The following is a 57671-nucleotide window of genomic DNA, read 5'->3' as shown; positions in this document are numbered from 1 at the left end:
GACGCCTCACAGTGGACGACGGTCTACTCGACCACCGCCGGCACCGGCGGCGTCCAGAACCTGACGGTCACCGGCACCGGCCGGTACGTCCGGCTGTACGGCACCCAGCGGGTGAACGGCTACGGCTACTCGCTGTGGGAGTTCCAGGTCTACGGCACCGCCGGGACCGGCACCTCGGGCGGCCAGACGGGCGGGACCTCGGCAGGGGGCACCGGCGGCACCGGCACCCCGCCGCCCGGCAACTGGTCCACGGTGTGGAGTGACGACTTCAACGGCTCCAGCGGCGCGCCGCCCGCCTCCGGTGACTGGATCATCGACACCGGCACCGCCTACCCCGGCGGCGCCGCGAACTGGGGCACCGGCGAGGTGGAGACGGCCACCGACTCCCCCGCCAACCTCGGCCTGGACGGCGGCGGACACCTCAACCTGACCGCGCTCAAGTCGGGTTCGTCCTGGACGTCGAGCCGGATCGAGACCCGGCGCAGCGACTTCGCCGCCCCGGCCGGCGGGCAGCTGCAGATCTCCGCGACCCTCAAGCAGCCCGGCGTCGCCAGGGCACTGGGCTACTGGCCGTCCTTCCGGGCGATGGGCGCGGCCTACCGCGGCAGTCCCGGCGCCTGGCCTGCTGTCGGCGAGAGCGACATCATGGAGGATGTCAACGGCCGCTCCCAGCTGAGCGCGACCCTGCACTGCGGGACCGCGCCGGGCGGCAACTGCGCCGAGTACAACGGCCTCACCAGCGGTCTTGCCACCTGCACCGGCTGCCAGACCGGCTACCACACCTACTCCGAGATCATCGACCGGACCACCTCCGACGAACAGATCCGCTGGTATCTGGACGGCATCCAGGTGTGGCAGGTCAGCGAGTCGCAGGTCGGGGTCTCCACCTGGAACGCGGCGGTGCACCACGGGCTCTACCTGGACTTCAGCCTGCGGATCGGCGGTTCGTACCCCGACGCGGTCTGCGGCTGCACCTCGCCGGGCGCCGACACCTCCTCCGGCGGGGTGCTCAGCCTGGACAACGTCACCGTCTCGCAGACCACCGGTGCCGCGCCGGCGCCGCTGACCGATCCGCCGGTGCCGACCGCGCCGAGCAGTGTCCATGTGACCGGCGGCCAGGGCAACTGGCAGCTGACCGTGGACGGCAGGCCGTGGCAGGTCAAGGGGATGACGTGGGGGCCGGCCACCGGCACCGCCGACGCGCACATGCGGGATCTCAAGGCGATGGGTGTCAACACCCTGCGCACCTGGGGCACCGACGCGAGCAGCAAGCCGCTGCTCGACGCGGCCGCAGCGTACGGGATGAAGGTGGTCAGCGGCTTCTGGCTCAACCAGGGCGCGGACTACGTCAACGACACCGCGTACAAGACCAGCACCCTCAACGACATCAAGAACTGGGTGACGACGTACAAGAACCATCCGGGCGTGCTGATGTGGGACGTCGGCAACGAGGTCATTCTCACCACGCAGGACCACTACACCGGCGCCGCGGTCGAGCAACAGCGCATCGCCTACGCGCAGTTCGTGGAGCAGGTGGCGCAGGCGATCCATGCCATCGACCCGAACCACCCGGTGACGTCGACGGACGCGTGGACCGGCGCGTGGCCGTACTACAAGCAGTACACGCCGTCGCTCGACCTGTACGCGGTCAACTCCTACGGCGCGGTGTGCAGCGTCAAGCAGGACTGGGTGAACGGCGGTTACAGCAAGCCGTACATCGTGACCGAGTCCGGTGAGGCCGGCGAGTGGGAGGTGCCGGACGACGCCAACGGGGTGCCGGCCGAGCCGACCGACGTACAGAAGCGGGACGGGTATGTCTCGGCGTGGAACTGCGTCACCGGGCACACCGGGGTGGCGCTGGGCGCGACGCTCTTCAACTACGGCGAGGAGGACGACTTCGGCGGCGTCTGGTTCAACGTCCGCCCCAGCGGCTGGAAGCGGCTGATGTACTACGCGGTGGCGAGGGACTACGGCGGTACGCCGCAGGCCGACACGCCGCCGGTGATCGGCTCGGTGACGCTGAGCAACACCGCTTCGGTCCCGGCCGGCGGCACCTTCGACGTGACGGCGTCGGTCAGCGATCCGGACGGCGATCCGGTCCGCTACCAGCTGATGTACTCCTCCAAGTACGTGGACGGCGGTACGGGTCTGCGCCAGGTGGACTTCACGCAGACCGGCGACGGCCGGTTCACCGCCACGGCGCCGAAGACGCTCGGGGTGTGGAAGGTGTACGTGTACGCCTACGACGGGCACGGCAACGCCGGTATCGAGACCCGGTCGTTCCGGGTGGTGGCGCCGCCGGTGAGCGGGACGAACGTGGCCCTCGGCCGGCCGGCCACCGCGTCCACTTACCAGCAGACAGGTGACGGTGCGCCGTTCCCGCCGTCGAACACCACCGACGGCCGCTGGGACACCCGCTGGGCGAGCGAGTGGGCCGATCCGCAGTGGCTCCAGGTGGATCTGGGCAAGGTGACCGCCGTCAAACACGTCCAGTTGGGCTGGGAGTCGGCGTACGGCAAGGCGTACCAGATCCAGGTCTCCGCCGACGGCACCAACTGGACGACGGTGTACGCGACGGCGGCCGGCACCGGGGGTGTCGACACCGTCGACGTCACCGCGTCGGGCCGCTACGTCCGGGTGAACATGACGCAGCGCGGCACGGCGTACGGCTACTCGCTGTACGAGTTCGGCGTGTACGCCTGAGCGGGCCCGCCGCGTCCCCTGCGGGGGCGGGAGACGCGGCGGGCACGGCGGACGGGGTGCGGTCGGCCTGTGGGGGGCCGCCGCACCCCACCCCATCTGCGAAAGCCATCCGGAGAGCGCTCTCCTGCCCGTGGTATACATGTGTCCATGACGAGCAGCCGTCCTGCCCGGCCCCACCAGCCCACGCTGGAAGATGTCGCGCGGTTCGCCGGGGTCTCCCGGGCCACGGTGTCACGCGTGGTCAACGGGACGCGCAATGTGGACCCGGAGATCCAGCGGATCGTCCAGCAGGCGGTGGCCGACACCGGCTATGTGCCCAATCGCGCGGCCCGGACGCTCGTCACCCGCCGCACCGACTCGGTCGCGCTGGTCTTCTCGGTGCCGGACCACCGGGCGGCGGAGGACCCGTTCATGAGCCGGGTGTTCAGCGACCCGTTCTTCGGCCGGGTGCTGGGCGGTCTGCTCACGGTGCTGCGGCCGCGCGGTGTCCATCCGGTGCTGATGCTCGCCGACTCCGAGGACGCCCGGCGCGAACTGGCGGCCACTCTGCGGCAGGAGCACATCGACGGCGTGGCGCTGGTGTCGATAGCGCCGGGCGACTCGCTGCCGTTCCTGCTGACCGAGGCGGGTGTGCCCACCGTGCTCTTCGCCCGGCCGCAGACGCCCATCCCGATCAGCTATGTCGACATCGCCCAGCAGGCCGGCGCCCGGCTGGCCGCCGAGCATCTGCTGGCCCGCGGCTGCCGGCGGATCACCACCATCGCGGGCCCGTACGACTCCCCGGCAGGGGTGGACCGGCTCGCGGGTTTCCGGGAGGCGATGGCCGAGCACGGCCATGCCTTCGTGCCCAGTGTCGAAGGCGGTTTCACGCAGGAGGGCGGCGAGCAGGCGATGCGCCAACTGCTGCTGGAACACCCCGACACCGACGGCGTGTTCGTGGCCAGCGACCTGATGGCCCAGGGCGCTCTGCTGGTCCTGCGCGACCAGGGCCGCAGGGTTCCGGACGATGTCGCGGTGGTGGGCTTCGACGACAGCAGCGCGGCGCTCGCCTCCCGTCCGCTGCTGACGACGGTGCGGCAGCCGGTGGAGGACATGGCGGCGGAGATGGCGAAGCTGCTGATGGGGCTCATCGACGACGCGGGGCAGGAGACCCGGTCGGTGATCTTCAAGACGACGCTGGTGCGGCGCGAATCGGCCTGACCGCGCCGTGCGGACCGGCGGACTCCCCGTTAGCCGCTACTCGTTGGGTACGACGATGGCGGTCGCCAGGTAGCCGTCGCGGACGATCCAGCGGCCGGTGAAGACCTCGGGCCCGGTCTCCGCGGTGAGCAGCGGGCCAGGGATGAGCAGCCGGGCGGTGTACGTACCGTGGGCCGGTGCGGTGTCGCCGGGTGCCTGCGGGCCGCGGGTGAAGAGGAGTTCGGCCTCCTTGAAGGCGAGCATGCGGTGGTGGAAGGGATACCACGCCTTGTAGACGGTCTCCTTGGCGCTGAACAGCAGCCGGTCCCAGTGGATGCCGGGGTGCAGGCGGGTGAGGCCGGTCAGGGCGGCCTCCTCCTCGGGGGTGGCGAGGATGATCTCGATGACGTTGTCGGGCAGCGGGGCGTGCGGCTCGGCGTCGATGCCGAGGGTGAGGATGTCCGCGCTGCGGGCCACGACGGCGGCGCGGTAGCCGTCGGTGTGGGTGATGCTGCCGACGACCCCGGCCGGCCAGACCGGGGCGCCCGCGTCGCTGCCGCGCGGGATGGGGCCCGGCGGGTGGCCGAGCGCGGCGAGGGCGGCCCGGGCGCAGGCGCGGCCCGCGGCGTACTCGGCCCGGCGTTTGGGGACCGCCCGCAGGACCGCCTCGGTCTCCTCGGGGTAGAGGGGGGCGTTGTCGAGTTCGTCGCCGTAGGCGACGTGCGAGCGTACGGCGGCGGGCACCAGGTGCTCGATCACCGGGCGGCTCCCTGGCGGCCGGTGAGGATCACCCGGGGTCCGGCGGGCCCGGTGGGGCGGCTGCCCCATTCGCGGGGGTAGCCGAGGGAGACCTCGGTGAAGCGGACGCCGTCGCGTTCGATGACGCGCGGGATGTGCAGGTGGCCGTAGACGACCTCGGTGGCCCGGAAGCGGAGGTGCCAGTCCTCGGTCTGTTCGGTGCCGCACCACAGCGCGAAGGAGGGGTAGCGCAGGATGGCGGTCGGCTCGCGGTGCAGCGGCCAGTGGTTGGCGAGCACGGTCGGCAGGCCGGGGTCCAGGGCGGTGAGCCGGGCCTCGGTGGCGGCGACGCGGGCACGGCACCAGTCGTCCCGGCCGGGCAGCGGGTCGGGGTGCAGGAACCGTTCGTCGGTGCAGATCACGCCGAGTTCACCGGAGTGGGCGAGCGCTTCCTCCTTGGTGGTGGCGCCGGGGGTGCCGTCGCGCCAGGTGTAGTCGTAGAGCAGGAAGAGCGGGCAGACCGCGACCGGCCCGCGGGGGCCCTCCCAGACCGGGTAGGGGTCCTCCGGGGTGATCACGCCGAGGGCGCGGGCGGTTGCCACCAGGTGGTCGTAGCGGGCCGCTCCGCGCAGCGTCACCGGGTCGTCGGGCGGGGTCCACAGTTCGTGGTTGCCGGGCAGCCAGATGACCGTGCCGAAGTGCTCCTTGAGGGTGGTCAGCGCCCAGGTGATGTCCGCGAACCGCTCGCCGACGTCGCCGGCGACGATGAGCCAGTCTCCGTCCGTCTCCGGCCGCATCCGCGCCACGATCTCGCGGTTCGCCTCGTAGCCGACGTGCAGATCGCTGATCGCCAGCAGCCGGGCCCCGTCCGACGCACTCGCCATCTGGACTCCCCCGCCTGTGTCGGTATCCGCACCGAAGATCCTCTCAGAGCCCGCGGGCCCCGGCCAACCCCTGTCTTTTCCCGGGGTGGCCGGTTCGCGCGGGTTCTCAGTCACGGTCGACGAGCACGGCGGCGCCCTGGCCGGCACCGACGCACATGGTGGCCAGGCCGCGGTGGGCTGCGGTGCGGTTCATCCGATGCAGCAGGGTGGTGAGGATGCGGGCGCCGGAGCAGCCGAGGGGGTGGCCCAGGGCGATGGCGCCGCCGGTGGGGTTGACGAGGGCGGGGTCGATGCCGAGCAGCCGGACGGCGGCCAGCGCCTGGGCGGCGAAGGCTTCGTTGCATTCGGCCGCGTCGATGGTGTCGGCGGTCCGGCCGAGGCGGGTGAGGGCGCGCTGGGTGGCGGGGACCGGGCCGATGCCCATGACGTCGGGGTGGACGCCCGCGCTCGCACCGGCCGCGTACCGGCCGAGGGATTCCAGGCCGAGGCCGTGCAGGGCCTCTTCGCTGACCAGGAGGAGGGCGGCGGCGCCGTCGTTCATGGGTGAGGAGTTGCCTGCGGTGACGGTGCCGCCGTCCCGGAAGACCGGCCGGAGCGCGGCCAGGCGGTCGGCGGTGGTGTCCTCGCGGATGGACTCGTCCTCGGTGACGGCCACCCCGTCGGGGCGGGTGACCGGCACGATCTCGGCGTCGAAAAGGCCGGCCTTGCGGGCTTCGGCGGCGTTGCGGTGGCTGCGGAGCGCGAAGGCGTCCTGGTCCGCCCGGCCGACCCGGTAGCGCTCGGCGACCTCCTCCGCGGTCTCACCCATGGCGAGCACGCCGTGCAGGTCCCGCATCCGGGGGTTGGTGAGCCGCCAGCCGAGCCGGGTGTCGTGGGTCTCGATGGACCGCGGCAGTGCCTCGTCCGGGCGGGGAAGGACGAAGGGGGCGCGGCTCATCGACTCCGAGCCGCCCGCGACGACGATGTCCGCCTCGCCGGCCGCGATCATGCGGGCCGCCGAGGTGACCGCCTCCATCCCGGAGGCGCAGAGCCGGTTGACGGTGGCGCCGGGGACGGTCTCCGGGAGTCCGGCGAGCAGTACCGCCATCCGGGCGACATTGCGGTTGTCCTCGCCGGCCTGGTTCGCGGCGCCCCAGTAGACGTCGTCGACACGGGCCGGGTCGAGGGCCGGCACCGTGTCGAGCAGGCCGCGCAGCGCGGTCGCGGCGAGGTCGTCCGGCCGCACGCTGGAGAGCGCTCCCCGGAGCCGTCCGATCGGGGTGCGGCGGGCGGCGGCGAAATGGACTGGTCGCATCGCGGACTCCTCGGGGGGCGGGTGCCGGCGTGGCGGCGGGTGGACCGCGCCTCCCGCGAACCGGCACCGCGAGTCTACGAAGGCGGGGATCCGGCCGCCGCCTGGCGGGCGGTTTCCTCCATCCCGGCGTGGACCCGCAGCAAGAGGGCCTGCAGGGTGGCCCGTTCCGCGGCGGAGAGCGGCGCGAGGACCACGTCCTGCACGGTCGCGGCGCGGTCGTGGAGATCGGCGAGCGCGGCGCGGCCCGCCGGGGTGAGGACGATCCGCACCCGCCGGCGGTCGGCGGGGTCGCGGGTGCGCTCGACATAGCCGGGCGTGGCCAGTTCGTCGATCACCTTGACCAGGTCGCTGGGGTCGATGGCGAGCCGGTCGGCGAGTTCGCGCTGGGCGTGCGGGCCGAAGTCGGCGAGCGCGGCGAGGATCGCCATGTGCCACAACCGCAGGCCGCGGCGGGCGAGTTCGGCGGCGAGCGCGGAGCGGGCGGCCTTGCCGGTCTTCGACAGCAGATAGGTGGTGAGGCCGATCAGCGTGGGGGGTGCGGCCAGCGGGTCCATGGGGCTCATTGTAGGCTCGGACCAATAGTGGGTCGCCACCCACTGTTTTGTGTCCGTCCCCTCGCCGGCCCCAGCGCGCCGGCCGCCTGCGAGGTCTGCCATGGACGTACTCCACCCCCGCCTGCTGGGCACCGCCTTCCCGGACGCCTTCCGCTGCTACGACACGGTGCTGCCGCCGCTGATCGCAGCGGTGCGGACCCGGGGCGACACCCCCGGGCCGTACGCGAGCTGGACGCGGACGGGCAGGGGGTGCTCGCCCTCTTGGACCGGGTGGCTCAGTCGCCGGCCGGCGGGCGCGGGCCGAGGATGCGGAGCCGTTCCATCGCCCGCCGGTCCCGCTTGGTGGGCCGGCCGGCGCCGCGGTCGCGTACGCCGAGGGCCAGGACGTCCTCGCGCGGGGGCGGCGGCGGGCTGTTGTCGACGTAGGACTCGACGGCGACGGGGGCGCCGACCCGCTTGTTGAGCAGCTTGGAGACGACGACCACGCGTTCGCGGCCGGCGTGCACCAGGCGCACCTCGTCGCCGACCCGGACCGCCTGGGCGGGCTTGACCCGGTCACCGTTGACCTTGACGTGGCCCGCCCGGCAGGCGGTGGCCGCCGCCGACCTGGTCTTGGTCAGCCGCACGCACCAGATCCAGCTGTCCACCCGCACGCTGCCGCCGGTCGCGTAGATCTGGCCGGCGCCCCGCGGGGGCCGCCCACCCTCCGGGGTCTCGTGCCGGACTTCCGGTCCCGTTTCCTCTCCCGCCATGTCCCCGAGCCTACGGCCTGCCGGGGGTGATCCGCGCGGATCCGGGCCGGCCCGGGGACCGCCGGGTCCCGGCGCCGACGCCGGCCCGGAGTTGACCGATGAACTGCCTGATCGTTAAGTACGGTTTAATGCAGGAAAGATCACAACGACACGGGGGGCGGGGGCGTGGAGCGGTACGAGATCGAGGCGTTCCTGACTCTCGCCGAGGAACTGCACTTCGGGCGGACCGCGGTCCGGCTGCGGGTGACCACCGCCCGGGTCAGCCAGGTGATCAGCAAGCTGGAACGCCGGGTCGGCGCGCCGCTGTTCGAGCGGACCAGCCGCAGCGTGGCGCTGACCCCGATCGGACAGCGGCTCCACGACGACCTGCGGCCCGCGTTCGAGCGGCTGGAGGCGGCGCTGGCCACCGCGGTCGCGGCCGGCCGCGGGGTCACCGGGGTGCTGCGGGTCGGCTTCGTCGGGGCCGCCGCCGGTCAGCTGATGGATCTGGCCACCGATCCGTTCCGCGGCCGGCACCCGGACTGCGAGGTGGCGATCCTCGAAGTGCGGCTGGGCGAGGCGCTGACCCGGCTGCGGGCGGACGAGCTGGACGTCCTGATCACCTGTCTCCCGCTGACCGGGCCCGATCTGGCGAACGGTCCGGTGCTGCTCTCCGAGCCGCGGCTGCTGGCGGTGCCGGCCGCGCATCCGCTGGCCGGGCGGGGTTCCGTGTCGGTGGAGGACCTGGCGGAGGTGGCGGTGCTGCGGGCGCCCTGTTCGCTGCCCGACCACTGGCGGGAGCCGGGTTCGCCGCGCCTGACGCCGGCCGGCCGGGCGATCCCGGAAGGCGGCTCGGCGGCGACCTTCCCGGAGATCCTGGCGCTGGTCGGGGCAGGCCGGGGTGTCTTCCCGGTCGGCGCGCACGCCACCCGGTCGCACGCCAGGGACGACGTGGCCTTCGTCCCCTTCCACGACACACCCACGCTGGACTGGGGGCCGGTGTGGCGGGCGTCCCGGGCGAACGCCAGGATCCGGGCGTTCGCCGAGGCCGCGGGGCCGCCGGTCCGGCAGCGGGCGTGAGGCGGGGCCGGTCAGCGGCCGTAGACCGCCACGAAGTCACGGGTGGCCTGGACGTAGTAGCGGTCCGGCGGGTCCTCGAAGTCGAGGATGTTGGTGGGCTTCGGGTTGGCGGGGTCCGCGGTGCCGTCGTAGGACATGAAGGACGGCCAGGCCCGGTTCATGTCCAGTGGCATCGCGCGGACCGCGCCGGCCCGCTGCATGAGGTCGGCGAGGGTGTGCGCGGAGAGCGCCTGGCCGACGACCATGATGATGTCGCCCTGGGCGGTGACGCCGACACCGGACCTGGGCACGTAGTTCTTGCTCTGGTCGCTGACGCCCCACTTGGCGTCGTCGTCGATGTCGGGCACCACCTTGCCGCCGTCGACCATCAGTTCCAGGCACTGCCGGACGCCCACCACGTCGGGGGTCATCCGGACGTCCCGGCCCCAGACGCCGATCTTGATGGAGCCGTCGCGGTAGAAGACCTCGGAGGCGGCGCCGTCGCGCAGCCGGCCGGCGGTCTTGCCGTCGAGGTAGAAGCCGCCGCGGGAGCCCCCGTCGGTGATCCGGAAGCCGCCGTTCCAGGTGGCGACCAGGCCGGCCCGCTCGCCCTTGGGGATGGTCGGGGGCACGTCGAAGGTCTCGCCGGGCTCGCGGAAGCCGGGGTGCAGCTCGAAGCGGGAGTACGTGCCGCTGATCCAGGCGACGGCGGCCTCGTACGAGGTGTGCTCGCCGTCCGGGCGGACGTAGGTGCCCTGGACGATGGGCTCGCCGTGGGAGCTGGCGAGGGTGCGGTAGACGCCTTCGCCGGGCAGTGCGGGGCTGACCGGTGCGGGCAGCGGGGCGTGCAGCGGGACCAGCGGCTGGGCCGCCACATGGGCGGGGGACGGGCCGGATACGGGGGCGGTGGCGTTCATCCGGGCCAGCGCGTCGGGGGAGAGCGAGCCCCCGACCTTGGGCGGGTTCATCCGGTACTGCCAGTCCTCCAGTTGGTCGACCACGAAGCCGAGTTCGTGGTCGCGTGCCCATTCGGCGAGCCGGGCGGTGGTGCTGTCCTTGCCGGGGTAGGTGAGCGCCTTGCCGACCGACCAGCCGAGGGTGCCGGCGCAGATCACGCAGACGCCGAGGGCGCCGCGGGTGGTGAGCTTGCGGCGGCGCAGCTGGGCCGGTGTCAGGTCCCGTTTGTGCTTCCAGGGCAGCAGCCTTCTGCGGCGCCGGGCACGGGCGGGGCCGCCGCCCGGCTCACCGGCGTCCGGGTCCGCCTGCCGCTCCGCGATCCCGCCCTGGCTCATGGCGCTCCTTCACGTCCGCCGGGTGCCCGGGTCGTGCGGTGTGCTGTCGTCCCCGGATCCCGGCTTGTCATATTTTCCGCTTTACAGACTTTGCGAGATTTATGACCGACTGTCGCGGTGCCTAATCGCCCGGCCCCCGAGAAGCACCCGCCCGGCCGCCGACCGGGAGAGCACACGGCGCAAGGCAGAGCCAGCGATCCGGCCCGGCGCGATTGGCTCCGGGCTCTTCCTTCCGGGGGTCCCCGCCGGCCGGCGGGAAGCGGACCGGTTCTCCCGGCAGCCGCCGTGCACCTCCGGCGCGTCCTCCGGGCCGACCCCGATCGCCGTCGTGCGGGCGCGGTCCGTCCGGCTCGGTCCCGCACCTGCCCCGCGAAGCCGCCCGCCGTCGGCGCCCTCGGCCGGGGGCCGTCCACCGCGTAGGGTGTGGGCGCGCGAGTACGGGGAGGCCGGGATGATCGTGAGCGGGCCTGAAGTGGAGCCGGTGGCCCGGCTGTTGGCGCGGGCCGGGGTGGCCCCGGCGCGGATCGCGGAACTGCGGCCACTGGCCGGCGGCACCTACAACAGGCTGTACGCGGTGGAACTCACCGACGGCGCCCGGGTGGTGCTGAAGGTCCCGCCGCCGGCGACGGTACCGCGACTGGTCTACGAGGCCGGACTGCTGTACGGCGAGGCGCAGTTCTACGCGGCGGCCCAAGAGGCGGCGGTGGCTGCGCCGCGGGTGCTCCACAGCGAACCCGACGAGGCCGGCCCGCACCCTCCCTTCCTGCTGATGACGCACCTGCCCGGCGTGCCCTGGCACGGCATCGCCGGTGCGCTGAGCGGCGCGGAACGCGACCGGCTGCGGTCCGAACTGGGCACGCTGGTGGCCCGGCTGCACGCCGTCAAGGGCCCCGGCTTCGGCTACCCGGCGCAGAGCACCGGCCCGCTCGCCGACCGCTGGGCGCCCGCCTTCGCGGCGATGACCGGCGCTGTTCTGGACGACGCGGAGAGGTACCGGCCCTGGCTGCCGCGGGAAGTGCCGGAACTGCGGGCCGCGTTGGCCGCCGCCGCGCCGGCACTCGACGAGGTGACGGTGCCCGCGCTGGTGCACTTCGACCTGTGGCCGGGCAACGTACTGCTCGACGGGCCGGCCGGCGGGCGGGTGATCAGCGGACTGATCGACGGGGAGCGGATGTTCTGGGGCGATCCGCTGGCCGACTTCGCCTCGATGTCGCTCTTCGCCGACGCCGCCGAGAGCGACGCCGCCTTCCTGGCCGGTTACGGCGCGGGCGGGGGGCGTACCGGCTTCGACGACGCGGCCCTGCGGCGGATCGCGCTCTACCGCTGCTACCTGTATCTGATCATGCTGGTGGAGGTGGTACCCCGCGGCTACGGCGGGGAACACCTCACCTGGGTGCGGGAGTTCGTGGGGCCGCGGCTGGAAACCGCGCTGGACGCGCTCTGTTGACGGTGGGACGGGTGGGTTCCGGCCATCACCGGCCGGGGGCTTTGCGGCGATCGTCCGGACCGGTCCCAGCGGCGGCACCGGCCGGTGAGTCCGGAAAGCGCTCCCAGAGTGGCCGGTTCCTTTCGGTGGTACAGCGGGCTCTGCAATGATCGCGAGCGCGCGGCCGACCGGCGGAGCGAACTCCCCGCCCGAAGCTTTCCGGCGGCGCCGGACGCCCTGACAGGCCCGGCCGCCGGCGGAGACCCGGTACGGCAGGGCGTGGACACGCGGCGGCGGTGGTGTGCGGACCACCGCCGTTTCGTGCGTTCCCGTCCCCCTCGGCCGCCGCCGGGGGGCGCCGCGGCATCAGGGAAGAGTGGCGACCACCGCGGCGTACGAAAGACCGGCACCGTAACCGAGCAGCAGCGCCGTGTCGCCCGCGACCACCTCGCCGGAGGCCAGCACCGCCTCCATGGCCAGCGGGATGGACGCACCCGAGGTGTTGCCGCTGGTCACGATGTCCTTGGCGACGACGACCCGTTCTGGCAGCCCCATCGAGCGGGTCATGCTGTCGATGATCCGCTCGTTCGCCTGGTGCGGGATGAAGGCGTCCAACTGCTCGGGGCTGATGCCTGATTCGTCCAGGGTCCGGCGGGCGACCTTGGCCATCTCGTACACCGCCCAGCGGAAGACCCGCTGCCCGTCCTGCCGCAGCGCGGGAAAAGGATGCCCGGGATCCTTCTTCAGTACGTCCCAGGGCACGCTCTGGGAGATCGCGTCGGCCTGTCCGCCGTCCGCGCCCCAGACGGCCGGGCCGATGCCGGGTGTGTCGGAGGGGCCGATCACGACCGCGCCCGCGCCGTCGCCGAAGATGAAGGCGGTGGAACGGTCGGTCATGTCGAGGATGTCGGTCATCCGTTCGACCCCGACCACCAGGACGTGACCGCCGCGGGCCCGCACCGCGTCGGAGGCGAGCACCACCCCGTGCACGAAGCCGGCGCAGCCCGCGGAGACGTCGAAGCCGGCCGCCCGGGTCGCGCCGATCCGGTGGGCGATCTCGGTCGCGATGGCCGGAGTCTGCATCAGATGGGTGAAGGTCGCCGCGATCACGCAGGTGATGTCGCCCGGGACCAGTCCGGCCGCGGCGATGGCCTTGCTCGCGGCGTGTTCCGCCATCGCCCCGAGCGTCTCGTCGGGACTCGCCCAGCGACGGGTCCTGATCCCGGTCCTGGCCCGGATCCACTCGTCGGAGGAGTCGATGTACTGGCACACCTCGGCGTTGTCGACGATCCGCCGGGGCCGGTAGGCGCCGACGCCGAGGATCCGGGTGTGCCGGGCGCCCACGGGCACGGTGATCTCAGCAGTCATGGGAACCATTCATCGAAACCTTTCAGACCGTCGCCGACCCGGGCGGTCGGTTCGGATCGGACCTTGCGGCCGGCGGCGCCCGGCGGCGCCGCCCACCGTGCTAACCGCGAAGGCCCGCCCGGACTTCCTCACCGGAACATGATCTCTTCCCCACGGCGGAAAAGGAGGCGGCACCCCGGGAGAGATCAGTGCGGGCCCCGTTGCCCCGGCAGCAGCGCCCGGGCGAGAGCGGTCGAGGCGTCGGCGGCGGCGCCCCGGGCGTAGGCAGCCGCGTAGCCGGCCTCGCCGAGAGCGGCGCGGACGGTCTCCTCGCACCGCTCGCGCACCATACGCAGTTCCGGCGCGCCGCGCTGGAGATGGCCGACGCTGCGCCAGTACGTCTCCCCCGTGCCGTAGACGGACGCGGCCTGTTCCGCCTGCCCGTCGGCGGCCAGGGCGGCGGCCAGCAGATCCAGGCCGAGCGCGATCCCGAAAGCGTCGCCGAGGAGACGTTTGCTCTCCAGCATGGTGCGGGCGTACGCCGCCGCGTCGGCGGGCGCGGCGGAGAAGAGAGCCACCACGGAGAGCTGGTAGTCCAGATAGGAGCGGGTCCACACCTCGCCGGCCCGTACGCAGTGCTCCCGCAGTTCGAGCGCCCGCGCCCGGCCTTCGGCGAAGGAGCCCAGCGCGGTGAGCGAGAGCACCTCGACCAGGTTGCAGCGCAGCCGGTCGGGTGAGCCGAAGGCGGAGCCGGGGGCGGCGCTCAGGGCGGCCCGTACGGTGTCGATGGCCTTCTGCGGCTGTCCCGTCAGCATGGCCAGCAGTCCGCCGAGGGCCGCCGCGCCGAGCAGCCCCTCCTCGGCGCCGTCCGCCTCGGCCGCGGCCTGTGCCTCGGCGCTGACCGTGGCGGCGAGGTCGTAGTCCCCTTGCAGGGCGACGGTCACGCCGAAGCCGATGACGGCCTGGGTCCTGGCCGGGCCGGGGACGGTGTGCACAGCGAGCGCGCGTTCGAGGTAGCTGCGGGCTTCCTTGAGGTGGCCGCAGCAGGTCCAGAAGTAGACGAGCAGTCCGGCGAGTTCCGCGGCCTTGGCGGGGTCGTGGGCGAGCCAGTGGTCGAGGGCGGTCCGCAGATCGGTGTGGGTGTCCTCGATCATCCGGTAGCCCGGGATCTGGTCCGGGCCCGGCCAGCCGGCGTCGGCGCGGCGGGCCAGGCCGGTGAAGTGCTCGGCGTGCCGTTCCGCGGTGGCGGCGACCTCGCCGAGTTCGCAGAGCCACTCGTGGCCGTACTCGCGCAGGGTGTCGAGCATGCGGTAGCGGTCGCCGTCGTCGGTGCTGATCCTGCGGACCACGCTCTGGTCGACCAGTCGTCGCAGGGTGGGGGCCACCTGTCCGGAGGACAGCGGCCCGCCGGCGGCGACCGCCCGGGCGGCGTCGAGGTCGAAGGCGCCGCGGAAGACGGTGAGCCGGGCCCAGAGCAGCCGTTCCAGGGGGGCGCACAGTTCGTGGCTCCAGCCGATGGCGGTCCGCAGCGTCTGGTGGCGGCGGGGCCAGACGAAGCCGGAGCGGGCGAGGACGTCGAAACGGGAGCCGAGCCTGGCGGCGATCTCGGTGACGGGGGCCGGTCCGACCTGGGCCGCGGCCAGCTCGATCGCCAGCGGAATGCCTTCCAGGCGGCGGCAGATGGAGTCGGCGGCCTCGGGGGCGCCGGGCTCGGCCAGCGGGCCGGGGCCCAGCCGGCCGGTGACCCGCTCGGTGAACAGGTCCAGTGCCTCCGGGCCGCCGGCCGGCAGTGGGCTCACCTCCTGGATCTCCTCCACCCGGGAGGACAGCGGGCGGCGGCTGGTGGCCAGTACGGTCAGGCCGGGGGCCGCGGTGAGCAACTCCCCCACGAGGTGCGCGCACGCGTCCACCAGGTGCTCGCAGGAGTCCAGTACGAGCAGCAGCCGTTTGTCCGCGAGCCATTCGCACAGGGCCTCGACCGGCATCCGCGGGGAGTGGTCGGCGAGGTCGAGGGCGTCGCTCACGGTCTCCAGGAGGAGGCCGGGGCCGTCGAGCGTGGCGAGGTCGGCCCACCAGGTGCCGTCGGGGAAGCGGATGTCCCCCTGCACCGCGACGCTGCCGCCGGCGCGGGCTTCCGCGGCTGTGTCAGCCTCCGCCTCCGCCGCAGGGTCGTCCCCGGCAGTGGTTCCGGCATGGGTCCCGGTCGCGGCCTCGGGCCCGGCGCCCGCCCCGGACTCGGCCCCGGACTCGGCAGAACCGATTCGGCCGGGCCGCTGCCCGGCGGTCGCGCCCGACGCCACCCGCTGGGCCAGCCTGGTCTTGCCGACTCCGCCCGGCCCGGTCAGCGTGACCAGCCGGTGGCGCGCCAACGCCGCGTCCAGTCGCGCGAGTTCCGGCGCCCGGCCGACGAAACTCGTTGTCTCCTGCGGAACGTTGCCCTTCATGACGACAGACTGACACCGACCGAGCACGTACGGAAACCGGACTCCCCGGTAACCACCCGCGAGCGCGGCGCCGGTGCGGGTGAAACATTCCTCTTGGTCCCGGCTTCTCCTCTACTCCCCCTGTTTCGACGCGTCTTGGCCGGCACCCGGACGGGCCGGACGTGAGTTACGCCGCAGCGCAGGGGCAGGTTGAACGCTGATGATGGGGAGTTCGCCGTTCGAACGGAAGGAATTGACGGGTCCACAGTCCCCGGTTCGGTCGACCGATGAGCGGTCACGACCGGAAGCAAACATGTTCCAACACCGCTGGGACATCACGGTACGGCAACGCATCCGGATCAGAACGTTGACGGCCCCCTGCATGTGGCGTAGAACTACCCTGCAGTTGCGATGGCGTTTCATCTTGGTGACTTCTGTTGGAAACGGATCGGCGCTAGAGCCGCTGGAATGTCCGCTCCCGCCAACATTTTCGCCTTCCGCTTCTTGGATACGCCCACACACACATGGAGGCACCATGTCGGACGTCGAGTCGTCGGGCAGCAGCACGGAAACGGGCCTGTCCCCGACGCGCAGGAATCTGCTCAGGGGTGTGGCCGCCGGCGCGGGACTGGCCGTCGTCTCCGGAGGTCTGCTCACCGCCTGCGGCGGTTCGGATGACAAGAAGGACTCATCGAGCACGTCGAGCGGTGGAACGGGCAAGGTCGCCGGCGCCACGGTGACGTTCGGGTCCAACTACTCCGACCCCGCGGTCAAGTCCGCCTTCGCCGCCCTGACCACCGCAGCGACCGCGTCGACCAAGGCGCAGGTGAAGATCAACACGGTCGACCACAACACGTTCCAGCAGAACATCACCAGCTACCTGCAGGGGACGCCGGACGACCTGTTCACCTGGTTCGCCGGCTACCGCATGCAGTACTTCGCCGCGCAGGGCCTGGCCCAGCCGATCGACGACGTGTGGGAGAAGATCGGCGGCAACTTCAGCGCGGCCGCCAAGAAGCTGTCCACCGGCATCGACGGCCACCAGTACCTGGTGCCGATCTACAACTACCCGTGGGTCGTCTTCTACAACAAGAGCCAGTTCGCCTCGAAGGGCTACGCCGTCCCCACCACCTGGGACGAGTACGTGGCGCTGGCGAAGAAGATGAAGGCCGACGGCATCATCCCGATCGCCTTCGCCGACAAGGACGGCTGGCCCGCGCTGGGCACCTTCGACATCCTCAACATGCGCATCAACGGGTACGACTACCACGCCAAGTTGATGAAGCACGAGGTGCCGTGGACCGACCAGGGCGTGCACACCGTCTTCCAGCACTGGGCCGAGATCATGCCCTACATGCAGAGCGGCGCGAACGGCCGTATCTGGCAGGACTCCGCCAAGGCCCTGGAGGAGAAGAAGGCGGGCATGATGTTCCAGGGCACCAACCAGGTGGCCGCCCAGTACGTCACCGACAAGGCGGACCTGGACGACCTGGACTTCTTCACCTTCCCCGCGATCAACCCGCAGTGGGGACAGGACTACATGGACGCCCCCACCGACGGCTTCATGCTCAGCAAGAAGGCGAAGAACGTGGACGCCGCCAAGGCGATCCTGGAGTACATAGGCACCGGCCCGGCCGAGGCCGAGTACCTCAAGACCGACCAGTGGGACGTCGGCCTGGTCAACGGCCTGCAGGTGCCGACGTACAACGCCATCCAGAAGAAGTCGGTGCAGGAGATCGCCAAGTGCAAGGCGGTGGCCCAGTTCATGGACCGCGACGCCGACCCGGCGATGGCCGACGCGATGATCGCGATCATCCAGAAGTTCATCGACGACCCGAGCACCGGCAACATCGCGGCTCTGCAGAAGAGCGCGGAGTCCCAGGCGAAGGCGATCTATTCCTGATGAGTTCCGCCTCCCAGGTGCGTAACCCGGCGGCGGCGACGACGACCGGACCCCAGAAGGAGGGTCCGGTCCGACGCCGCCGCCGGGGCGTGCGCACGTTGAGCACCCGCGACCGCGTCGTGGTGGCCCTGCTGCTCGGCATACCGCTGCTGCTGGACCTGGCGTTCGTCTGGTTCCCTGCCATCGGTACGCTGCTGCTGTCGTTCACCAAGTGGAACGGCGTCGGCAGCCTGCACCCCACCACGACCTGCAAGCCGAACCTGCCGTCGATCCTCAACAACGGCTGTGTGTACGGCATCCAGAACTACCACCAGGCCGTCACGATCTCCCCGGAGTTCTGGCCGGCCGTGCGGCACAACCTGATCTGGCTGGCCGTGTTCGTGTTGATCGCGACACCGCTCGGCATGCTCTTCGCGGTTGTCATCGACCGCGGCATCAAGGGCAGCCGGATGTACCAGAGCATCCTGTTCCTGCCGGTGATGCTCTCGCTGGCGCTGATCGGCATCATCTGGGAGTTCGTCTACTCGCAGGACTACGGCCTGATCAACACCGTCATCGGCCGTAATCACAACGGCAATTCCATCGACTGGCTGGGCAATCCGCATCTCAACTTGTGGGCGGTGCTGCTGGAGGCGACCTGGCGGCAGGCCGGTTATGTGATGGTGCTGTATCTCGCCGGTCTGAAGGCGGTCGACCCGACGCTGCGCGAGGCCGCGCTGGTCGACGGGGCCAACGCCTGGCAGACCTTCTGGCGGGTGATCTTCCCGGTCATGCGGCCGATCAACATCGTCATCATGGTCGTCACCGTCATCGAGTCGCTGCGCGCCTTCGACCTGGTGTACATCACCAACAAGGGCATCAACGGCCTCGAACTGCTGTCGGTGCTGGTGACCTCGAACATCGTCGGTGAGACGCAGCGGGTCGGCTTCGGCTCGGCGCTCGGCGTCGTCCTGCTGCTGATCTCCCTGGTGCCCATCTCGATCTTCCTTTACCAGACCTTCCGGCGAGAGGAATCGCAGTGAGCGCCGAGACCCTTCCCCGGCTGCAGGCCGCGACGCCCGCCGGCGGCGGCCCCGGGCGGCGGCGCCGGCCGCTGGGCCAGGCCGCCTCGCAGCTGTTCCTGATCGTCTCCTGCGTGCTGTGGGTCCTGCCGATCCTCTTCGCGCTGTACGTGGCGGTACGGCCGTACTCCGAGACCCGCAAGTACGGCTACGTCTCGATGCCGCACAGCTTCACGTTCAAGAATTTCAGTGACGCCTGGTCCCAGTCGGACATGCTCCACTTCTTCTGGAACTCGGTGCTGATCACCGTGCCGTCGGTGATCATCGTGCTGGCCCTGGCGTCCGGAGTGGCGTTCGTCCTCACCCGGGTCAACGTCAAGATCAATATCGCGCTGCTGATCGTCTTCACGGCCGGCAACCTGCTGCCGCAGCAGGTCATCATCACCCCGCTCTTCCGGATCTACCTGAAGATCCCGCTGCCGCACTTCCTGGCGGGCAGCGGCCTGATGTACAACTCGATCTTCGGCCTGGTCGTCATCAACGTGGCCTTCCAGCTGGGTTTCTGCGTCTTCGTGCTGAGCAACTACATGAAGTCGATCCCCGGTGAGATGTACGAGGCCGCGCTGGTCGACGGCGCGGGACTGTGGACCCGGTTCTGGCGGCTCACGGTGCCGCTGTGCCGGCCGGCGCTGGCGGCGCTGGCGACCCTGCTCACCACCTGGATCTACAACGACTTCTTCTGGGCGATCACCCTGATGTCGTCGGGTGACAAGCGGCCGGTCACCTCCGCACTGGCCAATCTCCAGGGGCAGTTCGTCAGCAACCAGAACATGATCGCGGCCGCAGCGATGATCGCGGCGATCCCGACCCTGGTGGTCTATGTGCTGCTGCAGAAGCAGTTCATCGCGGGCCTGTCGCTGGGGTCGAGCAAGGGCTGACCCGCCCGGCCGGCTCCGGTCCCGCACCAGAGGGTGCCGGCCCCGATGCCCCGGCGCTCCGACCACGGTCGGAGTGCCGGGGCGTCGCTGCGTCGGGACGGGCCGGATCCGGCCATCGGGACGGCCGGATCCCCTTCCGGGGTTTGATCGGTTTTTGCCCTAACGGCGCGAGTCCGGTGGACACCTGACGGTGTGGAGCGCAGGGCACCGTCCTAATGACGGACCTGAGAGCGCGACCAAGAGCCGTAGGGAGCAATTTGGTTACGCAACAGGCAGCTGCGTCTTCACTTATTGACGTGCCCGACACATACCAGTTGACTCTGCGCACTCGGGTCGCGCCGTTGCGGCCCTGTCCGGGGAGGCGACGTTCTATGAGCGCGATGACGCGTCGAGTGGTCGTGGGCACAGCCGTGGTGTCGTTGGCGTTCGCCATGGCCGCGTGCGGCAAAACGGGCGGCGACAAGGACAACAACTCCGGCGGCAAGGGCAAGGTCATCGGCCTGCTGCTGCCGGACACCGTCACCGCCCGGTACGAGCAGTTCGACCGGCCACTGATCGAGAAGAAGATCAAGGAGCTGTGCGCCGACTGCACGGTCGACTACGCCAACGCCGCAGGACAGCCGCAGACCCAGGCACAGCAGATCAGCAGCATGATCACCAGGGGCGTCAAGGTGCTCATCCTGGACCCCCAGGACTCGGCGGGCGTCAAGTCCTCGGTCCAGTCGGCGGTCGACAAGGGCATCAAGGTGGTGTCGTACGACCGGCTGGCGCAGGGGCCGGTGTCGGCGTACGTCTCGTACGACAACGAGAAGGTCGGCGAGCTGCAGGGCCAGGCGCTGCTGGACGCCATGGGTCCTGCCGCCACCCCGCAGGCCAAGATCGTCATGATCAACGGCGACGACGCCGACCCGAACGCCGCCCAGTTCAAGGCCGGTGCCCACAAGGTCCTCGACGGCAAGGTGGACATCGCCTATGAGCAGAGCGGTCTGTGGAAGGACAACATCGCCACCCAGAAGGTGAACGCGGCGATCACCCAGATCGGCGCGAAGAACATCAAGGGCGTCTACTCGGCCAACGACACCATGGCCGGCGGTATCGCCACCGCGCTGCGGGGCGCGGGCCTGCATGTTCCGCTGACCGGCCAGGACGCCGAACTCGCCGGTATCCAGCGGATTCTGACCGGCGCCCAGACCGCGACGGTCTTCAAGGACTACCAGCCGGAGGCCGACGCCACCGCCGAGCTGGCGATCAACCTGCTGAACGGGAAGTCCATCGCGTCCCTCACCGACACCACCGTCGCCAGCGGCTCCGGTCAGAAGGTCCCCAGCAAGCTGCTGACCGCCGCCTCGATCACCAAGGCGAACGTCAAGGACATCGTGACCAAGTACCACCTCTACACGGCCGCCCAGATCTGCACCGGCGAGTTCGCCCAGCCGTGCAAGGACGCCGGCATCCAGTAGCCGGCGCCCGGCAACGCGGGCACCCGACCGCCGGCGCCGCCTGGAGCGGACGTCATGCGGCTGGGCCGCCGGAGGCCAAACACCTGGCCTCCGGCGGCCCTTTTCCCGTTCTCCCCGCCTGACGTCAGGTCAGGGACACACGCGCTACGGGAAGTTGACGACGTTGCTCGGTGTGGTGTTGGACGCCGTCACCGCACCTGTGTCGTTGATGACGTGGGTGATGGTGCCAACCCCGCCCAGCGACACGGTCAGCGCGTCGTGGAACTTCACGCCCGAGGTGTTGGGAACCTCGAACGCGTGGTAGCTGTTCACCGCCGGGTTGACGTTGAAGTAGCAGTAACTGCCCAGCCCCCACGCCTCATGGGTGGTCACGTTCGCGCCCACCTTGTAGGCGGCGTAGCCGTTGACCGAGGCCGAACTCATCCAGGCCGCCTGGTTGGGCGGGTCGTACGGCATCTCGTTCTGGAAGAAGATCGTCTTGCCGCCCTGGCCGTTCCACACCACCTCGTACTTCTGGTAGTGCTCGACGAACAGGCCGGTGGCCAGGACGTTGTTGCCGTTGACGGTCAGCCCGGTGTCGGCGGTGTTGGTGGTCCAGCCGACCGTTCCCCCGGTGCCGTGGTCGGCGCGCCAGGCCCAGATGTGGTCGATGACCGTGTTGCTGCTGTTGACGATCAGGCTGTTGGTGGCCTTGCCGACGTGCTCGCCGCCGATCCGGAAGAAGACGTCCTGGATGGTGGTCGGGTTGGCGGCGTGGCTCGCCGTCGATCCGGACGGGCCGACGGTCAGCAGGGCCTGGGAGTTGGTGGTGCCGGCGTCGAAGAGCAGGCCCTTGAGCCGTACCCCGTCCACGTCCGCGACCTGCATGGCGTTGACGCCGTTGTCCGGCACGAAGGTCGGGTAACCGATGCCCAGCACCACGGTGTTGGCCTTGGTGACGTTGAGCGTCTGGTTCAGGTGGTAGACGCCCGGGGTGACGAACAGATTGCAGCCCTGGGAGAGCGCGTTGTTGATGGTGGCCGCGGTGTCACCGGCCTTGACCACGTAGAACTGGCTCATCGGCAGCGAGGTGCCGGGGGTGCTGCCGCTCGCCCAGCTCGGACCGGAGGCGTTGGTCCGCAGGGAGGGCAGGAAGACCCGGTACTTGTTGGTGCTGTCGATGTACAGGTACGGGACGTCGCGGGAGACCGGGGTGGTGGCCAGGGTGGTCTCGGGCGGGTTGGGGAAGGTGTTGGCGGGGGCGCCGCCGACGCCGGAGAAGACCATGTTCCACACGCCGCCGGCCCAGCTGCCGAAGCTGCTGTCCCGGGTGTACCACTGCTGCTGCGAGACCGAGGCGGTCTGGCCGCTGACCTTGGTGTCGGCGATGTAGCCGCCACTGGCGTAGCCGTAGCTGGCGGGGTAGAGGTCCAGGCCACCGTGCACGTCGATGCGGCGGAACGGCGCGGCCTGCGCCACGGCCCAGCGGTCGGTGCCACTGGACGGGTTGATCGCCAGGTTCTCCGCCGAGCGCCAGAAGTTCTGGGTGGCGTTGCCGGCGTCGGAGGCGTTGAAGGCGTCGACGGTGACGTCACCGTTGATGGTCACCTGGTCCGGGTTCTGGCCCAGGCCGGCCACCGAGGTGTAGAAGCCGACGTTGTCCTGGACGTTGTACGTACCCGGCTTGTAGAGGTCGGCCACCCGGTTCTCGCTGAACTGGGCGGTGTTGGTGTCCTTCATCTGGTTGAACTGGGCGTCCAGCTGGGCCTGGATCGCCGCGTCGCCCATCGACGGGTCGAAGATGTGCACGTTCGGGCCGAAGTCCGGGGTGTCGGACTGCGCCGGGCAGCCGGCCTGCGAACCGGTGTTGATGGTGTAGGTGGCGCTGGCCACCGCGGAGTTGGCCGACCCGGACTTGGTGGCGAGGGCCTTGACCGTGGTGGTCGCGCCGATGCTGAGCGCGCTGCTGTAGGTGGGCGAACTCGCGGTCGGCGTGGAGCCGTCAAGGGTGTAGTGGATCGCCGCGCCGGAAGTGGCGTCGGAGATCGTGACGCTCTGGGCGGTGGTGAAGGTGCCGCCCGCCGGGCTGAAGGACGGGGTGGCGACGGTGCCCGGTGGCGGCGTGGTGGTGCCGCCGGTGGTGCCGCCGCCGCTGCCCTGGGTGTACGTGAAGTGCGGCGTGTCGAACTGGGGACCGCTCTTCTCGTAGGTGAACCAGTAGTCGAGCACCGATCCGGTGGTCAGCGAGCCGACCGTCCAGGTCCAGGTGCCGGCGGTGTTGGTCATCCGCACGTTCTGCTGGTTCGCGCCGTTGACCAGGTAGTGGGCGTCGACGTAGGCCGCGGCGGTGGTGGGAGTGAAGGTGATCTGCGCCTGGGTCGCGCTCAGTTGGCTGACGCTCTGGGTGTAGTCGGTGGCCGCCGAGGCGGAACCGATGGTCTGGGTCAGCCCGAGCAGTCCGACCAGGGCGAGCAGCAGTGCCCCGAAAATTGCCATGGCCCGGCGGCTGCGGCGCCGTTCGGGTCCGGTACGGCCCTCGGAGATGGTGGTGCGCATAAGTGGTGGTCCTTTCACCCGGGTTCGCGGAGTGAACACCGGGTCAGCGCGGTGATTGTGGGGGTGTTTCGCGCTCTGTACTACGGATTCAGGGGACATCTACCAAAGTCACCCTTTGATTCAGCCTGTTGAAAACGCTCTCACTCTGCGGATCAGGGGCATTCCTGATCCGTAAGGCAGTGTCAAGTGGCGGTGGCGAGCAGTCAAGAAGCAGTGCGGGATTTCACGCTGTGAACAGTGCCGGCTCCCTCCGGCTCCGGCCGCGCCCGCGGCTCCCTCCAGTTCCCCCTGCGGCCTCGTGGCCCCGCGGCCCGCTGCGGCTCGCACCGGGCAGCGCGCCCGGCCGGCTGAGCCGGCGGCGCGCCACGGACGCCGGTTTGCCTTCGAGTGCACTCCAGTTCGTAGCGTGGAGCGTATGACGACACCGCAGCACAGCATCAACTCAGGGTTCGGCGCCCGCAGCACCGCCGCCGAGGTCCTGGCAGGCGTCGACCTGTCCGGGAAGCTCGCGCTGGTGACCGGCGGTTACTCCGGCATCGGCGTGGAGGCGACCCGCGCGCTGGCCGGCGCCGGCGCCCACGTCGTGGTACCGGCCCGCCGGCCGGACGCCGCCCGGGAGGCCCTCGCCAAGATCGACGGCGTGGAGGTGGACGAGCTGGACCTGGCCGACCAGGCATCGGTCGCCGCCTTCGCCGGCCGGTTCCTCGACTCCGGCCGCACGATCGACTACGTGATCAACAGCGCGGCGGTGATGGCCGCCCCGAAGTCCACCGTCGGCCCCGGCTGGGAGTCGCAGTTCGGCATCAACCACCTCGGCCACTACGCCCTGGTGAACCGGCTCTGGCCGGCCATCGCCCGCGGCCGCGGCCGGGTGGTCGCCGTCTCCTCCAGCGGCCACCGCCGCTCCGGCATCCGCTGGGACGACATCGACTTCACCCAGGGCTACGACAAGTGGGCCGCGTACGGGCAGGCGAAGACCGCCAACGCGCTCTTCGCGCTCCACCTGGACAAGCTCGCCGAACCGGCCGGGGTGCGGGCCTTCTCGGTCCACCCGGGCGGCATCCTCACCCCGCTGCAGCGGCACCTGTCCCGCCAGGAGATGGTCGACTTCGGCTGGGTGGACGCCGACGGCAATCAGATCAACCACAACTTCAAGACCACCGAGCAGGGGGCCGCCACCCAGGTGTGGGCGGCCACCTCCCGGCTGCTGGACGGCCTGGGCGGGGTCTACTGCGAGGACTGCGACATCGCGGAGCCGATCTCGGACGACGACAACACCACCATGAGCGGGGTGCGCTCCTGGGCCACCGACCCCGAGCAGGCGGCCCGGCTGTGGGCGCTGTCCGCCGAGCGGACCGGGGTCGACGCCTTCGCCTCCTGACGCGGCGCCGCGGGTGGCGGGCCCGGCCGGAACCGCCCCGGCCGGGCCCTTGCGCTGTCCCTCGAGCCGCCCCTGCCGTGTCCGGTCCGGCGGCGCGTTCCGGCAGGTCGGCGGGGGGTGGGCGCGCGACGGCGGGGGGCGGGTGCGAGACTGCGGCCATGTACACGTAAGCGGTCCTCGTACCTCCCGGCCGGACGGCTGCGGTACGGGCGGGGCCGGACGGGTGGGCACCGGACAGGAGGAACATGCCGGAAGCGGTGATCATCGGCAGCGAGCGCAGCGAGATCGGGCTGCCGACCGGAAGGGACGTGCTGCGGCGCGGCGGGTCGGCGCTCGACGCGGTGGAGGCCGCGATGCGGCGCTGCGAGGACAACCCGGCCGACCACTATGTGGGCACCGCGGGGCTGCCCAACGCGCAGGGCGTGGTCGAGCTGGACGCGTCCTTGATGCTGGGCTCGGGGCGGCAGTTCGGTGCGGTGGGCGCGTTGCGCGGCTATCCGAACCCGATCTCGGTGGCCCGGGCGGTACTGGAGAAGCTGCCGCAGCACAGCCTGCTGGTGGGCGAGGGCGCGGCGCTCTTCGCCGCGGAGTGCGGCTTCGCCACGGCCGATCTGCTCACCGACGAGTCGCGGGCGCTGTGGCACAAGCAGGTCCGCCAGTCACGGGAGTCGGTGGAGGGCGAGAACACCGCCGCCACCGACGGCGACGCCCGCTACCGGGAGAGCGCGCTCGCGCTGATCCGCCGGCTGGCGCCGCACGACGGCCCGTGGGGCACCATCAACATCATCGCGCTGGACGCCGCCGGGGAGATGTGCGTCGGCGTGTCCACCTCGGGCTACCCGTACAAGTACCCGGGCCGGGTGGGCGACTCGGCGCTCCCCGGGGCCGGCAACTGGTGCGATCTGCGGGCCGGCGGGGCGGCCTGCACCGGCCGCGGCGAGCTGAGCATGCGCGGCGGCACCGCCCGTACGATCGTCGACCTGCTGGCGGCCGGCCGGGACCCGTCCGACGCCTGCCGGGACGCGCTCGCCGACGCGGCGACGCTGCCGGACGAGTTCCGCGCCGAGCTGCGGGCGCTCGCCCTCACCCCGGACGGGCGGCACGGCGGCGCGGCCGGGCAGGAGGGCAGCGTCTACGCCCTCATGACGGACGCCTCCACCGAGCCGGAGTTCCGGCCCAGGAGCGTGCTGTGAAGCGGCGAGCCCGGAGGGCGCTGTGAAGATCTTCATCTCCTCCGACATGGAGGGCACCGCCGGGGTGGTGGACTGGTCGCAGTGCCGCCAGGGCCAGTCGGAGTACGAGTACTACCGGCTGCTGCTGCAGGCAGAGGTCAACGCGGCCATCGAGGGCGCGGCGGCCGGCGGGGCGACCGGCTTCCTGGTCAACGACTCGCACTCCACGATGGCCAATCTGCGGCCCGACGCGCTGGCCCGCCGGGCCCGGTATCTGTCCGGCCGCCACAAGCCGCTGTACATGATGCAGGGCCTGGACGCGTCCTTCGACGGCGTGTTCTTCGTGTCCTACCACGGCTCGATGTCGGGTGAGCATGCCACCTTGTCGCACACCTACAACCCGGCAGCCATCGCCGAGGTGCGGCTGAACGGTGTGGTCGCCGGCGAGAGCGGCATCAACGCGCTGGTCGCGCTCGGCCATGGCGTACCGGTGGTGCTGATCACCGGGGACGACACCACGGCCGCGGAGCTGGAGCCGTTCAGCCCGGGTACGGTCGGCGCCGTGGTGAAGTCGTCGGTGTCGCGGTTCGCCGCGGACAGCCTGCATCCGGACGAGGCCCGGGAGGTGATCCATGACGCGGCCCGGCGGGCGGTCGAGGGGCTGCCGGCCGCGGCGCTGCCGCGGATCGAGCTGCCGGCCACGCTCACGGTGCGGATGCGGAACCCCGATCTCGCCGAGATGGCCACCTGGGTCAGCGGGGTCGAGGCCGACCCGGCGGATCCGGTGACGGTGCGCATCACCGACGGGGACCCGATCCGGCTGTACCGCACCTTCATCACCGTGGTGCTGCTCACCCGCGGCATCGCGGAGTGACCTGAACCGGCCGTTCGCCTCTCGGCTGTCCGCTCGTCCGCTCGTCCGCGGTGAACCCCGGTGCCCGGCACCGGGGTTCGGCCGTTCACGCGACGGGGAAGTCGACCCCGTGCTCGCTCTCCGGGCGGGGTCCGAAGATACGGCGCTCGGACTCGTCGATCGCCAGGTCGTTGATGCTGGCTTCGCGGCGCCGCATCAGCCCGTGCTCGTCGAACTCCCACAGCTCGTTGCCGTAGGAGCGCCACCACTGGCCGGCGGCGTCATGGCACTCGTACTGGAAGCGGACCGCGATGCGGTTCTCGTGGAACGCCCAGAGGTTCTTGCGGAGCGCGTACTCCAGCTCCCGCTCCCACTTGGCGGTGAGGAAGGCGACGATCTCCTCGCGGCCGGTGACGAAGGTGTCCCGGTTGCGCCAGACCGAGTCGGCCGTGTAGGCGCCGGCGACCCGCTCGGGGTCGCGGGTGTTCCAGGCGTCCTCCGCCGCCTGGACCTTGCGCAGCGCGGCATCGTGGTCGAAGGGCGGCAGCGGCGGGCGGTCGGTCATCGCGGGTCTCCTGAAACCGGGAACGGGCGTTCTCCCCCGCTGGGAGCGTAAAGATCATCCGCTTCCGGCGTCAATGCGGGGCGGCGTGACCCACCCGGTCGCAGTAACCGGCACCGCAGCCGCGGCACCGCAGCCGCGTGGAAGGGTCGGAAGGTGCCCGTCCGCTGCCGGCGCCGGTCCGGGCGGTCCTCGCACCCGTGACCAGCGCCGGCGTGGCGTCTCGGCCGCCGGCAGGGCGGTCAGAAGCCGCGGAAGACCCCGTCGTCGTCGGCCGCGTCGGCGAACTCCTCGAAGTCCATGTTGGCCAGGAACAAGTTCGCCTCCACCTCGTGCAGCACGTCCGCCGCGACACGCAAGGTCCGGACCTCGTCCTCGTCGATGTCCACCACCAGTACGGGATGGCCGGGTGCGTTCATGGCCTCCGTGTCGAGGAGGACGAAGAGGCCGTAGCCCTCGTCCCCGTCGGTCAGCTCGATCACCCGCTCCACGGTGAGACCGTGGTACGCCGGATCGTCGAGCAGATCCAGGAACGAGCCGGGCTCGTCGTCGTCATCGATCGGACGCAGATCGGCGCGCAGGGCTTCCCATGCCGCCTGGTCGGTGTAGTCCACCCGGATCCCCGGGGTGCCGTCGGACGGGGGCAGCCCGCCCGCCGTGACACCGGTGACCGCTTCGTCGGACATGCGTGTGCTCTCCCCAGCTCAACGGCCGTACGCGGTCGTGCGGGCGGCTGCCCGGAGCGCGTGCGCGGCCTGTGCGTAGGCGGAACGCTAGCGGCTGCGCCGGCTCGTACGGCGCACCGCCCGCGCCACGGGAGCCCCGGGGGGGACGGCGGCGGCACCGCCATCCGGACCCGCCCTCGATGATAGAGTGAATCATTCGTTAGATACTCTCACACTGATGAGAAGGGGGCCCACCTCGTGGCGCCGGCTCCCGCGAGGGCCGCCGGCTGCGGACGGGCCTCCGCGGGCTGCCGATACGGGCCGGTAGCCTGACCTGGTCATCAAGGGAAGGCGGGATCGTGGCCGCATCGCCGCAAGCCGGGAAGAGCCCACGGGACCGGTTCCGCGCCCAGGTACGGGACGAGGTCAAGCAGGCGGCGCTGGAGCAGTTGGCGCACGGCGGACCCCAGGCACTCTCCCTCAACGCCATCGCCAAGAGCCTCGGGCTCACCGGCCCTGCGCTCTACCGTTACTTCAGCAGCCGCGACGCGCTCCTGACCGAGCTGGTCGTCGACGCCTACACCGATCTGGCCGGCGCACTGGCCGCCGCGGTCGAGGCCGGCCCGGCCGAACCGCTGACCGCCCTGGTACGCGCCTACCGCGCCTGGGCGGTCGCCGAACCGCACCGCTACCGGCTGCTGTTCCGCGCCCCGCTGCCCGACTACGACCCGCAGTCCGCCGACCTGGTCGAAGCCGCCCAGCCGGCGATGAACATCCTGATCACGGTGGTCTCCGCGCTCGCCACCGACGGCACGGCCCACGACGACCCGTCCGCCGCCGACTTCGCCCGCTGGGCCGGACAGCGCGGCCTCACCGGCGTCCCGGCCGTGGCCGCCCGCGAGTCGACGCTGCTCTGGTCGGAGCTGCACGGCCTGGCCGGTCTGGAGATCGAGCAGAACTTCGCCTCGATGGGCATCGATCCGGGCCCGCTCTACGAGGCCCAGGCCGCCAGGGCCCTGCGCGCGCTGCGGGGGACGGCGGAGCGCGGCGCCTCCTGACGGGATGAAAGAAGCGCCCGGCCGGTTCTCCCGGCCGGGCGCTTACCTGTGATGAGTGTCACGGCGAACCTCGTGGCTGCGCCTACCAGCGGTACCAGCGGCCGCGGGAGCCACCGGAGCCCGGCGAACGGGCGACGAAGCCGACCAGCCACACCACGAGCACCACAACGGCGACCCACCAGAGCAGATTCACCGCGAATCCGGCGCCGAAGAGCAGCAGTGCGAGCAGAAGAACGACAAGCAGCGGTCCCATGGTTATCAACCTCCGTGGCGTCGCTTGCCCGAGGCGCCCTCCCTCATGCCGGCGTCCGCGGCGGATGAGGAGTTTTCACCGGATCTGCTTGGGGTGGTGGATCGGGGGTACGAGGCCGTTGGCACACTCGACAATCCAAGGTGATGACGTGACGACTTCCCCGCAGTCCACAGGAACGTCGGCAACGCTTGCCGGGGCTCCCACAGCGCCCGCACAGGCAGGCGATCTGCCGTGGATCGAGGATGCCGGCAAGGTCGCTCCGCGCGACGCGCGCGCCCTGTCGAAGGTCTTCTTCGACCGGCTGCAGTCCCTCGAAGAAGGCACGCAGGAGTACGCGTACGCCCGCAACACGCTGATCGAGATGAACATGTCGCTGGTCCGCTTCAGCGCACGCCGCTTCCGCGGCCGGGGCCCTGAGGAGATGGAGGACATCCTCCAGGTCGGCACCATCGGGCTGATCAAGGCGATCGACAGGTTCGAGCTGACCCGTGAGGTCGAGTTCACCACCTTCGCCGTGCCCTACATCGTCGGCGAGATGAAGCGCTTCTTCCGCGACACCACCTGGGCGGTGCACGTGCCCCGCCGGCTCCAGGAGCTGCGGGTCGAACTGGCCAAGGCGCGCGACCACCTCGCCACCGTGCTGGACGCGCCGCCCACCGTGCCGGAGCTCGCGGCGTACCTCGAACTCACCGAGGAAGAGGTCATCGACGGACTGGTCGCCGCCAACGGCTACACGGCCGGCTCCATCGACCTCCCCACCGGTGACACCGACGACGCCGGTTCTGACGGCGGCCGTTCCTACGCCGACACCATCGGCTCGTGCGACCCGGCCATGGAACTGGTCGAGGACTTCCAGGCCCTCGCTCCCCTGCTGAGCAAGCTCCCCGAGCGCGAGCGCCAGATCCTGGAGATGCGTTTCGGCCAGGAGCTGACCCAGTCGCAGATCGGCGACGCGCTCGGCTACTCCCAGATGCACGTCTCCCGGATCCTCTCCCACACGCTGAAGGATCTGCGTGCGGCGATGCTCACCGAGAGCTGAGGGCCCTTCAGCGCCACTGGGTGTCGTGGCTGACCCGGTGCTGATGGGCGTCGTACTCGTCCACGGTGGAGATCGTCATGCCGTCCGGGATCGCCACCGCCCAGGTGTGGTAGCTGGTGCCGGGAACGGTCACCACCTGGCCGGTGAGTGTGACGCCGCCGGCTTTCACCACCGCGTAGGACACCTCTGCCGTCGCTGTGGTGCTGACCAGCAGCCGCTCGCCTCGGGTGCCCTTGTCGTGCAGGCCCGCCAGCCCCGTCTGCTGGGCGTCGTCGGTGTCGTGGGCGCCGTCGACCGGCTGGCAGTCCGTCCAGGGGCCGCCTTGCTGGTCGATGCGTTCGCCGTCGATGACCATCCGCCGGCACAGCAGTGAACTCCCCTGGGCGTGCGGCGAATCCAGCGAACCGGCGGGCGCGCTGCGGTAGAACTCCATGGTCACCGACCACCGCGAGCCGTTCAGGGACCCCTGGCCCACCAGCGCTGTGACCGGGCCGGTGGGCGGCGGGGAGAGCGTCTGCCGGGTGGTGGGGACCGGTTCGGCCGGCCGGCCGCCGTCGTTCAGCCGGAGCAGGGTTGTGGTCACGCCGGCCGCCAGCACAGCGGCGACGGTTGCCAGGACGGTGGCGCGGTGCCGGGCCCGGCGGGCCCGCCCGGCCGCCAGCACGCGGCCGACGGGGGCCGGTGCGGGGGTGTACGCCTCAAGCGAGCGGGCGAGGGCGGTCCGCAGTCGCTCGCCCGGGTCCTGTTCCGGGGTCATCGGGGGTCTCCAAAGCGGCCGGCCGGTACGTGGTCGGCGAGGGCGGGATGGGCACGCAGCTTGGCCAGCGCGCGTGACGCCTGGCTCTTCACGGTGCCCACCGAGCAGCCGAGGGTGTGCGCGACCTCCTCGGCCGACAGATCCTCCCAGTAGCGCAGCACCACCACGGCACGCTGCCGCTGCGGCAGATCGGCCAGCGCGGCCATCAGCTCGTCCCGTGACTCCCCGGCCCGCGGGCCGCCGCCGTCCCGGTCGACGGCGGCGGCCTCCGGCAGGAACGGCAGCAGCAACTGGACGACGCGCCGCTTGCGGTAGCGGCTGCGGCCGGCGTTCACCAGGGCCCGCCGGACGTAGTGCTCCGCGGTCTCCGGTCGCACCCGGCGCCAGTGCGGATAGATCCTCGCCAGCGTCACCTGCACCAGGTCCTCCGCTTCGTGGAAGTCGCCGGTGAGCAGATAGGCGGTGTGGGCGAGCGTCCGCCAGCGGGCGGCGACGAACCTGGTGAACTCCGCGTCGGGAGAGCCGGAACCGGCACCGGGCGCGCCGCCCGGTGCCGGTTCCGGCCCGCTCCCCGGGGTGTCGTCCACCGCACGGCCGTGAGGGTCCTGCACGGAAAGGGGGCCCCGTTCTTCGTCGGGTGTCAGCGCCAGTCGGCCGAGTGGCTGACGAGCTGGTGGTGGGTGTCGTACTCGTCGACGGTGGCAATGGTGCGGCCGTCGGGAATGGCGACCGCCCATGCGCGGTAGTCCGTGCCGTGGACGGTGAGTGTCCTGGCGGTCAGGGACGTGCCGTCGGTCAGCGTCAACACCCCGTAGGCGACGGTGTTTTCGGGGTTGGAGACGAAGAGCCGGGACCCGGTGGTTCCCTTGTCGTGCAGGCCCCACAGTCCGGCAGAACCGCTCCCCGCCGGGTCGTGCGCGCCGTTGACGGGCTGGCAGTCGGCCCACGGGCCGCCCTGCTGGTCGATACGGACGCCGCCGATGTACATCCGCCGGCACAGCAGCGAACCGGCCTGCGGCTGTTCGCCGCTGCCGGGGAACTGATCGGCGGGGTAGTCCCCGGGCAGGGTGGGGTGGAACTCCAAGGTCACCGACCACGCGTCCCCGTCGACCCGGCCGCGGGCGATGAGCTGTGAGACGACCCGCGCCCCCGCGGTGGCAGGCCCGGCCACCGCGGCGGTCGGCGCCGCGGCCTGCTGGGCGGGAGCGGACGCGAAAGCCGGGGTGCTGAACCCGAGCCCCCCGATCACGGCGGCGACGGCGACGGTCGCTGCGATCCTCGTTGTGCGGCTGATGGCCACGGACACTTCTCCTCCGGTGACAGGTGCCGCGCACCGGTGGGTACGCGCACCTGCGGCTGCCGCCCGGCACCTCGCCGGGCGGTTCCTCAACGGCCGGTACGCGGGCCCTGCGCACCGGCCACCGGCGGGCGCCTCATGGGAGAGCGGCCACCGAACGGACATCCAGCCGTAGGTACTCCCGTTCGGCGCGGCGGGGTTGCACGGCCGGGGCGCGGGGCCGCAACTGCCGGTCGCGGGTTGGCTGGAAGCTGCCGGTGATCGTCCGGCGGTCCTGGGCCCGTGTGGACAGCGGATCCCCTACCGTGGTTAATCGAACTGGCGCGCTTGGCAGTTCGGAATGTGATCACGCGGAGGGCAACCGGTGCACAGCTTGAACAAGGGGACCGAGAAGGTCGAGGTGCAGCTCAAGTGGGACCCGAGCCCACTGGGAGCCCCGGACAGCGACCTGGATCTCATCGCCGCCACGTACCTCGCCCGCGACCCCGGCGGGGAGCCCGCGTACCTGGTGTACTTCGACAGCCGGTCACCGGACGGCACTATCACGCTCAACCGGGACAGCAAGAACGGCAAGGGCCTGGGCATAGACGAGTCGATGACCCTGGAACTGCACCGGCTGGGCGCCGACTACGGCCGGGTGATCGTCGGCGTGGCGATCCAGCAGAACGGCGGGCGCCTGGTGTTCGCAGACGTCCTCAACCCGGAGTTCCGGGTGATGGAGGGCTATACGGAGCTGTCCGGGGGCGACTTCGCCGAGGTCGCGGGGGCCACCGCGGCCACCGTCGCGGAATTCGTCCGCACCGGGTCGGGTGTCTGGGAGTTCCACCCGTACGTCCGCGGCTTCGACACCGACCCCAATGACTTCGCCCTGACGATGGGGCGCAGGGACCTCTGACCCGCCGGGAGACCGCGGCAGCCGGCGCCCGCTGGGGTGCGCCGGGTCAGGCCGCCGCCTTCACCCGCCCCGCGCCGACCGCCTGGAGCAGCGCTTGGTGGTCGCGTTCGTTCTGGTCGGCGTAGAGCTCGGCGAACTCGGCGACGGACCGGTCGAAGACGTCGCCGCCGCCGAGGTAGGCGGCCAGGGCGATCCGGTCGCCCGACCTGGCGTGCGCACGGGCGAGGGTGGCGCCGCAGAGTTCACCGAAGAGCCGCATGCCGCGCGGGACCATCAGCGACGGCTCGACCACGCCTTTCCAGTCCCGCAACTGGCGGATGTAGAAGTCCCGTTCGACACCGTCGATGCCGCGGGTGCGCCGCCAGCCGAGGAAGATGTCACTGGCCGCCTGCATCAACCGCTGTCCGGCGACGACCCGTTCGCCCTCGGTGGCGTACTCGGCGGCCCCGGCATGCTCGGCCAGCACCGAGGCGCCCGCCTCCTTGGCCTGGAGGAAGAGCGGATCGGAGCCGTCACGGCCCAGCAGCAGCACGATCCAGCACCGGGTGCCCACACTGCCCACCCCGACCACCTTGCGCGCCATGTCGGCCAGCGTGAACTGCGCCAGCAGGTGCTGCCGGTCGGACTGCAGGCTGCGTGCGTAACCGCGGAGCAACTCGGTGATGGCTTCCTCCAGTTGGGAGCGCTCCGCGCCCGGGAGGAGGTCGGCGAGCGGCGTGATCAGCGGCGGGGCGGGGCGGATTCGGCGGTTGCCGTCGACCAGGTGCGTGAACTTCTCGAACGCCTGGAGGCTGTCCCGGGAACGGGCCTTGTCCAGCGCCTTGGAGACCTGCCTTCGGCCGCGGCTGTGCAGCCTCCCGGAGGCGACCGCCCGCATCTGGTCCGCGTCCTGCCGGGCGTACCAGACGTCGAGGTTGGTCATGGTGGCGAAGCGGCGCATCTGCTCGCGGTAGGAGCACACCGCGGCCCGCACGATGCCGGCCCGTTCCCGCTCGTCGTAGCCGTTCTCCCGGGCCGCGATGACCAGGCTGGTGGCGAGGCGTTTGATGTCCCACTCGAAGGGGCCGGGCAGCGTCTCGTCGAAGTCGTTGATGTCGAAGAGCAGGTGCCGCTCGGGTGAGCCGAGCAGGCGGAAGTTCATCAGATGGGCGTCACCGCAGAGCTGGGCACGCAGCCCCGCGGAAGGGGTGCGGGCCAGGTCGGCGGCCATGACGGCCGCGGCGCCGCGGTAGAAGCGGAACGGTGACTCGCTCATCCGGGCATAGCGGATCGGTACGAGTTCCGGGAGGCGGTCGGCCGACTGCTTCTCGATGAGGTCCACCGGGTCGAAGGTCCGGCCGGCCGGGTCGTACTCCGCGTGGCTCGACCGGTTCGCCCGGGAGCGGGCCGCCTTGCCCCGGGCCGCCCGCTCCCGGGGAGGGGTCCACCTCCCGCCCGTGCGGTCACCGATCTGCGTCGTCATCCCGGTACCTCCTCGGTCCCCTCTCCATGGTGCTGGCGGTCCGGGCGGTTCGCACATCAGGACGATCCGGCCATCGCCTGGCGGGTGCGGTGATCACTGTCCGGCCAACCCCTGCGCGGCACAGCCAACAGGGGTAGCTTCCTCCCATGGCATGGAAGAAAACACTGAACAAAACTCTCTCCACCCTCACCGGTTTCGAGCTGCGCCGCCCCGCGCCGCCCAAACCGCGCCCCGCGCCTGCGGCCCCCGCCAAACCGAAACCGCCGAGCGCCCCCAAGCTCCCCGCCGACTACGACGACGAGGCGCGTGCGACCATCCAGGCGGTCCGGCCCTGGACCATGACCTCTCCGGAACGGCTGAACGCCTTCATCCTCGCCGTCCGGTACGTCAACAAGCACCGCATACCCGGGTCCATCGTGGAGTGCGGTGTCTGGCGGGGCGGCAGCATGCAGGCGGCGGCCCGCACCCTGCTCGAAGTCGGTGACACCGAGCGCGACCTCTACCTCTTCGACACCTTCGAGGGCATGCCCCCGCCCACCGACCGCGACCTGCGCCGCGACGGCGAATCCGCCGCCGACCTGCTGGCCCGCCAGGGCAAGGACCGCCCGATCTGGGCCGTGGCCACCCTGGACGACGTGAAGGAAGGCTTCGAGCAGGTCCCGTATCCGCAGGAGCGGATCCACTACTGCCAGGGCATGGTGGAGGACACCATCCCCGAGCAGGCACCGGAGCAGATCTCGATCCTCCGGCTGGACACCGACTGGTACGAGTCCACCAAGCACGAGCTGGAGCACCTCTACTCACGCCTGTCCAGCGGCGGTGTGCTCCTCATCGACGACTACGGCTGGTGGCAGGGCTCCCGCGAGGCCGTGGACGAGTTCCTGGAGAAGACCGGCGCCCGGCTGCTCCTGCTGCGCATGGACGAGGGCCGCGTCGCGGTCAAGCCCTGAGGCTCAGCCCAGGCAGCGGTAGAAGGCCAGGTGACGGCGGGCGGCCTCCGCCCACGTGTGGCGGGCGGCGAGGGTGCGGCCCGCGGTACGACGGGTGGGGTCGTCGCCGGTCAGCGCGGCGGCGAGTTCGGCCGCCAGTGCTTCGGGAGTGGCCGCGTAGCGGGCCGCCGGCCCGAAGACCTCACGCAGTACCGGCAGGTCACGGACGGTGAGCGGGACACCGGCCGCGAGCGCCTCCATCGCCGCCAGGCCGAAGCCCTCCCGCACCGAGGGGAAGGCGAAAGCGCCCGCCGCTGCGACCAGCGCGGGCAGGTCGTCGTCCGGCACTTCGCCGAGCACCAGCGGCCGGACCCGGAGTTCGGCGGCCCGGGTCTCCCAGCGGGTGCGGTAGTCGCGGTAGTCGAAGAGGGTCTCACCGCCGGCGATCACCAGCTGCAGGCCGGGGAGCCGCTCCCGGAGCAGCGCGTACGCCTCCAGCAGGTCCAGCGAGCCCTTGCGCGGCTCGATGCCGCCGACGGTGAGGACATAGCGTCCCAGACGCCGCCGCCAGCGGTCGCGGGCGGCCGGGTCGGTGTCCGCGAAGCGCTCGTAGGCGACACCGTTCGGTATGACCTCGGCCTTGAGTCCCCAGCCCGCGGCGAGCTCGTCGGCGACCGTCGCGGAGACGCACACATGCGCGTACGGGGTGGTCAGCGCGCGTTCGTGGCAGGCGGCCAGCTCAGGGGTGGTGAAGTGGTCGATGTGGTGGACGGTGCGCACGCAGGAGTCGACCGCGTTGGCGCTGATGCAGTCCTGGGCGTGCACGATGTCGTAACCCGTGCCGTCGAAATGCTCACGCAGCGTGGCGATGGAGCGCAGGATGCGCTCGCCGACGCTCTCCCCGGCAGGGCCGTCGGGGAAGGGCACGATCCGCAGCCGGACCGCCGGGTCGACCGGGCGGAAGAAGCCGGCGTCGCCGCCCCGGCCCAGCGTCCAGACGGTGACGTCCTGGCCGGCCGCGGCCAGCGCTTCGGCCAGGGCGAGCGTGTGCACGACACCGCCGCGGGGCTTGGTGGAGTAGCTGAGCAGGGCGATCCTCACGAAGGTCCCTCCCGGTAGGTGTCCGGACGGCGCTCACCGAGGTGGTGCAGGACCCGGCGGGCCCGGTCGATCTCGGCGGCGACGTCGAGTTCCGCCACGGCAAGGCCGGCCTTGGACCAGGTGCGGGCCAGGATGTCGCCGCCAGGGCCGACCACCTTGGCCTGGCCGAGGAACCGCATCCGGCCCATGCTGCCGGTCTGGTTGGAGGAGGCGAGGACCACCTGGTTCTCCGCGGCGCGTGCCTGGTCGTACAGGTCGAAGAGTTTGGCCTGCCGGTCCTGCGGCATCCGCGGCGCCCGGTCGGTGACGCTGGTCGGCCAGGCGGACAGGCAGGCAAGGATCTCGGCGCCGTCCAGCGCCAGCGAACGGGCCGACTCGGGGAAGGTCTTGTCGTAGTCGATGAGCATGCCGATCCGGCCCGCCGGGGTGTCGAACGCCTCGAACCTGTCCCCCGGCGTGTACGCGGTGGTCTCGCCCGCGGGCAGGTGCACCTTGCGGTGCCGGCCGAGGACACCGTCGCCGCTGACGCACACCGCGGCGTTGTACCGCTCGTCGCCGCCGTCCTCGCAGTAACCGAGGCAGACCACCATCCCGGCGGCCAGCCGGGCGACTTCGAGGATCGCCGGGGCGTCGGGCTTCAGGGCCGGCGGCAGCGCGCCGGGGTCGGGGTGCCGCAGATCGGCGAGGTAACCGCCGAGTGCGGCGTCGGGCAGGACGAGGACGGCGGCGCCTTCCTGGCGGGCGTCGGCGATGAGTTTGCCGATCCGGGCCAGGTCGAACTCCAGGTCGCGGCCGAAGTGGGCGGCCGCGGCCGCGATCCGGACAGTGCTCATCGGCTTCTCACGCGAGGACGGCTCCCGGGCTGGTGTACGTGTAGGTCTCCGGGCGCCGGTCACGGAGGTGGCCCATCGCACGGCGGGCGGTCTCCAGCGCCTGCGCCACGTCGAGTTCGGCGATGGCGAGGCCGGCCGCCACCCCGGTGTCGGCGAGGATGTCGCCGCCCGGGTCGACGACCTTGGCGCTCCCGACGAAGCGTAGCGACCCGAAGGTGCCCGACTGGTTGGCGGAGACCCAGACGAACTGGTTCTCCAGCGCGCGGGAACGGTCGTGCAGGTCGAAGCGGCGCTTCCAGCGGTCCTGGTTGAGGTCGGCGGAACTGTGCGTGCGGGCGCCGGGCCAGGCCGAGACGCAGACCGCGATCTCCGCGCCGTCCAGCGCGAGCGTGCGGGCGGCCTCCGGGAACGCCTTGTCGTAGCAGATCATCATGCCGAGCCGGCCGGCCGGGGTGTCGAAGGCGTGGAAGCGGTCACCGGAGGCGTAACTGTGGTTCTCACCCAGCGGCTGGTGCACCTTGCGGTGGTTTCCGAGGATCCCGTCACCGGTCAGGCACACCACGCTGTTGTAGCGCCGGCCGTCGTCACCGGCCTCGCAGTAGCCCGCCACGACGGTCAACTCCCCCGCCAGTGCGGCGAGTCGGCGCAGCTCCGGGCCGTCGAGCGCCAACGGCGGCGGCCCGGCGTCGAGTTCCGCGTCGTCGTCCAGGCTGAGCAGATAGCCGCCGAGGCACGCCTCGGGCAGCGCCAGCAGGTGTACGTCCTCGGCGCGGGCCTGTTTGACCAGCCGTTCCACGACGGCGAAGTCCGCCTCCAGGTCGCGGCCGAACTCGGCCGCCGCGGCGGCCATGCGCAGGGTGCTCATGCGGTCCCCATCCCGGTCACCGCTGCGGTGACGGCTTCGGTGATCTCTCCGTCGGGCCAGCGCAGCCCGACGCCTTGTCCTGCGGTCAGTTCGCCGCAGACGGCGCCGGTCGCCGGACCGGCCGGCAGCGGCGCGGCACCCGGCTCGTCGGCGGTCAGCATCGCGAAGCCGGGGAAGCAGGTGAGCCAGTCCCCGGCGGTGGCGCCGTCCGGGCGGGGCACCGCGGCCACGTCCAGGACGGCGCCGCAGCCGCTCGCCTCCGCGAGCATGCCCAGGGTCCCGGCGATCCCGGCCATCGAGACGTCCTTGGCGGCGGCGGGAGCGGCCCGGCCCACCGCGCCGAGCATGGCCCGCAGTTCGGCCGGCCGCCGGTGGCTGGTGGAGTCCCACTGCCGGCCCCGGTAGCCGGGCCGCCAGCCGCCGCCCAGGTCCGCGGTGAGCCGCACCGCGTGTCCGGCGCGCCCGCCTCCGCCCGGCACCGGGCGGTCGGTACGGCCCAGCGCGGTCACCGACAGCGCGGCCGGCACCCCGAGCTGGGTGTGTCCGCCGAGCACCGCGACGCCGTAGGCCGCTGCCGCCCGGCCGAGCCCGGCCAGCACCTTCCCGGCGTGGGCGGCGTCCGGCGCGCCCAGTGCGTCCAGCAGCCCCACGGGCGAAGCACCCATGGCGGCGAGGTCGTTGACGTTCACCAGCACGGCGCACCAGCCGGCCCACTGCGGATCCCGCTCCACCATCGAGGGCAGGATCGCGTCGCACGCGGCGATCAGATCGCTCCCGGGCACGGGCGCCCCGTCGTCCCCGACGAACCCGGGGCCGCCGAGGAAGGAGGCAGCCGGCTCGGCAGCGGGTTCCCCCGCGGTGCCCGGGGCGGGGGCCGCGCCGGCCGCCGCGTGCAGCGCGGTCAGCAGCGGGCCGAGGGCCGCCTTGGTGGCCGCAGACTGGTCCGCGATGCGGCCGATGGGCCGGCGCATCAGGATGTGCGGGGCGCCGGCGACTGTCACCGGACGGACCGGGAGCCAGCCCAGGCGGCGGAAGAGGACGTCGTTGCGGAGCTGGACCGTCGCCTCGAACCGCAGCACTCCTTCCGCCTCCGCGCGGGCGCAGGCGGCACGGACCAGGGCGGCGCCGACACCGCGCGGGGCGCCGGGGGCGGCCACCAGCCGGCTGCCGGTCCACCAGCCGATGTCGGGGCCACCGCCGTACGGGGCGAGGCGTACGCCGCCCAGGACGGTGCCTGCCGGGTCGCGGGCCACCAGGACCACGGTCCGCGGGTCGTCGTCGAGGTGGTCCAGGTCGTGGCCGTCGAAGAGGCCCTGGGAGTGCACGAAGGCGTCACGGCGCAGCCTGCGGTAGGCGGCCGTCTCGGCCGCGCCGGCGGCCTGGCCGATGGTGAAGGCCGGCCGGCGGCGCAGGGTGCTGCGGTCACCGAGCAGCGCGAGGATGTCGTCGCCGCTGTCGAGGTCGGGGGCGGCGCTGCCGCCGTCGAGGAGCACCGGTCAGCCCCCCGCGGTCGAGAGCACGCCGCAGGCGCCGCACGCGGCGCAGCCCGCCTTCTGGTCGGCGCCGGTCATCCCGGCGGCCCGCAGTTTCGCCGCGACGCCCACGGTGACCCGGTGCAGCAGGTCCGCGCTGGGTGCGGGCACCCCGTCGCGGGCGGCGAGGGTGCCGCCCATCGGCCGGAAGGGCACCACGAAGGGGTAGACCCCGCGGTCGATCAACCGCCCGGCGCCCGCGATGAGTTCGTCGGGATCCTCACCGAGTCCGACCAGCAGGTAGGTGGAGACGCGGTTGGGCCCGAAGACCCGCACCGCCTCGTCCCACGCGGCCTCGTACTCCGCCAGCGGCACCGAGGATTTCCCGGGCATCCAGCGCCTGCGCACCTCGTCGTCCAGCGACTCGACGTGGATGCCGATGGCGGTGGCGCCCGCGTCGTGCAGTGCGCGGATCCACGCCAGGTCGCCGGGCGGCTCACACTGCACCTGGACCGGCAGTCCCGGCACCGCGGCCAGGACCGCGCGCAGCGAGCGGACGAGATTGCGGGCGCCGCGGTCCTGGCCGGTCGTGGTGCCGGTGGTCATCACCATCTGCCGTACGCCGTCGAGCCGTACCGCCGCCTCGGCCACCTCCGCGAGTTGCGCGGGGCTCTTCGCGGCGACGGTGGCCGCCGAGCGCAGTGACTCCTCGATGGTGCAGAAGCGGCAGCGGTCGGCCTCGGCGTAGCGGATACAGGTCTGGACGACGGTGGTGGCCAGCACGTCCGCGCCGTGCAGGCGGGCGATGTGCTCGTAGGGGACGCCGTCGGCGGTGGTCAGGTCGTAGAACCGGGGGCGGCGGACGGGGGTGAGGGTGAGGCCGGTGTCCTGCTCGCCGAGCCAGACCCGGCCGTCGCGCACCGCGTAGGGGCTGTCGGGGTTGGTGGGCAGCGCGGCGTTGGCACCGCCGGGGAGACCGCCCAGCGTGAAGTGGCCGTCGTCGCTGGGGCCCGCCCCGTCCGGCCGGTGTACGGCGGCCGGGGTGCGGACGCCGCGCAGCGCCAGCTCCGCGCGGGTCATGATCGTGACGTCCACTGCCGTACCGGACGCCGTCGGGGTGCCAACGCTCACGTCGTGCTCCTTACAGCTGGTAGGTGGAGTTGATGATGGCGCCCTTGCGCGCGTAGTGGATCAGCGCGTCCTGGACGTCCAGCGGGTGGGTGGGGATGACGCCCTCGATCAGGTCCTCCTCGCGGGCGCCGTGCAGCGACAGTCCGAACCGGCAGCAGAAGACCTTGCCGCCTTCGGCGATGAAGGTCTTCAGCTGATTGTTGATGTTGTGCTCGCCGGGGAATGCCGAGTTGCCGGTGGTCGGGAAGCCGCGGGTGGCAAGGCAGTTGAGCGAGCCGGGACCGTAGAAGTAGATGGCGGTCTCGAAGCCCTTGCGCAGCGCGCGGGTCGCCTGCAGGACGGCGACGAAGCTGACCGACGACTCGTGGGCGATGCCGTGCACGAGCGTGAAGTAGGTCTCGCCGTTCTCCGCCTGGTAGTCGGGGAAGACCTTGGTGGCACCGTAGATGGTGGAGCCCTCGGGGAGCGACGGGTGCGGGATCTCGTCGAGGGACTTCTGCTCGACGTCGGAGAGTTCGGCGGTGGTCTCGGACATGGGGGTCTCCCTGGAGGTAGGTGAGGTGGGCGAAAACGGGGTGCTGCGGGCAGTGCGGGTGCTGCGGGTGACGCGGTCGTACGGACAGGGGGTCTGGTGGGGTGCGGCTCAGTCGTAGAGCGCGGCGAAGGTGTCCCGGAAGACCAGGTCGCCGAGTTCGCCGTCACCGGCTGCCGCCCGCAGGCGGGCGTACTCGCCGGCGAAGTCGCCCCACGGCTGGTCGCTGGCGAAGAGCACCCGGTCGTGGCCCGCGCCGCGCCGGTCGATCTCCCGGGCCAGCCAGTACGGGGCGAAGCCGATCGCCCAGGACAGGTCGGTGTAGACGCGCTTGCCGGCCGCGATCCAGTCGAAGAAGCGGGCACCGATCAGCTTGATGTGGCCGCTCATGCCGCCGCCGAAGTGCACCAGGTGCACGGCGACCCGGTCGGCGTACCAGTCGACGAGGTGGCCGACCTCGTCGATGTCGGAGGCGGCGCCCGGCGAGGTGTGCACATGCACCACGAGGCCGAAGCGCTCGGCCTCGTGGAAGATCCGGTCCAGGGCGGGCCGGCAGGCCGGGTCGCTCGGCCGTCCGCCGAGCAGGAAGCTGAGCTTGAGGGCGCGGACGCCCGGCTCGCGGGCGAGCGCCAGCGCCTGGGCGGTGCGGTGTTCGTCCTCGGGGCGCGGGGAGACCCACAGGCCGGCCCTGATCCGCTCGTCGGTGTGGGCCGCCTCCAGCGCCAACTCGTTGAAGGAGAAGGCGACGCCGGGGTCGGGCACGCCGTAGTTGGGGATCACCAGGGCGCGTTCGACCCCCTCGGCGTCGAGGTCCGCGACGAGCTGTTTGACGGTGGCGCGGGCGGTGGTGTCGGGGTTGACCGGCGGACCGCCGTAGAAAGGGTGGGCGGGCAGCACGCCGATATGGCGGTGCGCGTCGAAGACCATGGCCATCGGTGGCTCGCTTTCAGCCGACGGGGAGGGCGGCGGACAGGTCGGTGGGGGCGCCGGTGAGGGTGCCGCAGACGTCCGCCAGACGGCGGGAGGCGTCGATGTGCCCGGCGAGGAACTCCGCGTCCCGGCCGACGGCTTCGAACCGTCCCGAGCCCCAGGAGTTCTGCCAGGGCAGGCCCAGGAAGTACAGGCCCGGGCAACTGGTGGCGCCACGCCAGTGCATGGGGTAACCGCGGCCGTCGAAGGCGGGGATCTCGATCCACCGGTGGTCGCGGGTGAACCCGGTGGCCCAGATGACGGTGCCGATGTCCTCGGCTGCCAGGTCGAGTTCACCGGGTCCGCCGGGCGGCTCCCACACCGGGATGTACCGCTGCTCGTCCGGTGCCTGGATGCCACGGGCGGTGATGTGGGCGTCGATGGCGTCCTTGATGCCTTCGGCCACCGCGTCGGCCCGGTCCAGGTTGGCCTTGAGGTCGTCGGCGAACTCCAGCCGGCCGCCGTTGATCCCGGTGAGCCGCCCGTACAGCCGCATTCCGTCGCGGGCGAAGGCCCGCAGGTCGATGTCGCGCCCGCCGTCACGACCGGTGACGTAGTGGTTGGCCCGCATCCGGACCGCCGCCGCGTTGTCGAACTCGTCGATGCTGCGGGCGTAGTGGCCCATGTCGTCGAGCCAGGCGACGCAGTCGCGGCCCCGGTAGAAGCGGGCCACCCGCGGTGCGCTGCCGGTCGCCAGATGCACCTGCCGGCCGGCCAGATGGAGGTCTTCGGCGATCTGGCAGCCGGACTGGCCGGTGCCGACCACCAGCACGCCGCCCGCGGGCAGCCGGTCCGGGTTGCGGTACTCGGACGAGTGCAGCTGCCGCAGTCCGGCCGGCAGCCGTTCGGCCATCCGCGGCACGGCCGGCGTGTGGTACGGGCCGGTGGCGACCACGACCTGGTCGGCGGTGAACTCGCCCTGGGTGGAGGTCACGTCGAACCTGCCGTGGGCCGCCCGGCGCAGTCCGGTGACGGTCACCCCTTCCACCAGCGGCGGCTGGAAGAAGGCGACGTACTCCTCCAGGTAGGCGATGATGTCGGCGAGCACCATGAACCCGTCGGGGTCCGGTCCCCGGTAGGGGAACCCCGGCAGTCTGCACTGCCAGTTGGGGGTCACCAGGCAGAAGGTGTCCCAGCGCCGTTCGCGCCATTCGTGGCCGACCCGGTCGCCCTCGACCACGACATGCTCGATGCCGCGTTCACGCAGGTGGTAGCTGACCGAGAGCCCGGCCTGGCCGCCGCCGATCACCGCTACCGGGAAGTGCGCGCCGGCCAGCGGTATCGGCGCGCTCACCGGAGGCTCCCGGCCGGCCGGCGCGGGTGAGAATAGAGCTCAGGCATGAGTCCTCCCAGGCGAGGCGGCGAGGCGTCGGCACCTCGCCGCTCCTCGTGCACACCACTTCAGCCACGGCTGATTACCGATCGGAATCATCCGGAATAAAGCGGAGTTACAGAGTCCTCACTGAGCGTCGCACCCGTCCTGGGCTCTCCCGGCGGCTCCCCGGGACTACTGGCCCGCCTCCCAGAGCGTCTTGAACCGCTGCACCCGCTTGGCCACCCGGTCCGGACGCAGGTCCATCACCGTCTTGGTGTTGACCCCGCGCAGGTCGGAGCCGATCTCGTACGACAGTGCCTCGTCGAAGACGATGAAGTCGTTGGTCTCGTCCATCCGGGCGATCGGCGAGAGTTCCGACAGGGCGAGGACCCGCACCTCGATGCCGAGGCTCTGCTGGTCGTCACAGAACTGGCCGAGTTCGAGGGTGTTGTCCTCGGGTGCGTCGATGATGAACAGCCGCCGGATCCTGACGTGCTGCTGCTCGATCGCGTCACGCTGTGCCCGCAGATAGCGCTGTCCGAGTTCGCTGGGCCAGAAGTCGCGGTCCACCAGAGTGCTGGTGGCGTCGATGGTCATGGCGGCGCAGCCGGTGAGCGTCACTATCCAGTCGTGGTCCTCCCCCTCGTAGTCGACGAGTTTCTGGTTGAGGTTCTCCATCAGGTCGGTGAGCCGGTGGACCTCCTCGCGCGCGAAGGCCTGCATGATGGCCGGCGCGCTCGACCCCACCTGGGTGGCGCTGCGCACCAGCCGGGTGACCCCGTCGGGCGGCAGCGCCGAGCGGTCCACCAGGCCGAAGAGTTCGGTGACTTCGTTGATCCGGGCGAAGCCCCGGGCGACGAGTTCCTTCATCTCGGCGTTGTGCTCGGCCAGACTCTCCTCCACCGAACCCAGCCGGCGTTCGAAGTCGGTCATGTACTGGATGATCAGGGCCGCGCCGCCCAGGAAGATCGAAGCGGTCAGCTTCCACACTTCGGGCTGGTTGGTGATATTGGTGAGCAGATAGGTGGCGCCGCCGACCAGCGCTGTGACCAGCGTCTTGAACAGCACTGGCGGAATACGGGGTGTCGCGGAAGGAACCGTGGAACCTGTCGTGCCTAACGATCCGGCCATCTCTTCATCTCCCCCGGTGGGATCATCGTGCGCGTCTCCGCCCGTTGTCGGGCGGTCAGGGCTGCCCGTGCAAGGGAATGGCCTGCAAGGCCAGTTGATCCCTGATCCGTTGCACCAGGATCTGCCACTGCCGGCTGAATCCCGGTTCCCGCTCCAACACCTCCCACAGCGGGCTGAGGATCTGGTCTACACGTGCTGTGGGCATCCACAGATGCAGCAGGTGGTCGACGGCGGGACGCAGGGCCGAAACCGCCTGGCGTCCGTCGACCGAACCGAGCCGGCTGCGCTCGACCATCCGTACGAGCGTCGTGAGCAGCCAGTCGTGCAGGGCGAGGTCTTCGCAGAGCCCCGCGGCGGCGGCCGTACCGATTCCCCCCGGCAGCCGCAGTTCCACCGTCCGCAGTCCGTTCTCCGCGAGGGTGAAGGCGGTGATCGACGGGCCCTCGCTGTCCGGGGCCCGCAGTGCCACCCAGCGCAGGCGGGTGCGCTGGGCCTTGAACGGTGCGCGCTGGTCCAGCGCCCGGTGCCGCCCCACCTTGCTGAGCAGGCGCTCGGCTATCGCCCCGAGGTCCAGTTCGCCGGGGCGCTGGACACCGGTCAGGCAGCCCCTGGCCACATCCTGGGCCTGGAGCCTGCCGAAGGGTTCCACTACTCCGGGGCGGGCCAGGTAGTGCCCCCAGGGGCGGCGCTGGTCCGGTCCGGCGGCGGTGGCCTCGAAGAAGGCGTTCGTCTGCAGCAGCCGGCCCTCGGTGAGCGCGGCGCGGCCGGCGACGGTCCCGACGGCCCGCACCTTGGCGCCTGAGGCGGTGGGCAGCAGGCAGTCCACCCCGGTCAGCACGTCCGGCGACAGGGCGTACGGGTTGGGCCGCTCCGAGAGCCGTACCCGCTCGCCGGCCCGCAGCCGCAGCAGATCGGCCGCGGTCCGGGCGGGGAGCGCCTGCGAGTTCTGCAGCAGGGAGGTCCGTACCTCACCGCAGACCAGTACCGGCTCCGCGTCCTCGTCCCGGCCCCCGTGTGCGGCCATGTCAGATACCCGCGTAGAAGACGTAGGAGACCCGGTCGGGGATCTCGTCCGGCACCGCCAGACCCTCGCCCAGGGAGCGCTTGGCGACCTGTGTGAGGGCTTCCGGGTCGGCGTCGGTCTGGTCGAGGATGCTGCGGACCGCGTGCTCGATGGACAGGAAACGGGACGGCAGTACCGAGTAGGTGCGGTACGCGGAGAAGGGCGCGGCGGTCGCGTTCAGCCGTACCAGCGGAGGCAGTTCGTCCCACTCCTGCGGGAAGGGCGTGTCCGGCCAGGGCTGCGGCTGCAGGAGGGGTTCGCCGAGGTTCCGCAGCAGCCCGAGGCGGGCCAGTTGCCAGACGGCGGCGAGGAAGGGGCAGGACCAGGTGCGGTGTCCGCCGGTGTCGTCCCAGAGCTGGACGTCGAGGAAGACCGAGTGGCGGCGGGCCGCGGTCTCCGCGGGCGGCCGCCAGGCCGGGGCGCCGGCCATCGCCTCCAGCGCCTGAGAGCCGGGGCTCCGCTCGCCGTTGGCGAGCCAGCCGGTCTGGCTCACCGGCGGCCGGGAGCCGTCGCTGCCGGGCGGCGGCGACTCGACCAGCCGGGCCTCCACCGCCTCGGCGACCGCGACCCCGTCGGCGACCGCGCAGCCGGACTCACGTGCCAGGTAGTCGATGACGAGCCCGGCCCGTTCGGCCTCCGCGAGCAGCATCGGTACGAGTTCGGCGGGTGAGGAGAAGCGGGTGAAGTAGTCGTCCACCAGGAAGCAGGTGCTCACCCGGGGCCGGCGGCCGTCCGCCGCGGCCAGTGCGTGGACGGCGTCGGCCCACGGCCGGACCTGGGCGAAGTGCTTGCGCAGCCGGTCGGGGCCGGCTTCGAAGTCCTCCATGTACAGGTGGCCGAGTTCGAGGGAGATCTGCGCCAGGGGTACCGACTGGGTACGGGGCTCGGCCGTCGTCTCCCGGAAGACGGCCTCCGCTCCGGCGTCCGTCACGCCACCCCCCAGGCCTCGTCGTCGGTCAGCTTCTCGGCGAGATCCTTCAGCGCGGTCAGCGTCTCCAGGTTGGCGACCCGGCTGGCGAGTACGTCCTCGTCGGTGATGAGCTGCTCGCGCCACTGCAGGACGGGTTCGAGCGGGACCGAGCCGAGCATCACGCTGAAGCCCACATTGCGGTCGGCGGCGAGCCGGTCGAGATCCTGGTCGCACTTGCGCATCCAGGTGGACTGTGCGGCCGGCACCAGCGACCACGGCGGTGCCTCGGGGTCGGGCACCGCGGCCCGGACGAAGCGGATGCTGCCGCGCAGCTCCTCCTCGTCGTGTCCGCGGGCCACCCCGCCGGCGATGATGCCGCGCGGCCCGAAGACCAGTCCGGAGGCGGCGATCACATGCTGCCGGGTCCAGCGGTGGTAGACCAGCCAGCGCACGTCGACACCTCGCAGCTCCGGCCGCGAGGTGACGTCGAGGGCCATGTCCATCGCGTAACTGCGGCCCGCGCTGAGGTCGATGACGACCAGGTCGAACTCGCTGTTGAGGCGGAGGAAGAGATCGATGCAGCGGCTGACGGTGTCCTTGACGAGGGCGAACTCACCGCCGCTGCGGTCGCCGGGGAAGAGCACGAGACTGCCGGAGTTGGCCGGGCGGTCGCGGAGCAGTTCGTGTTCGGTCTGGGCCCAGACGTCGACTCGTACCGGTTCGTTGGCCTTGCCCTGCAGATAGGAGTGCAGGCCGCCCTGGTCGATGCCGCCCATGGCGCTGGGCACGTCGAAGACCGCGGCGGCGGTGGGTGAACCGAAGTCGAAGTCGAGATAGCAGACGTCGTCCCCGCCGAGCGCCCGGCGGAAGGCGACATTGGCGCTGGTGACGGAGCGGCCGGTGCCGCCCTTGTCCGAAGCGGCGAAGACGAGCACTGCTCACACTCCCCGGGATGCGGTGTGCCTGGCCAGTGCCAGGGTGTCGAGTTCCCCGAGGACTTCCATGGTGAGTGCCACCGTCGTACCGGGCTGCCGGTCCACGATCTCGCGGGCGCGGCTGAGCTTCACCTCGACGGCCTTGAGCGCGATACCGCGGGAGCCGTCGTGGTGGGAGGTCGGTTCGAGCTGTTCGTTGCCGAGCAGGTGGGTCGCCTCGCTGAGCAACGAGGCGGCGTAGGCCACCAGTTCACTGCTGCGGATGGGGGGCTGGATGTAGAGCTGGCGGCCGGCCACCATGCACTCGGTGACGCGCTCGGTGATGTTCCACGACAGGGGGCCCTCGTATCCCGGCGCGTCGGAGAAGACCGCCTGGACGTTGTCCCACAGGCCGGCGCCCTCACCCTCGCTGATCCGGCGCTTCCACACATGGTCGAAGATGCGCTCCGCCAGGCGCAGCAGACGGTCGTGCGAGGCGATGTTGCGCGACAGGGTGCACAACTGGATGCTCCGCTTGAGCAGTTGGGCGGAGAAGTCCGCCATCGTCCACTGCATCGGGTTCCCGGTGTCGCTGCTGCCCTGGAGCGGCAGCTTCACGCCGGGCGAGTGCAGCGAGATGGTCCGGTCGCCCATCGTCATCCGGCTGGTGATGCGGGCCCGTTCGGCGAGCCGTTCCATGACGGCGACGGTCCGGGTGAGGTCGTCGTCAGTGGCGCGCCGGCGGACCAGGTCGTGGACGAGGATGGAGGCGACGGAGAGCGAGAAGTACTCGGACTCAAGACGCTGCCCCGTGGTGCGCCACGGGATGTCCTCCAGTGGCCAGCTGCCGTCCCCGAAGCGGGCGATGCCCGACCAGTACTGCTGAGTGATCTCCCAGCGCAGTCGTAACGCCTCGGCCAGGCGCTGCTGTTCGGGCGTGAGCAGGCCGAGGGTGAGAGTGCGGTCGGTGAACAGGTCCTGGATGCCGTCGAGCGCGACCACGGTGAAGTAGAGGTAGGGGATCGGCCGGGCGACGCCGTCGGGCTGCGGCCCGATCGGCTCCGTGGTCTCCACCGGCGGTGCTTCCTTCACCAGGCTCCAGGCCCAGCCGCACTCGAAGAGCTGGTTCTCGTCCTTGAGGCGGTCGGCGATGTCGACGCCGAGGACGAAACTCTCGCCGATGGTGGCACGCAGCGCCTCGAAGCGGCGCTGGAAGCGCTCGACCACCACCCGGTCCGACGCCCTGCCCTGGCCGAGGAGTTGACACAGGGTGCGGCCCTGCGGCTCGTCGGCGTCGAAGACATTGACCGTGAAGGAGCGCAGCAGGCTCACCATGGCGGCGGTGAGCCGGGCCTCGGTGGCGGACCGCAGTTCGTCGATGATCGCCCGCACCTCGCCGCGGCGGGTCTTGCCCTCGTAGACCTTGAGGAAGCCGAGGGTGGCCAGGCACAGGGTGATCGACATCGAGAAGGAGTCGACCACGCCCAACTCCCGCTGCTCCTCGGTCAGCGGGTTGTCGGGGTCGGCGGGCACGAAGTAGTAACCGCCGGCGAAGCTCGGCCGCTTGTCCTCCGCGGTATGGGTGCGCATGAATTCGGCGAGAATGCGGACCAGCTTCGCCGGGATCTCCAGCCGGCCGCCGGCGTTCTTGAGCGCGGTTTGCACGTCGCGCTCGGTGGTGTCCGGGTCATCCAGCCGGAAGGCGGGGATTTCGGTCGCCGGATACATCAGGCAGAGCAGCCGTTCGGCGTCCGCGACACTGCTGCGGCCGCCCCATTCCCCCCACTCCCATTCCCCGTCCTCGAACGAATGGCGTGAAATCGCCTGCCAGATATCCAGCAGATGCTGGCGCGGCTTGATCTGCATCCCCCACCCCTCCATCAGGTGCCCCGTGCGTAGCCGGAAGCGTAACGGTGCCACGCTTCCGGCCGCTCACCTACTCTTTGGTGCTGCGGCGTCCGCACGCCACGATCATGCCTTCGTAGCCGGGGCGCAGGGCGCCGCCCGGCATGCCGATGGGCGTGATCTCGACCTCCCCCTCCGCGAACACGCTGAGGCTCTTGCGCACCTCGGTCTCCGTCACGCTGCACGCGGGGAAGGAGTGCTCTCCGACGTTGTACCCCAGCGAGCCCTCCATGAAAGCCGCGGCGAAGGGGGCACCTGGCGCCAGGGCGCGCATGAACCGCTCGACGCCGGTCTCGAACTCCTCATAGGAGGTCGACATGGACTCGGCGACGAAGAACATGGTGCCGACGGACCAGTGGGCGGGGCGGTCGTGGAGGTCGAAGAGATTCCCGCGCTCGACCCGGACGGCCCGGCGGAACGCGTCGCGGGGGTCCTTCACCCGCTCGCCGTACGCCGCCTGCGCGCACAGCGCGTCCCAGAACTGGTCCCAGTGCCCGTCGTACCCCTCGCGCTGCCCGATGAGGTACTCCACGTTGGCCGCGGAGCGTTCGAAGAGGGTGATCTCGTCGCACCAGGGAAGCATGGACAGTGCCGGGTAGAGGTTCGCGCCGGCCCCCACGTCGATACCGCGGACCTCTTCGCCACGCTTGTCCGGCCTGCCCCGAAAGTGATCACTGAAATGCTTCCGTACGACTTCCAGGATCTTCGCGTCGTCGGAACGCAGGTGGCCGTAATTGTGATCAATGTAAGCGGCCGGGTCGAATGAGTCCCACGGCGCCTCGGAATTCAGCTTCCGCTCGGCCGCGCGCGGGTCGACATTCATTACGTGGGGCGTTCTGAGATCCATCTTTCCAGCATAGCGCCGACACACCGTCACGTCCCCGCGTCGCGGCTGACCGGGGGTCAGGGCGCACAGAGGGCGCGTTGCAGCATGCACGCAATTCGGTCCGGATCACGCCTTGAACAGCCAGATCGGGCAGCTGATCCTGATCTGGGCCGCTGGCGGACAGCCTACCGGCCCGAACACGTCCGCGCTCCCGTATCACCCATACGGGAGAACGTCTCCTTGACCCCTATCCCTAAGGAGCGGCATGACCACCCCTCTTCCTCTTCCTCTTCCTCTTCCCGGGTCCGGGAATCCGCTGGCCGCGCCGGTCGCGGTTCCCGCGCCGGCGCTCTTCCTGGCCTCCGACGACCTGCTGCCGCGGGTGCGGCCGGCCACCGACGCCGACCTGCCGGAACTACACCGCCTCGACAAGGAGGTCTTCCAGGAGCACGCCTACCCCTACTTCGTGCTCCGCCAGTTCTACGACCTGTACCGCGACGACCTGTTCGTGGTGGACGACGGCCGTACCCTGCTCGGCTATGTGCTGTCCGGCGCCGCCTCGGACCGCAGCCGCAGCTGGATCCTGGGCCTGGCGATCGACCGGCGGTGGCGCGGCCACGGCCTGGGCCGGCGGCTGATGGCGGAGTCGCTGCGCAGATTACGCGGGCAGGGGGTCCGCGAGGTGTGGCTGACGGTCGAGCCCGGCAACGCCACCGCCATCGAGCTCTATGTCTCGCTCGGCTTCTCGTACGTCGACCGCCGCAGCGGGTACTTCGGACCGGCCGCCGACAGGCTGCTGATGGTGCTGCCGCTCGGGTCCTGACGGAGGGCGCGGCGCAGGTCCGGCATGCGGGCGGCAGGGGCTGCCCGCCGGGGGGTTTCCGGGGGGTGTCGTTACGGGGAGGTTACGGGGGCAGCGGGTAACGGGGAGTGCGGTGTTACGCGGATTTCCAGGGTGCCGGGCGTGAACCCGACACGGCGGTAAGCCGCCAGCGGACCGCGTTGACCAGGCGGATGACCCACGAGGATCTTGAGTCACACCGCGTCCGCCCGGCATCGGGCGGCAACGTGGCCCCGGCACCATCGGATCCCCTGGAGACGTCCTTTGCACGCGATACCCCCGCCTGCGCGCAGATCGTCTGGGAGCGCTCCCAGTCGACCTGTCGCGAGATCCGCGGCCGCTACCGCGCTGGTGGCCCTGTTCGCCCTGCTCGCTGTGCTGCTGCCGCAGAGCGCCACCGCCGACTCCGGCAGCTCCGGCTCCCCTGCCGCCGGCGCCTCCGGCACCGTGTCCGCCGAACCGCTGTGCGGCGCCCCCAAGCCCGGCGCGTTCAGCTGCTTCTCCTTCCGCCGCACCGACGTGCGCCACGCGCTCGGCCTGCAGCGCGCGGGTGCCGCCGCGGCCCCCGACGGCCTGTCCCCCGCCGACCTGCACTCGGCGTACAACCTGCCCGCCGACGGCGGGGACGGCGCCACCATCGCGATCATCGACGCCTACGACGACCCGACCGCGGAAGCGGACCTGGCGGTCTACCGCCAGCAGTACGGGCTGCCCGCGTGCACCGCGGAGAGCGGCTGCTTCCGCAAGGTCGACCAGCGCGGAGGCGCCGACTACCCGCAGCCGGACGACGGCTGGGCCGGTGAGATCTCGCTCGACCTCGACATGGTCTCGGCCGTCGCCCCGGCGGCGAAGATCCTGCTGGTCGAGGCGGACGACAACAACACCGACTCGCTGGGCACCGCGGTCAACACCGCGGTCGCCCTCGGCGCCCAGTACGTCTCCAACTCCTACGGCTCGTACACCGACGACCCGAGCGAACCGGCCATCGACGCCGCCTACTTCGACCACCCCGGCACCGCCGTGGTCTTCTCCTCCGGCGACGGCGGCTACGGCGTCACCTACCCGGCGTCCTCGCCGTACGTCACCTCGGTCGGCGGCACCTCGCTGCGGCGCGACAGCAGTTCGCGCGGCTGGAGCGAGTCGGTGTGGAACTCGGTCGTCACGCACGCCGACGGCAGCCAGTCCTGGGGCGCGCCCGGCTCCGGCTGCTCGCAGGTCGAGGCGAAGCCCGCCTTCCAGACCGACGCCGGCTGCGCCGGACGCACGGTCGCCGACGTCAGCGCGGTCTCCGACCCGCAGACCGGTGTGGCGGTCTACAACAGCTACTCCGACGCCGGCTGGAACGTCTACGGCGGCACCAGCGCCGCCGCGCCGATCATCGCCGGCACCTACGCGCTGGCCGGCCGCCCGGTCGCCGGCACGTACGCCAACTCCTACCCGTACCAGACCCGTTCGGCGCTGAACGACGTGACGACCGGCGATGACGCCAGTTGCCCGAACTCCTCGCTGTGCGGCTTCGGTACGACCGCGGACTGCGACCCGGCGTATCTGTGCGCGGCGCAGCCCGGCTACGACGGACCCACCGGCCTCGGCACCCCCAACGGGGTGGCCGCGTTCAAGCCCGGTCCGCACGCCGATGTGCACGGTACGGTGACCGACGCGGCGACCGGCAAGCCGGTGGCCGGGGCTGCGGTCGATGTGGGTGACTACCACACGGTCAGTGGCAAGGACGGCAGCTACCGGCTGGACATTCCGGCGGGCGACTACCCGGCCAAGGCCGGCGCGTTCGGTTACGCCGACCAGGATCTCGGCACCCTCCACCTCCCGGACGGCACCGACCTGGTGAAGGACATCGCGCTCACCGCGGTGCCGTCGCAGGTCATCTCCGGCACGGTCAAGGACAGCGGCCACGGCTGGGGCGTCTACGCGAGGATCACCCTGGACGGCGTGCCGGGCGAGACGTACAGCGACCCGGCGACCGGCGCGTACCGGATCACCGTGCCGATGAACCGCGACTACACGGTCGAGGTCACCCCGCTGGCGGCCGGTTACCAGCCGGTGTCGCAGGCGGTCACGGTGGCGGACAAGCCGGTCTCCGGCGTCGACCTCGTACCGCCGCTGAACGACCACGGCACCCTGCCGGCCGGCTACCGGATCGGCTACCACGGTGGCGAGCAGCAGCACTTCGACGCCGCCACCGCCCCGAGCGGCTGGACGGTCAAGAACAACACCGCGGCCGGCGGCTGGCAGTTCGAGGACACCCTCAACCGCGGCAACCAGACCGGTGGCACCGGCCACTTCGCCCAGGTGGACGACTTCGCGCTCGGCTGGGCCCCGGTCGACACCGAACTCATCAGCCCCAGCTACGACTTCAGCAAGGAGAAGACCCCGCAGCTGGACTTCGAGTCCGCGCTGCCACCGCTCTACCGGCTGGACGGCGCGACCGCGGACGTGGACGTCAGCACCGACGGCGGCACCGACTGGACCACCGTCTGGCACCACGACGACGTGGTGGACGGCCCCTCCCACCAGAGCGTGCCGCTGGACGCCTTCGCCGGCAAGTCCTCGGTGAAGATCCGCTTCCACTTCACCGGCGGCCTCACCGGCATCTGGGAGGTGGACGACGTGGCCATCGGCACCCGCAGCCTGCAGGCGCTGCCCGGTGGTCTGCTCGTCGGCCATGTCACCGACGCCAACACCGGGGCCGGCGTGCCCGGCGCCTCGGTGACCAGCGACGCGGCTCCCGCCGACACCACCCGCGCGGTGGTCTCCCCCGGCGACCCGGCGCTCGGCGACGGCGTCTACTGGCTCTTCTCCGGTCTGACCGGCAAGCGCGGCTTCACCGCCGACCTGGCCGCCTTCGGCTACCCGGCGGTCAGTTCGAAGATCAACGTCGCGGCGGACAAGGCCACGTCGGCCGACTTCGCGCTCCACCCCGCCAAGCTGGCCACCGCCGAGTCCTCGGTCTCGACACCGGTGGCGTGGGGGGACAGCAAGACCGTCAATGTGACGCTGACCAACACCGGCGGTTCCCCGGTCACCTTCTCGCTGGGTGAGCAGGGCCTCGGTTCCGGCGCGGCGCAGGCGACGGCGGCTCCGGGCACCTCGGCGCCCAGCCGGATCACCCCGGACACGGCCATGCCCAAGGCCGCGCGCAACAGCGGCGCGGCGCCCACCGCGAGTACCGCCGCCAGGTCCGCGGCCACCACCGCGGGGCAGTCCTGGCAGTCGCTCACCGACCTCCCGACGGCGGTCTCCGGCGGTCTGGCCGCGGTGAACGACGGGGTGCTCTACGCCGGTCTCGGCGCGACCGCGGACGGCATCTGGAGCACCGACTTCCGCTCCTACGACGAGTCGACCGGCACCTGGAAGCAGCTGGCCTCCCCGGTCACCCTGCGGTTCGCGCCGGCCTACGGCTTCATCCGCGGCAAGCTCTACGTGGTCGGCGGCCGTGACCGGGCGGGTATCGGCATCCGCGGCGGCGAGGTCTACGACCCGGCGAGCAACACCTGGTCGCAGATCGCCGACGCCCCGCTCGGTTTCGGTGCCTCCGGCGCCGGTGTCGTGGGCGACAAGCTGTACGTCATCGGCGGCTGCACCATCGCGGTCGGCTGCGGCACCACCGACGTCCAGATCTACAACCCGGCCACCGACACCTGGACCAGCGGCAAGACCTACCCGGAGCCGATCTCGTTCCCGTCCTGCGGCACCGTGGAAGGCACCCTCACCTGCGCCGGCGGCGCGTACGAGCCGCTGGCCGGCGGTGTCTACGACACCGCGGACACCTACCAGCTCAACGCGGCCACCGGTGCGTGGAAGCGGGTCGCGGACGCCCCTGGCGACTTCTGGGGCGCGGCCGGCACCAGCGCCGACGGACGGCTGCTGGTGGCGGGCGGCGCGCAGGTCAGCACCGACACGGTGATCGGCCGGTCCTACGCGTACGACCCGGGCGACGACAGCTGGTCGGCACTGCCCGGGCTGCCGCAGCCGCTGGCGCTGGCCCAGGCCGCTCCCGGCTGGTACGTGATCGGCGGCGAGGACGCGGCCGGCGTCAACACCGCCACCGCGATCAAGCTGCCCGGTCTGGACACGCCGCACGCCGACGTGCCGTGGCTGTCGGAGAGCGCCAAGTCGCTGACGCTGAAGGGCGGCAAGTCTGTCACGGTCAAGCTGACGCTGGACGCGACCACGATGGGCGCCGCCGACGTCGGCGACCACCGGGCCGCCCTGGTGGTGGACAGCGACACCCCGTACGCGTCGGTCACCGTGCCGGTCACCATGTCGGTGACCGCACCGGCCGGCTGGGGGCAGTTGGCCGGCACCGTCACCGGCACCACGAGCGGGGGCGCGGTACCGCTGCCCGGCGCGGTGGTGGAGGTCGACTCCAAGAACGGCGGCACCACGCTGACCACCGACGCCCAGGGCGGCTACCGGCTCTGGCGGCCGGTCTCCGACGGCAAGCTGACGGTCATCGTGGCGGCGGACGCCTACCGGCCGGCCACCCGGACGGTCAAGCTGGTCAAGGGAGGTACGGTCACCGCCGACTTCGCCCTGGCTCCCCGCTAGGGGCCGCACGCGCCGGGGCCGCGGGGACCGCAACAGGTCCCCGCGGCCCCGGCCGTTGTGCCGCCGTGCGGCTCAGGCCGCTGTGCCGCCGGACGCCTCAGGCCGGTGGCCGCCACCAGCCGCGGCCGGCCGCCAGCACACCCGCCTGGAATCTGCTGCCCGCGCCGAGGCGTACCAGCAGCGCCTGCACCCTGCGCTGTACCGTCCGCAGCCCGATGCCCAGCTGGCGGGCGATCGCCTCGTCGGACAGGCCGACCGCGAGCAGGGAGAGGATGCGGCGCTCGTCCTCGGTGAGTGTCCCGTCCGTGTCGGCGGTGCCGTCGTCGGTGACACCGCCGGTCACGTACTGCTGGGCCTGCTGCCAGAGCGTCTCGAAGAGCGCCGACAGGGCGTCCAGCAGCGCCGAGGGGCGTACCAGGATGCAGGAGTCCAGCACTTGGGGCGTCGCCACCAGCGGGATCAGCCCGGCCTGGTCGTCGGAGAGGATGATCTTCATCGGCGCGTGCGGCAGGATCCGCACCTCCTCGCCGTGCGAGACGTCGTGCTCGATCCGCCCGATGGTGCCGGGCAGGGTGAGATTGTCCTGGCCGTAGATGAAGCGGCTGCGGACCCCCCGGGAGGCGACGTTGGCGCTGGAGTTCACCGAAGAACCGTCCTTGGCCTGTGCGTAGGGCGGCGCGTCGATGCCGCGGACCTCGCGCTCGGCGCTGTTGAAGAGCTGCTGTCCGCACAGCGCCACGCCCTCCGGGCCGGTGATCACCTCGATCAGGGCCGCCGCGTCCTGCCCGATCCGCCCCTTGCGGTGCTTCTCGGCCAGCCACTGGGTGAGCGCGCGGACCCGTCGGATGTCCCGCTCCCGGGCCAGCAGCAGCACCTCGATGGCGTGCTCCGGCGGCAGCGCCGTCCAGCGGGCGGGCCGGCCGGAGAGCCGGGAGATCAGCCCCCGGTCCTCCAGACGGGTCAGCGCGCCTTTGAGCACGTCGTGTTCCAGGCCACTGCGGCCCACCAGTTCGTCCAGTCCCAGCGCGGGACCGTCCAGCAGTGCGAAGTACGCCGTCTCCTGCCAGTGATCGAGTCCGAGCACCTCGAGCAAGTGCAACCCCTCCCTCTGCCCCCCGCCACCCCTACGGCCCCATCCTGCCCCCTTCGCAGGGCGGATAGGTCCGAGGAGTCGATGGACTTCCTCACGGCCGGCTCAGCCGGCGGCGGGGGTTCAGGGGGCACGGGGTCAGGGGCTCAGGGGGCTCGGGGAGCACGGGGGGCAGCGGGTCAGGGCGTCACGGGGTCGCTGTCGCCCCTGGGGAGGCGGAGGGTGATCATCTCGAAGGGGCGCAGGGCCAGTGCGACGGCCGTGCCGTGCACGGCCGGCGGCCGTACTTCGGGCAGGGGGCGCTCCAGGAGGTCGCAGACGGTGGCGGTCGCAAGAGCGAAGTTGGCCGTCAGGGTGGCGCGGGCGCGGGCGCCTTCGGCCTCGTAGAGGCGGACGACGACATCGCCGCTGCCGTCG

At 71.5% G+C, this 57671-nt stretch carries 49 protein-coding genes (2 of these 49 cut by a window edge); 17 read left to right on the top strand and 32 right to left on the bottom strand.

All coding sequences use genetic code 11. From position 1 onward, the window contains the following. Together OG552_RS33645 and OG552_RS33640 are read left to right on the top strand one after the other, a co-directional pair. Nucleotides 1–2703 carry the 3' portion of a discoidin domain-containing protein gene (locus tag OG552_RS33645; RefSeq protein WP_329139505.1) on the top strand. Its footprint begins 357 nt before the window's first position, so the window shows 2703 of its 3060 coding nt (coding positions 358–3060); the start codon falls outside the window, past its left edge; the stop codon is at nt 2701–2703. 147 nt (nt 2704–2850) lie between these two features. Further along, nucleotides 2851–3903, top strand: coding sequence for a LacI family DNA-binding transcriptional regulator (locus OG552_RS33640; RefSeq protein ID WP_329139503.1), 1053 nt, complete (start codon nt 2851–2853; stop codon nt 3901–3903). Between the two features lie 36 nt (nt 3904–3939). Here OG552_RS33640 and OG552_RS33635 read toward each other — a convergent pair whose 3' ends face one another. The 5 genes from OG552_RS33635 to OG552_RS33615 all read right to left on the bottom strand — a co-directional run bounded on the left by OG552_RS33635 (nt 3940) and on the right by OG552_RS33615 (nt 8104). Continuing rightward, nucleotides 3940–4641, bottom strand: coding sequence for a 4'-phosphopantetheinyl transferase family protein (locus OG552_RS33635; RefSeq protein WP_329139501.1), 702 nt, complete (start codon nt 4639–4641; stop codon nt 3940–3942). After that, entirely contained in the window at nt 4638–5504 is an 867-nt protein-coding gene (locus OG552_RS33630) for a metallophosphoesterase family protein (protein WP_329139499.1), read from the bottom strand. The genes OG552_RS33635 and OG552_RS33630 overlap by 4 nt, the downstream gene beginning before the upstream one ends. A 106-nt stretch (nt 5505–5610) precedes the next feature. Then, on the bottom strand, nt 5611–6798 hold the full coding sequence (locus OG552_RS33625; RefSeq protein WP_329139497.1) for an acetyl-CoA C-acyltransferase: 1188 nt from the start codon (nt 6796–6798) through the stop codon (nt 5611–5613). Between the two features lie 74 nt (nt 6799–6872). Further along, nucleotides 6873–7352 (bottom strand): MarR family winged helix-turn-helix transcriptional regulator, encoded by a 480-nt coding sequence (locus OG552_RS33620; RefSeq protein WP_329139495.1) that lies wholly within the window; start codon nt 7350–7352, stop codon nt 6873–6875. A 275-nt stretch (nt 7353–7627) separates the two neighbouring features. After that, nucleotides 7628–8104 (bottom strand): RNA-binding S4 domain-containing protein, encoded by a 477-nt coding sequence (locus OG552_RS33615; protein WP_329139493.1) that lies wholly within the window; start codon nt 8102–8104, stop codon nt 7628–7630. A 165-nt stretch (nt 8105–8269) separates the two neighbouring features. Here OG552_RS33615 and OG552_RS33610 point away from each other — a divergent pair, with 165 nt between their 5' ends. Further along, nucleotides 8270–9163, top strand: coding sequence for a LysR family transcriptional regulator (locus OG552_RS33610; protein ID WP_329139491.1), 894 nt, complete (start codon nt 8270–8272; stop codon nt 9161–9163). Nucleotides 9164–9174: 11 nt separating this feature from the next. Here OG552_RS33610 and OG552_RS33605 read toward each other — a convergent pair whose 3' ends face one another. Beyond that, on the bottom strand, nt 9175–10434 hold the full coding sequence (locus OG552_RS33605) for a phosphodiester glycosidase family protein (RefSeq protein ID WP_329139489.1): 1260 nt from the start codon (nt 10432–10434) through the stop codon (nt 9175–9177). Between the two features lie 457 nt (nt 10435–10891). On the opposite strand from OG552_RS33605, the gene OG552_RS33600 reads away from it, so the two are divergent. Beyond that, nucleotides 10892–11881 carry a phosphotransferase family protein gene (locus OG552_RS33600; protein ID WP_329139487.1) on the top strand — a complete coding sequence of 330 codons (990 nt, stop codon included), beginning with the start codon at nt 10892–10894 and terminating at the stop codon, nt 11879–11881. A gap of 345 nt (nt 11882–12226) precedes the next feature. On the opposite strand, the gene OG552_RS33595 is transcribed toward OG552_RS33600, so the two are convergent. Together OG552_RS33595 and OG552_RS33590 are read right to left on the bottom strand one after the other, a co-directional pair. Next, a complete protein-coding gene (locus OG552_RS33595) occupies nt 12227–13228 on the bottom strand; it encodes a beta-ketoacyl-ACP synthase III (RefSeq protein WP_329139485.1) in 1002 nt (333 codons plus the stop codon). Between the two features lie 185 nt (nt 13229–13413). Further along, the gene (locus OG552_RS33590) at nt 13414–15651 is read right to left on the bottom strand and encodes an ATP-binding protein (protein ID WP_329139483.1); all 2238 of its coding nucleotides are present in this window, start codon (nt 15649–15651) and stop codon (nt 13414–13416) included. 514 nt (nt 15652–16165) lie between these two features. On the opposite strand from OG552_RS33590, the gene OG552_RS33585 reads away from it, so the two are divergent. From OG552_RS33585 to OG552_RS33570, 4 genes are all read left to right on the top strand, one after another. Next, the gene (locus OG552_RS33585) at nt 16166–17533 is read left to right on the top strand and encodes an ABC transporter substrate-binding protein (RefSeq protein ID WP_443071102.1); all 1368 of its coding nucleotides are present in this window, start codon (nt 16166–16168) and stop codon (nt 17531–17533) included. Further along, the gene (locus OG552_RS33580) at nt 17533–18555 is read left to right on the top strand and encodes a carbohydrate ABC transporter permease (RefSeq protein WP_329139481.1); all 1023 of its coding nucleotides are present in this window, start codon (nt 17533–17535) and stop codon (nt 18553–18555) included. The genes OG552_RS33585 and OG552_RS33580 overlap by 1 nt, the downstream gene beginning before the upstream one ends. Continuing rightward, the gene (locus tag OG552_RS33575; protein ID WP_329139479.1) at nt 18552–19472 is read left to right on the top strand and encodes a carbohydrate ABC transporter permease; all 921 of its coding nucleotides are present in this window, start codon (nt 18552–18554) and stop codon (nt 19470–19472) included. Before OG552_RS33580 ends, OG552_RS33575 begins: the two co-directional genes overlap by 4 nt. Nucleotides 19473–19843: 371 nt before the next feature. Further along, nucleotides 19844–20932: a sugar ABC transporter substrate-binding protein gene (locus OG552_RS33570; RefSeq protein ID WP_329139477.1), complete on the top strand. Its 1089-nt coding sequence runs from the start codon at nt 19844–19846 to the stop codon at nt 20930–20932. Nucleotides 20933–21076: 144 nt separating this feature from the next. Here the strand turns inward: OG552_RS33570 and OG552_RS33565 are convergent, their stop codons facing one another. After that, complete coding sequence (locus OG552_RS33565) at nt 21077–23407, bottom strand: chitobiase/beta-hexosaminidase C-terminal domain-containing protein (protein ID WP_443071224.1); 2331 nt, start codon at nt 23405–23407, stop codon at nt 21077–21079. Between the two features lie 475 nt (nt 23408–23882). Between OG552_RS33565 and OG552_RS33560 the strand changes: the two genes are divergently transcribed. The 3 genes from OG552_RS33560 to OG552_RS33550 all read left to right on the top strand — a co-directional run bounded on the left by OG552_RS33560 (nt 23883) and on the right by OG552_RS33550 (nt 26894). Continuing rightward, entirely contained in the window at nt 23883–24848 is a 966-nt protein-coding gene (locus OG552_RS33560) for an SDR family NAD(P)-dependent oxidoreductase (RefSeq protein ID WP_329139475.1), read from the top strand. 245 nt (nt 24849–25093) lie between these two features. Next, on the top strand, nt 25094–26041 hold the full coding sequence (locus OG552_RS33555; RefSeq protein WP_329139473.1) for a N(4)-(beta-N-acetylglucosaminyl)-L-asparaginase: 948 nt from the start codon (nt 25094–25096) through the stop codon (nt 26039–26041). A gap of 22 nt (nt 26042–26063) precedes the next feature. Continuing rightward, nucleotides 26064–26894 carry a M55 family metallopeptidase gene (locus tag OG552_RS33550; RefSeq protein WP_329139471.1) on the top strand — a complete coding sequence of 277 codons (831 nt, stop codon included), beginning with the start codon at nt 26064–26066 and terminating at the stop codon, nt 26892–26894. An 85-nt stretch (nt 26895–26979) separates the two neighbouring features. Here the strand turns inward: OG552_RS33550 and OG552_RS33545 are convergent, their stop codons facing one another. Next, complete coding sequence (locus OG552_RS33545) at nt 26980–27438, bottom strand: nuclear transport factor 2 family protein (protein ID WP_329139469.1); 459 nt, start codon at nt 27436–27438, stop codon at nt 26980–26982. Nucleotides 27439–27677: 239 nt separating this feature from the next. Continuing rightward, nucleotides 27678–28121 carry a DUF6924 domain-containing protein gene (locus tag OG552_RS33540; protein ID WP_329139467.1) on the bottom strand — a complete coding sequence of 148 codons (444 nt, stop codon included), beginning with the start codon at nt 28119–28121 and terminating at the stop codon, nt 27678–27680. A gap of 338 nt (nt 28122–28459) precedes the next feature. Here OG552_RS33540 and OG552_RS33535 point away from each other — a divergent pair, with 338 nt between their 5' ends. Further along, entirely contained in the window at nt 28460–29158 is a 699-nt protein-coding gene (locus OG552_RS33535; protein ID WP_329139465.1) for a TetR/AcrR family transcriptional regulator, read from the top strand. Nucleotides 29159–29240: 82 nt separating this feature from the next. Here OG552_RS33535 and OG552_RS33530 read toward each other — a convergent pair whose 3' ends face one another. Beyond that, nucleotides 29241–29411 carry a hydrophobic protein gene (locus OG552_RS33530; protein WP_329139464.1) on the bottom strand — a complete coding sequence of 57 codons (171 nt, stop codon included), beginning with the start codon at nt 29409–29411 and terminating at the stop codon, nt 29241–29243. Between the two features lie 148 nt (nt 29412–29559). Between OG552_RS33530 and OG552_RS33525 the strand changes: the two genes are divergently transcribed. After that, nucleotides 29560–30450, top strand: coding sequence for an RNA polymerase sigma factor SigF (locus OG552_RS33525; RefSeq protein ID WP_443071101.1), 891 nt, complete (start codon nt 29560–29562; stop codon nt 30448–30450). 7 nt (nt 30451–30457) lie between these two features. On the opposite strand, the gene OG552_RS33520 is transcribed toward OG552_RS33525, so the two are convergent. Genes OG552_RS33520 through OG552_RS33510 form a run of 3 tightly spaced genes read right to left on the bottom strand, consistent with a single transcriptional unit; the run spans nt 30458 to nt 32507 of the window. Next, nucleotides 30458–31207 (bottom strand): hypothetical protein, encoded by a 750-nt coding sequence (locus OG552_RS33520; protein WP_329139463.1) that lies wholly within the window; start codon nt 31205–31207, stop codon nt 30458–30460. Continuing rightward, entirely contained in the window at nt 31204–31794 is a 591-nt protein-coding gene (locus OG552_RS33515) for a SigE family RNA polymerase sigma factor (RefSeq protein ID WP_329139461.1), read from the bottom strand. Before OG552_RS33515 ends, OG552_RS33520 begins: the two co-directional genes overlap by 4 nt. Nucleotides 31795–31847: 53 nt before the next feature. Further along, nucleotides 31848–32507, bottom strand: coding sequence for a hypothetical protein (locus OG552_RS33510; protein ID WP_329139459.1), 660 nt, complete (start codon nt 32505–32507; stop codon nt 31848–31850). 361 nt (nt 32508–32868) lie between these two features. Here OG552_RS33510 and OG552_RS33505 point away from each other — a divergent pair, with 361 nt between their 5' ends. Further along, on the top strand, nt 32869–33399 hold the full coding sequence (locus tag OG552_RS33505; RefSeq protein ID WP_329139457.1) for a TerD family protein: 531 nt from the start codon (nt 32869–32871) through the stop codon (nt 33397–33399). A gap of 46 nt (nt 33400–33445) precedes the next feature. On the opposite strand, the gene OG552_RS33500 is transcribed toward OG552_RS33505, so the two are convergent. Then, nucleotides 33446–34861, bottom strand: a complete 1416-nt coding sequence (locus OG552_RS33500) for a DUF2252 domain-containing protein (protein ID WP_329139455.1) — start codon at nt 34859–34861, stop codon at nt 33446–33448. A 146-nt stretch (nt 34862–35007) separates the two neighbouring features. Here OG552_RS33500 and OG552_RS33495 point away from each other — a divergent pair, with 146 nt between their 5' ends. After that, nucleotides 35008–35811: a TylF/MycF/NovP-related O-methyltransferase gene (locus tag OG552_RS33495; RefSeq protein WP_329139452.1), complete on the top strand. Its 804-nt coding sequence runs from the start codon at nt 35008–35010 to the stop codon at nt 35809–35811. A 3-nt stretch (nt 35812–35814) separates the two neighbouring features. Here the strand turns inward: OG552_RS33495 and OG552_RS33490 are convergent, their stop codons facing one another. The 14 genes from OG552_RS33490 to OG552_RS33425 form a co-directional block, all read right to left on the bottom strand. Next, a complete protein-coding gene (locus OG552_RS33490) occupies nt 35815–36891 on the bottom strand; it encodes an MSMEG_0565 family glycosyltransferase (RefSeq protein WP_329139450.1) in 1077 nt (358 codons plus the stop codon). Then, the gene (locus tag OG552_RS33485) at nt 36888–37724 is read right to left on the bottom strand and encodes a carbon-nitrogen hydrolase family protein (RefSeq protein ID WP_329139448.1); all 837 of its coding nucleotides are present in this window, start codon (nt 37722–37724) and stop codon (nt 36888–36890) included. Before OG552_RS33485 ends, OG552_RS33490 begins: the two co-directional genes overlap by 4 nt. 7 nt (nt 37725–37731) lie before the next feature. Next, nucleotides 37732–38589 (bottom strand): carbon-nitrogen hydrolase family protein, encoded by an 858-nt coding sequence (locus tag OG552_RS33480; protein WP_329139446.1) that lies wholly within the window; start codon nt 38587–38589, stop codon nt 37732–37734. Then, nucleotides 38586–40082 carry an MSMEG_0567/sll0787 family protein gene (locus OG552_RS33475; protein WP_329139444.1) on the bottom strand — a complete coding sequence of 499 codons (1497 nt, stop codon included), beginning with the start codon at nt 40080–40082 and terminating at the stop codon, nt 38586–38588. The genes OG552_RS33480 and OG552_RS33475 overlap by 4 nt, the downstream gene beginning before the upstream one ends. 3 nt (nt 40083–40085) lie before the next feature. Then, complete coding sequence (locus OG552_RS33470; protein ID WP_329139442.1) at nt 40086–41192, bottom strand: MSMEG_0568 family radical SAM protein; 1107 nt, start codon at nt 41190–41192, stop codon at nt 40086–40088. 10 nt (nt 41193–41202) lie between these two features. After that, nucleotides 41203–41727, bottom strand: coding sequence for an MSMEG_0572/Sll0783 family nitrogen starvation response protein (locus OG552_RS33465; RefSeq protein WP_329139440.1), 525 nt, complete (start codon nt 41725–41727; stop codon nt 41203–41205). A gap of 108 nt (nt 41728–41835) precedes the next feature. Then, nucleotides 41836–42657: an amidohydrolase family protein gene (locus OG552_RS33460; RefSeq protein WP_329139437.1), complete on the bottom strand. Its 822-nt coding sequence runs from the start codon at nt 42655–42657 to the stop codon at nt 41836–41838. A gap of 13 nt (nt 42658–42670) precedes the next feature. Then, entirely contained in the window at nt 42671–43987 is a 1317-nt protein-coding gene (locus OG552_RS33455) for an MSMEG_0569 family flavin-dependent oxidoreductase (RefSeq protein ID WP_329139435.1), read from the bottom strand. A 213-nt stretch (nt 43988–44200) separates the two neighbouring features. Continuing rightward, nucleotides 44201–45076 (bottom strand): DUF6879 family protein, encoded by an 876-nt coding sequence (locus OG552_RS33450; RefSeq protein WP_329139433.1) that lies wholly within the window; start codon nt 45074–45076, stop codon nt 44201–44203. A 118-nt stretch (nt 45077–45194) separates the two neighbouring features. Further along, nucleotides 45195–46163: an SCO2521 family protein gene (locus OG552_RS33445; RefSeq protein ID WP_329139431.1), complete on the bottom strand. Its 969-nt coding sequence runs from the start codon at nt 46161–46163 to the stop codon at nt 45195–45197. Between the two features lies 1 nt (nt 46164). Further along, the gene (locus tag OG552_RS33440) at nt 46165–47133 is read right to left on the bottom strand and encodes an SCO2522 family protein (RefSeq protein ID WP_329139430.1); all 969 of its coding nucleotides are present in this window, start codon (nt 47131–47133) and stop codon (nt 46165–46167) included. Next, on the bottom strand, nt 47130–48047 hold the full coding sequence (locus tag OG552_RS33435) for an SCO2523 family variant P-loop protein (RefSeq protein ID WP_329139428.1): 918 nt from the start codon (nt 48045–48047) through the stop codon (nt 47130–47132). Before OG552_RS33435 ends, OG552_RS33440 begins: the two co-directional genes overlap by 4 nt. A 3-nt stretch (nt 48048–48050) precedes the next feature. Next, a complete protein-coding gene (locus OG552_RS33430; RefSeq protein ID WP_329139426.1) occupies nt 48051–49892 on the bottom strand; it encodes an SCO2524 family protein in 1842 nt (613 codons plus the stop codon). A 70-nt stretch (nt 49893–49962) separates the two neighbouring features. Further along, the gene (locus tag OG552_RS33425) at nt 49963–50778 is read right to left on the bottom strand and encodes an SCO2525 family SAM-dependent methyltransferase (protein ID WP_329139424.1); all 816 of its coding nucleotides are present in this window, start codon (nt 50776–50778) and stop codon (nt 49963–49965) included. Nucleotides 50779–51022: 244 nt separating this feature from the next. Here OG552_RS33425 and OG552_RS33420 point away from each other — a divergent pair, with 244 nt between their 5' ends. Both OG552_RS33420 and OG552_RS33415 read left to right on the top strand, forming a co-directional pair. After that, entirely contained in the window at nt 51023–51580 is a 558-nt protein-coding gene (locus OG552_RS33420; RefSeq protein WP_329139422.1) for a GNAT family N-acetyltransferase, read from the top strand. Between the two features lie 369 nt (nt 51581–51949). Continuing rightward, a complete protein-coding gene (locus tag OG552_RS33415; RefSeq protein WP_329139421.1) occupies nt 51950–56164 on the top strand; it encodes a carboxypeptidase regulatory-like domain-containing protein in 4215 nt (1404 codons plus the stop codon). A gap of 97 nt (nt 56165–56261) precedes the next feature. On the opposite strand, the gene OG552_RS33410 is transcribed toward OG552_RS33415, so the two are convergent. Both OG552_RS33410 and OG552_RS33405 read right to left on the bottom strand, forming a co-directional pair. Continuing rightward, the gene (locus OG552_RS33410; RefSeq protein ID WP_329141335.1) at nt 56262–57248 is read right to left on the bottom strand and encodes a LuxR C-terminal-related transcriptional regulator; all 987 of its coding nucleotides are present in this window, start codon (nt 57246–57248) and stop codon (nt 56262–56264) included. A gap of 185 nt (nt 57249–57433) precedes the next feature. Beyond that, a protein-coding gene (locus OG552_RS33405; protein WP_329139419.1) for an alpha-mannosidase crosses the window boundary here: on the bottom strand, nt 57434–57671 show its 3' portion. 2831 nt of this gene lie beyond the right edge of the window; only the last 238 of its 3069 coding nucleotides appear in the window; the start codon falls outside the window, past its right edge; the stop codon is at nt 57434–57436.

The sequence above is a fragment of the Streptomyces sp. NBC_01476 genome, assembly GCF_036227265.1.
In the GTDB taxonomy this organism is placed as follows: Bacteria; Actinomycetota; Actinomycetes; order Streptomycetales; family Streptomycetaceae; genus Actinacidiphila.
The sequence above is the reverse complement of the archived record's forward strand: the minus strand, read 5'-3'. Positions and strand labels throughout refer to the sequence as shown.

Bases quoted from the DNA above. Each gene is read 5' to 3' on its own strand.
- OG552_RS33640 (WP_329139503.1), top strand. From the start codon at position 2,851: ATGACGAGCAGCCGTCCTGCCCGGCCCCACCAGCCCACGCTGGAAGAT.
- OG552_RS33630 (WP_329139499.1), bottom strand. From the start codon at position 5,504: ATGGCGAGTGCGTCGGACGGGGCCCGGCTGCTGGCGATCAGCGATCTG.
- OG552_RS33625 (WP_329139497.1), bottom strand. From the start codon at position 6,798: ATGCGACCAGTCCATTTCGCCGCCGCCCGCCGCACCCCGATCGGACGG.
- OG552_RS33620 (WP_329139495.1), bottom strand. From the start codon at position 7,352: ATGGACCCGCTGGCCGCACCCCCCACGCTGATCGGCCTCACCACCTAT.
- OG552_RS33615 (WP_329139493.1), bottom strand. From the start codon at position 8,104: ATGGCGGGAGAGGAAACGGGACCGGAAGTCCGGCACGAGACCCCGGAG.
- OG552_RS33605 (WP_329139489.1), bottom strand. From the start codon at position 10,434: ATGAGCCAGGGCGGGATCGCGGAGCGGCAGGCGGACCCGGACGCCGGT.
- OG552_RS33595 (WP_329139485.1), bottom strand. From the start codon at position 13,228: ATGACTGCTGAGATCACCGTGCCCGTGGGCGCCCGGCACACCCGGATC.
- OG552_RS33590 (WP_329139483.1), bottom strand. From the start codon at position 15,651: ATGAAGGGCAACGTTCCGCAGGAGACAACGAGTTTCGTCGGCCGGGCG.
- OG552_RS33585 (WP_443071102.1), top strand. From the start codon at position 16,166: ATGTCGGACGTCGAGTCGTCGGGCAGCAGCACGGAAACGGGCCTGTCC.
- OG552_RS33580 (WP_329139481.1), top strand. From the start codon at position 17,533: ATGAGTTCCGCCTCCCAGGTGCGTAACCCGGCGGCGGCGACGACGACC.
- OG552_RS33570 (WP_329139477.1), top strand. From the start codon at position 19,844: ATGAGCGCGATGACGCGTCGAGTGGTCGTGGGCACAGCCGTGGTGTCG.
- OG552_RS33565 (WP_443071224.1), bottom strand. From the start codon at position 23,407: ATGGCAATTTTCGGGGCACTGCTGCTCGCCCTGGTCGGACTGCTCGGG.
- OG552_RS33560 (WP_329139475.1), top strand. From the start codon at position 23,883: ATGACGACACCGCAGCACAGCATCAACTCAGGGTTCGGCGCCCGCAGC.
- OG552_RS33555 (WP_329139473.1), top strand. From the start codon at position 25,094: ATGCCGGAAGCGGTGATCATCGGCAGCGAGCGCAGCGAGATCGGGCTG.
- OG552_RS33545 (WP_329139469.1), bottom strand. From the start codon at position 27,438: ATGACCGACCGCCCGCCGCTGCCGCCCTTCGACCACGATGCCGCGCTG.
- OG552_RS33540 (WP_329139467.1), bottom strand. From the start codon at position 28,121: ATGTCCGACGAAGCGGTCACCGGTGTCACGGCGGGCGGGCTGCCCCCG.
- OG552_RS33530 (WP_329139464.1), bottom strand. From the start codon at position 29,411: ATGGGACCGCTGCTTGTCGTTCTTCTGCTCGCACTGCTGCTCTTCGGC.
- OG552_RS33520 (WP_329139463.1), bottom strand. From the start codon at position 31,207: ATGACCCCGGAACAGGACCCGGGCGAGCGACTGCGGACCGCCCTCGCC.
- OG552_RS33500 (WP_329139455.1), bottom strand. From the start codon at position 34,861: ATGACGACGCAGATCGGTGACCGCACGGGCGGGAGGTGGACCCCTCCC.
- OG552_RS33495 (WP_329139452.1), top strand. From the start codon at position 35,008: ATGGCATGGAAGAAAACACTGAACAAAACTCTCTCCACCCTCACCGGT.
- OG552_RS33485 (WP_329139448.1), bottom strand. From the start codon at position 37,724: ATGAGCACTGTCCGGATCGCGGCCGCGGCCGCCCACTTCGGCCGCGAC.
- OG552_RS33480 (WP_329139446.1), bottom strand. From the start codon at position 38,589: ATGAGCACCCTGCGCATGGCCGCCGCGGCGGCCGAGTTCGGCCGCGAC.
- OG552_RS33465 (WP_329139440.1), bottom strand. From the start codon at position 41,727: ATGTCCGAGACCACCGCCGAACTCTCCGACGTCGAGCAGAAGTCCCTC.
- OG552_RS33460 (WP_329139437.1), bottom strand. From the start codon at position 42,657: ATGGCCATGGTCTTCGACGCGCACCGCCATATCGGCGTGCTGCCCGCC.
- OG552_RS33445 (WP_329139431.1), bottom strand. From the start codon at position 46,163: ATGGCCGCACACGGGGGCCGGGACGAGGACGCGGAGCCGGTACTGGTC.
- OG552_RS33430 (WP_329139426.1), bottom strand. From the start codon at position 49,892: ATGCAGATCAAGCCGCGCCAGCATCTGCTGGATATCTGGCAGGCGATT.
- OG552_RS33425 (WP_329139424.1), bottom strand. From the start codon at position 50,778: ATGGATCTCAGAACGCCCCACGTAATGAATGTCGACCCGCGCGCGGCC.
- OG552_RS33420 (WP_329139422.1), top strand. From the start codon at position 51,023: ATGACCACCCCTCTTCCTCTTCCTCTTCCTCTTCCCGGGTCCGGGAAT.